This window comes from Streptacidiphilus neutrinimicus, assembly GCF_000787815.1.
GTDB lineage: Bacteria > Actinomycetota > Actinomycetes > Streptomycetales > Streptomycetaceae > Streptacidiphilus > Streptacidiphilus neutrinimicus.
Window position 1 is genome coordinate 115,609 of sequence record NZ_BBPO01000008.1, and the last position, 44,169, is coordinate 159,777.

The 44,169-nt window shown below is 68.8% G+C and carries 33 protein-coding genes and 5 pseudogenes; 16 read left to right on the forward strand and 22 right to left on the reverse strand.

Annotation, left to right across the window (positions count from 1 at the left end; translation table 11 throughout):
• Together TR48_RS43020 and TR48_RS38675 are read right to left on the reverse strand one after the other, a co-directional pair.
• A pseudogene (locus tag TR48_RS43020) lies at nt 1-1,202 on the reverse strand (hypothetical protein); the annotation flags it as partial.
• Nucleotides 1,203-1,277: 75 nt separating this feature from the next.
• Nucleotides 1,278-5,315 carry an FG-GAP-like repeat-containing protein gene (locus TR48_RS38675; RefSeq protein WP_052442494.1) on the reverse strand — a complete coding sequence of 1,346 codons (4,038 nt, stop codon included), beginning with the start codon at nt 5,313-5,315 and terminating at the stop codon, nt 1,278-1,280.
• A 1,103-nt stretch (nt 5,316-6,418) separates the two neighbouring features.
• Here TR48_RS38675 and TR48_RS46260 point away from each other — a divergent pair.
• The 3 genes and pseudogenes from TR48_RS46260 to TR48_RS08365 all read left to right on the forward strand — a co-directional run.
• Nucleotides 6,419-13,066, forward strand: coding sequence for an RHS repeat-associated core domain-containing protein (locus TR48_RS46260; protein ID WP_152627857.1), 6,648 nt, complete (start codon nt 6,419-6,421; stop codon nt 13,064-13,066).
• A 126-nt stretch (nt 13,067-13,192) separates the two neighbouring features.
• On the forward strand, nt 13,193-13,906 hold the full coding sequence (locus tag TR48_RS40165) for a barstar family protein (protein ID WP_152627858.1): 714 nt from the start codon (nt 13,193-13,195) through the stop codon (nt 13,904-13,906).
• Nucleotides 13,907-14,531: 625 nt separating this feature from the next.
• A pseudogene (locus tag TR48_RS08365) lies at nt 14,532-15,534 on the forward strand (integrase core domain-containing protein); the annotation flags it as partial.
• Between the two features lie 41 nt (nt 15,535-15,575).
• On the opposite strand, the pseudogene TR48_RS08370 reads toward TR48_RS08365, so the two are convergent.
• The 9 genes and pseudogenes from TR48_RS08370 to TR48_RS45310 form a co-directional block, all read right to left on the reverse strand.
• A pseudogene (locus TR48_RS08370) lies at nt 15,576-16,471 on the reverse strand (IS3 family transposase); the annotation flags it as partial.
• Nucleotides 16,472-16,478: 7 nt separating this feature from the next.
• The gene (locus TR48_RS08375) at nt 16,479-18,167 is read right to left on the reverse strand and encodes an ISAzo13 family transposase (RefSeq protein WP_042365286.1); all 1,689 of its coding nucleotides are present in this window, start codon (nt 18,165-18,167) and stop codon (nt 16,479-16,481) included.
• A gap of 88 nt (nt 18,168-18,255) precedes the next feature.
• A pseudogene (locus TR48_RS08380) lies at nt 18,256-18,591 on the reverse strand (transposase); the annotation flags it as partial.
• A gap of 1,193 nt (nt 18,592-19,784) precedes the next feature.
• Nucleotides 19,785-20,687 (reverse strand): phosphorothioated DNA-binding restriction endonuclease, encoded by a 903-nt coding sequence (locus TR48_RS08385; protein ID WP_042365288.1) that lies wholly within the window; start codon nt 20,685-20,687, stop codon nt 19,785-19,787.
• A gap of 550 nt (nt 20,688-21,237) precedes the next feature.
• A complete protein-coding gene (locus TR48_RS08390) occupies nt 21,238-21,885 on the reverse strand; it encodes a hypothetical protein (RefSeq protein ID WP_042365289.1) in 648 nt (215 codons plus the stop codon).
• 177 nt (nt 21,886-22,062) lie between these two features.
• Nucleotides 22,063-24,009 (reverse strand): molecular chaperone HtpG, encoded by a 1,947-nt coding sequence (gene htpG, locus TR48_RS08395; protein ID WP_042365290.1) that lies wholly within the window; start codon nt 24,007-24,009, stop codon nt 22,063-22,065.
• Between the two features lie 112 nt (nt 24,010-24,121).
• Entirely contained in the window at nt 24,122-24,601 is a 480-nt protein-coding gene (locus TR48_RS08400) for a hypothetical protein (protein WP_042365291.1), read from the reverse strand.
• 71 nt (nt 24,602-24,672) lie between these two features.
• Nucleotides 24,673-24,990, reverse strand: coding sequence for an STAS domain-containing protein (locus TR48_RS08405; RefSeq protein ID WP_042365292.1), 318 nt, complete (start codon nt 24,988-24,990; stop codon nt 24,673-24,675).
• A gap of 101 nt (nt 24,991-25,091) precedes the next feature.
• Nucleotides 25,092-25,789: pseudogene (locus TR48_RS45310) on the reverse strand (type III effector protein).
• A 632-nt stretch (nt 25,790-26,421) separates the two neighbouring features.
• Between TR48_RS45310 and TR48_RS08415 the strand changes: the two are divergent.
• From TR48_RS08415 to TR48_RS41740, 3 genes are all read left to right on the forward strand, one after another.
• Complete coding sequence (locus tag TR48_RS08415) at nt 26,422-26,820, forward strand: hypothetical protein (RefSeq protein WP_042365294.1); 399 nt, start codon at nt 26,422-26,424, stop codon at nt 26,818-26,820.
• A 334-nt stretch (nt 26,821-27,154) separates the two neighbouring features.
• Nucleotides 27,155-28,375 (forward strand): PP2C family protein-serine/threonine phosphatase, encoded by a 1,221-nt coding sequence (locus tag TR48_RS08425; RefSeq protein WP_042365296.1) that lies wholly within the window; start codon nt 27,155-27,157, stop codon nt 28,373-28,375.
• A gap of 171 nt (nt 28,376-28,546) precedes the next feature.
• Nucleotides 28,547-29,311, forward strand: a complete 765-nt coding sequence (locus TR48_RS41740) for a DUF5994 family protein (RefSeq protein ID WP_236652071.1) — start codon at nt 28,547-28,549, stop codon at nt 29,309-29,311.
• A gap of 378 nt (nt 29,312-29,689) precedes the next feature.
• Here TR48_RS41740 and TR48_RS08435 read toward each other — a convergent pair whose 3' ends face one another.
• Nucleotides 29,690-29,947 carry a hypothetical protein gene (locus TR48_RS08435; RefSeq protein WP_037606831.1) on the reverse strand — a complete coding sequence of 86 codons (258 nt, stop codon included), beginning with the start codon at nt 29,945-29,947 and terminating at the stop codon, nt 29,690-29,692.
• 301 nt (nt 29,948-30,248) lie between these two features.
• On the opposite strand from TR48_RS08435, the gene TR48_RS08440 reads away from it, so the two are divergent.
• From TR48_RS08440 to TR48_RS44260, 5 genes are all read left to right on the forward strand, one after another.
• The gene (locus TR48_RS08440; protein WP_052442496.1) at nt 30,249-30,731 is read left to right on the forward strand and encodes a DUF5994 family protein; all 483 of its coding nucleotides are present in this window, start codon (nt 30,249-30,251) and stop codon (nt 30,729-30,731) included.
• A 57-nt stretch (nt 30,732-30,788) separates the two neighbouring features.
• Nucleotides 30,789-32,057, forward strand: a complete 1,269-nt coding sequence (locus TR48_RS08445) for an ATP-binding protein (protein ID WP_037606829.1) — start codon at nt 30,789-30,791, stop codon at nt 32,055-32,057.
• An 81-nt stretch (nt 32,058-32,138) separates the two neighbouring features.
• Nucleotides 32,139-33,119 (forward strand): magnesium transporter CorA family protein, encoded by a 981-nt coding sequence (locus TR48_RS08450; RefSeq protein WP_042365297.1) that lies wholly within the window; start codon nt 32,139-32,141, stop codon nt 33,117-33,119.
• A 53-nt stretch (nt 33,120-33,172) separates the two neighbouring features.
• Nucleotides 33,173-33,529 (forward strand): PRC-barrel domain-containing protein, encoded by a 357-nt coding sequence (locus TR48_RS08455; RefSeq protein ID WP_037610249.1) that lies wholly within the window; start codon nt 33,173-33,175, stop codon nt 33,527-33,529.
• A 31-nt stretch (nt 33,530-33,560) separates the two neighbouring features.
• On the forward strand, nt 33,561-33,728 hold the full coding sequence (locus TR48_RS44260) for a hypothetical protein (RefSeq protein ID WP_170183521.1): 168 nt from the start codon (nt 33,561-33,563) through the stop codon (nt 33,726-33,728).
• A 39-nt stretch (nt 33,729-33,767) separates the two neighbouring features.
• Here the strand turns inward: TR48_RS44260 and TR48_RS08460 are convergent, their stop codons facing one another.
• The 3 genes from TR48_RS08460 to TR48_RS08470 all read right to left on the reverse strand — a co-directional run bounded on the left by TR48_RS08460 (nt 33,768) and on the right by TR48_RS08470 (nt 35,516).
• Entirely contained in the window at nt 33,768-34,040 is a 273-nt protein-coding gene (locus TR48_RS08460; protein WP_037606827.1) for a hypothetical protein, read from the reverse strand.
• A 52-nt stretch (nt 34,041-34,092) separates the two neighbouring features.
• Entirely contained in the window at nt 34,093-35,058 is a 966-nt protein-coding gene (locus TR48_RS08465; protein ID WP_042365299.1) for a ribose-phosphate diphosphokinase, read from the reverse strand.
• A 62-nt stretch (nt 35,059-35,120) separates the two neighbouring features.
• The gene (locus TR48_RS08470; protein WP_042365300.1) at nt 35,121-35,516 is read right to left on the reverse strand and encodes a CBS domain-containing protein; all 396 of its coding nucleotides are present in this window, start codon (nt 35,514-35,516) and stop codon (nt 35,121-35,123) included.
• A gap of 389 nt (nt 35,517-35,905) precedes the next feature.
• Here TR48_RS08470 and TR48_RS08475 point away from each other — a divergent pair, with 389 nt between their 5' ends.
• On the forward strand, nt 35,906-36,430 hold the full coding sequence (locus tag TR48_RS08475; protein ID WP_042365301.1) for an inorganic diphosphatase: 525 nt from the start codon (nt 35,906-35,908) through the stop codon (nt 36,428-36,430).
• Nucleotides 36,431-36,510: 80 nt separating this feature from the next.
• On the opposite strand, the gene TR48_RS08480 is transcribed toward TR48_RS08475, so the two are convergent.
• A complete protein-coding gene (locus TR48_RS08480; RefSeq protein WP_084714455.1) occupies nt 36,511-37,215 on the reverse strand; it encodes a TetR/AcrR family transcriptional regulator C-terminal domain-containing protein in 705 nt (234 codons plus the stop codon).
• 169 nt (nt 37,216-37,384) lie between these two features.
• On the opposite strand from TR48_RS08480, the gene TR48_RS44665 reads away from it, so the two are divergent.
• Together TR48_RS44665 and TR48_RS40190 are read left to right on the forward strand one after the other, a co-directional pair.
• Nucleotides 37,385-37,924: a hypothetical protein gene (locus TR48_RS44665; RefSeq protein ID WP_063770939.1), complete on the forward strand. Its 540-nt coding sequence runs from the start codon at nt 37,385-37,387 to the stop codon at nt 37,922-37,924.
• A gap of 42 nt (nt 37,925-37,966) precedes the next feature.
• Nucleotides 37,967-38,140, forward strand: a complete 174-nt coding sequence (locus TR48_RS40190; protein WP_084729040.1) for a CsbD family protein — start codon at nt 37,967-37,969, stop codon at nt 38,138-38,140.
• Nucleotides 38,141-38,347: 207 nt separating this feature from the next.
• Here the strand turns inward: TR48_RS40190 and TR48_RS08490 are convergent, their stop codons facing one another.
• The 6 genes from TR48_RS08490 to TR48_RS44670 all read right to left on the reverse strand — a co-directional run bounded on the left by TR48_RS08490 (nt 38,348) and on the right by TR48_RS44670 (nt 42,772).
• Nucleotides 38,348-39,088 carry a GAF domain-containing protein gene (locus TR48_RS08490; RefSeq protein WP_042365302.1) on the reverse strand — a complete coding sequence of 247 codons (741 nt, stop codon included), beginning with the start codon at nt 39,086-39,088 and terminating at the stop codon, nt 38,348-38,350.
• 5 nt (nt 39,089-39,093) lie between these two features.
• On the reverse strand, nt 39,094-39,816 hold the full coding sequence (locus TR48_RS08495) for an ANTAR domain-containing protein (RefSeq protein ID WP_042365341.1): 723 nt from the start codon (nt 39,814-39,816) through the stop codon (nt 39,094-39,096).
• 368 nt (nt 39,817-40,184) lie between these two features.
• Nucleotides 40,185-40,583, reverse strand: a complete 399-nt coding sequence (locus tag TR48_RS08500) for an STAS domain-containing protein (protein WP_236652072.1) — start codon at nt 40,581-40,583, stop codon at nt 40,185-40,187.
• Between the two features lie 277 nt (nt 40,584-40,860).
• Nucleotides 40,861-41,856: a slipin family protein gene (locus TR48_RS08505; RefSeq protein ID WP_439654454.1), complete on the reverse strand. Its 996-nt coding sequence runs from the start codon at nt 41,854-41,856 to the stop codon at nt 40,861-40,863.
• A gap of 122 nt (nt 41,857-41,978) precedes the next feature.
• Nucleotides 41,979-42,149, reverse strand: a complete 171-nt coding sequence (locus TR48_RS43025; protein ID WP_161789794.1) for a hypothetical protein — start codon at nt 42,147-42,149, stop codon at nt 41,979-41,981.
• Between the two features lie 5 nt (nt 42,150-42,154).
• Nucleotides 42,155-42,772: a DUF5994 family protein gene (locus tag TR48_RS44670; RefSeq protein WP_042365303.1), complete on the reverse strand. Its 618-nt coding sequence runs from the start codon at nt 42,770-42,772 to the stop codon at nt 42,155-42,157.
• A gap of 484 nt (nt 42,773-43,256) precedes the next feature.
• On the opposite strand from TR48_RS44670, the gene TR48_RS08515 reads away from it, so the two are divergent.
• Nucleotides 43,257-43,532, forward strand: coding sequence for a hypothetical protein (locus tag TR48_RS08515; protein WP_037606822.1), 276 nt, complete (start codon nt 43,257-43,259; stop codon nt 43,530-43,532).
• 87 nt (nt 43,533-43,619) lie between these two features.
• Entirely contained in the window at nt 43,620-44,039 is a 420-nt protein-coding gene (locus tag TR48_RS08520; RefSeq protein ID WP_052442498.1) for a hypothetical protein, read from the forward strand.
• Nucleotides 44,040-44,169 lie beyond the last annotated feature (130 nt).

Consider the following 44,169-nt stretch of genomic DNA (forward strand, 5'->3'; position numbering starts at 1 on the left):
CTACCGGTGCCCTGGTAGAGCCAGAGCACGCCGTTGTGGTCGCGGGCAACGAGCTGGCCGGTCCCGTCGGCGCGCAGACCGCCGAGGCTCGCGAGCAGGTTGTAGGAGTTCCAGCCAGGGCCCACGTATTCGCGGCCGCCGAAGACAGGCGAGAAGGTGTCGGTGCCGGTGCCGCGGTACTGCCACAGCGTTCCGGAGGTGTCACGTGCCACGAACGCGCCGACCAGGTTCTGAGGCTCATCGATGGCCTGGATCTGCAGGTTCAGCGGTGCGGTTGCCAGGGTGTTGTCAAAGGTGTCCCGAAGGGAGAGGGTGCCGGTCAGCGTGCCGCTGTGGAGCCAGGAGGTGGGAGTCAGTCCCAGGGCGAGCGGCAGATGCGGCGTGCCGACGGCAGGCGAGAGCAACTGGGCCAGCGGGTAGGTGAGGGTCAGCGAGCCGTCGGCGTTGACCGTCCAGGTGCATGGCTGCTCGGGCTGCTGGTCGACCGCGCAGGCGGCGTGAAGGTTGGTGACGACGCGTTGGGCGGTGTTGCCGCTGGCGGCGAGCTGCTGGGCGCTGAAGGTAAGGCTGGTGCGGTACTGCGTGGGTGGGGCGAGCATCGGGACGGGCACGTCGAACGACACGACGTTCTCGGTGGCAGCGCCCTGGATCAGATGAACCACATGTTCGTTGGTCGCCGAGAGGGTGGAGTCGAGTTCGGGGGCCAGCGCCCGGATGTCCTGGACGCCCCTGCCCGTCAAGGCCAGGACGTTTCCGGTCGTGCCGTCGAGGATTTCGCCTTGCACCATGACGGAGCCGCCAGGATAGGCGACAGCGACGTGCGCGGTGATGTCGCCAGCGGACAGCGGCGCTCCGGGGATGCCGTTGCCGTTGCTGTCCTCGCGGCCGATGTCGACGACGGGGGCCCCACCGCCGGGCGGCACAGCGACGGGCAGCCGGTTGCCAGCGGAGTCGGTGATGGTCAGCCCGGCGTCGCCCGTGGGGAAGAGCAGGCGCACGTAGGCGTCACTGCTGGTCGGATTGGTGACGTGGACGGTTATGTCTCCCGGCGCGCCGTCGAGGTCGATCGCAGTTGGGACGGACAAGGAAATCGTCGGGCTGGTGGGGCTCGCTTGCGCCGCGGCGGTGGTCCAGGGCGCGAGGGCGGCGACGAGGGTGATGGCGCTCGCGAGGAGGGCCCGGTGGCGCTGACGTGTTGGCACGCTGCTGCTCCAGTGAGTGGGGCCTCGGGTGGCCCGGCTTGCGCCGGGCCACCCGAGGCCGAGGAATGGGTGGTTCTACAGGCCAGTGGAACGGCGGATCGGGGCGGCGAAGCCGCCGTCGCCGTTGCTGTCAGCGGTCAGCGTGAAGACTGCGCCTGGTGCGGTCGAGTAGTTGTAGTAGAAGCCGAGGTCGGTCTTGCCGTCGCCGTTGAAGTCCCCGGCCACGAGGAATTCGTTGCTCGGACCCCAGTTGGTGTTGGACCACACGTCGGTTGGGGTGCTTCCGCTGCTTCCGCTGCTGGTGAAGATCGCCACGTGGTAGCTGCTGTTGTCGGTGTAGTTGTAGAAGAGGGCGATGTCGGCTTTGCCGTCCCCGTTGAAGTCGCCGACGGCCATCATCTTGGTGTTCGGTCCCCAGTCAGTGTTGTTCCAGATGTTGGCGGGGATCCCGAGGCCGCCGTCACCGTTTGCATCGGCTGTGAGGGTGAACAGTGAGACGTGGTAGCCGTTGTTGTCGGTGTAGTTGTAGAAGAGGGCGATGTCGCTCTTGCCGTCGCCGTTGAAGTCTCCGGCGGCCATGTACTTGGTGTTCGGGCCGAAGCTCGTGCTGCTCCACACCGTGGTCGGGCCCGCGAATCCTCCGTCGCGGTTCGAGTGGGCGGTGAGGGTCAGGATCGCGACGTGGTTCCCGCTGTAGTCGGTGTAGTGGTAGAAGAGCGCGAGGTCGGCCTCGCCGTCGCCGTTGAAGTCTCCGGCGGTCATCATCTGGGTGTTCGGTCCGAAGGTCGTGCTGTTCCAGACCAGAACTGGTGCGGCGAAGTAGCCGCTGCCGCCGGGGTCGGCGGTCAGAGTGTAGATCGCGTCGTGATAGCTGTTGTTGTCGGTGTAGTTGTAGAAGAGGGCGAGGTCGGTCTTGCCGTCGTGGTTGAAGTCGCCCGCGGACAGGTAGACGAAGTTGGTGTTCGCACCGGCGCTCGGGCCGTCCCAGACCAGGTGTGGTGTGCTGAAGCCGCCATCGCCGTTGCTGTCGGCGGGTATGACCTCGAGGGCCAGGTGCCCGTTGCCGTAGCTGAGGAGATGGGCGATGTCGCTCTTGCCATCGCCGTTGAAGTCGCCCGACACCTGGCCGAGCACCGTGGCGCCGTTGAAGGAGGTGGTGGAGTCGGCGTCCAATGCCTGCAGGCTGCTGCCCTTGACGAGGGCGTCCTTGACGGTGGTGCCGAGCGCGGTGGTAGAGGCGCAGGGAATCAGGTTGATCTCGCTGCTGGATGCCGCGATCCCGTACAGCTGCGGGCACCCGCCCGGGCCGGTGTCTCCAGCGGAGGCCAGCATCGTGTAGTTGCTCGTGGCGTAGCCGGTCGAGGCCATCACCGTCTTGACGCTGTGAGGATTGTTCGGACCCGGCGGGCTTCCCGCAGCAACGCTGCCATCGGCGCTGGTGCTGGTCCACAGGTCGAGTTCGCCGGTGGTGTTGTCCGCCGACCACAGGGCCGGGAGGCCGTTTACGACGCCGGCGCTGATGATGGTCTTACCGGACCAGCCGTTGGGCGAGATGATCGTGAACGGGTGGTAGGCGGCCGTGGTCGATGTGGCCTGGTAGTAGCCGAGGGCGTCGCCTTGGATGGCCCACATGTCGGGGCTGGCTGCGGTGGAGGCGTTGTCGTTTGGGTAGACCCAGGCGCCGGAGTAGTCGGACTGAGTGGCGCCGACAGAGACGAGTTGCTGGTTCTGGTACCAGTCGGGGGTCGGGGTGCCGGTGCCGCCGTCGGGGGCGACGAGGCTGACGGGGAGCGGAGGGTTGTCGCCGGTGGCATCCGGGCTGAAGATCGAACCGTTGCCGGTGTCGCCGGTGCCCTGGTAGATCATGGGCGTGCCGGTGGCGGTCCTGACGAGCAGGCTCTGGGGCGTTTGACCGTTGGTGTTGGTGACGAAGGCGCCGTGGGTGACCAGGGTCCCGTTGAAGTCGGAGGGCTTGCCAGAGCCGCCCAGGGTGCCCTTGTCACCGATCTGCATCGGCGCGGCCAGGGTACCGTCTGCGTTGCCCTCGTAGAGCCAAAGGCCGGGGTTGCTGGAGCTGCCGACGCCGATCAGGTCCGGCGAACCGTCGTTGTTGAAGTCACCGTCGCTGGACACATTCGGCGTGGTGTAATCCGTCCACACGTCCACGTTGCCAACGTCCGCGGAGATGTTGCCGACGGAGTTGATCGCGCGGACGTAGAGGACGTTGGGGCCGGTGGACGGCGGGGTCAGCGTCACCAGGGTCGGGCCGGTGCCACCGGTAGCGGTGAGGGTGAGCGGAGGGTTGACGGTGGGCGGCGGGGATCCCCAGGAATAGGCGTACTTGGCGACGTCGGTACTGCCGTTCGGGTCGAATGAGAAGTCGTTCGTGCCGCCCGAGGTCCGCGCGGGATTCTTTACCACCGGGGTGACGCCGGGCCCTGTTGTCTGGTCGCTCTGGGGAAAGACCGAGGACGTCACGATGGGCGTGGGCGGCAGGGAGGTGTCCACGGTGAAGTGGCAGGTCGTCACCGACTTGGATAGGTCGATTGAATCGTAGGCCTGGACGGTCCAGGTGTAGTCACCGGAGGGTAGGGCGCTGCTCATCGGCCAGGACGCCAGGCCACCGGTACCGCCGGATGTGTAGGTGCTGATCTGGGCGCCGTTGTAGTGGGAGAGGGTGAAGTTGGCAGTCAGCGGCTGGCCCGGGTCGGAGTCGCTGAGCTGCGCCTTCAGCGTGATCGACGTGTTGCCGATCTTGGAGAACGGCGGGGTGGTAGGGGTGTTGCAGGTGGTGCCAGGGCTGGTGTAGGCCGAGGCGACCTTGGGGTAGGCGTTGTACTGGATCACCAGGTTCGGGACGGTGTTGGTGCCCTTGACGTAGAAGCGCTTGAAGTAGTCCTGGTCGCTGGTGTTCTCGTCGCCGCGAATCGCGAAGGCGAGGGTGGCGCCCTGCCTGGCGTTCTTGACGGCGCTGGTGACGTCGAAGCCCGCCGTGGGGGCGCTGGTGCTGGTGACCGGGCCGACGGACTTGCTGTCCAGGGGGCTGGAGCCGTATCCGGGCCGGTTGCTCCAGTCGGCGCTGCTGCCGAAGGTAGAGCTGGCCAGGTAGACGCCGACGGTGGCGCTGTCCGAGGGAGAGGCGGTGTACTCCTCGGCCAACTTCAGGGTGGCGCCGTAGCCACCCGGGGTGCTGGTCGGGATGTCGGTGCCGTAGACGCTCGACGGCAGTGTGAACTGGACGTACGTCTGCTCGATACCGGTGCAGCCGTACCAGCCGTTGTAGCCGACGCCGTCGCCGTAGGTCTCGTAGGTGGTGTTGTCGTACGAGCCGGCGGAGCCGGGGCAGCCCTGCTGCGCCTCGAAGTAGCCGGGGCTGTTGTTCTTCGCTGTGTCCCAGTTGGGGTCGATGAAGACCGGGAAGTGTGTGCTTTTCCCCGTCAGCAGTGAGGCATCCGGGGTGAGTGCGATGCGGTGCCCGGACAGCAGGTGTGTGGCGATCCTCGCCCTGCGGGCCCCCGGGTCAGCCTCGCGGTAGTTCAGGCCAGCAGGCTGGTCGGCGCTGTGCGCTGCCCGGGTGGCGGTGGTGGAGTCCCACATGGTCGGTGCGGGGGCGAAGAAGACCGGGGCCCCGTGGCGGTCGCGGGTGACCAAGTTGCCCTGCGCGTCGGCGGAAACGGTCTGGCCGGGCGTGGAGGTGGTGAGGGTCAGCGTGCGCAAAGCCGGGTTGGCTGCGGCCTGAGCCGTCTTGACGACCAGCACCTCGCTGAAACCGCCTTGGCTGTCGGCGGTGACCTTCAGGTCGACGCCCGGCAGAACACTGGCATAGGTCGCGGTGTCGGCGACGACCTGCGGCTTGGGCAGGACGGTGGGCCAGGTCACCGACAGGGGCTGTCCGTCGTGGACGAGGCTGGCGAGCGGACCGGTACCGCCACCGGAGAAGGTCACGTCGTTGGCGACCGCGCCCGGGCTGAAGGTGCCGTTCGCGTTGCGGTGCAGGCTCGGGTCGATCGCTGCCCAGTGGCCCGACCTGAACACGCGCACCGGGAGTGCGCTCTCAGTCAGGATGAATCGGCCTGCGGGGTTGACTGCGGTCTGCGTGGTTGCGGTGGTCATGGACGCAATCACTACGGGCTTCCCACTCGCCTTCGCCGCACGCCGGGCGGCGGCGATCGCTTCGGGCGTCGCAGTCGGCTTGGCGGACGTGACCGGTCTCGTGGGGGGAGCCGACCTGGCTGCTCTGGTGAGTGCGTGTGCCGGAGCCGTCAGGCTGACAACTCCCAAGGCCGCTGCGGCCAGTACGGCGGCAGCGGCTCTGGCGCGGCAGCGGGCCGCAGCAAACGGTGATGAGGACAACAGGTGTTCCATTCAAGGGGTCGGGCGCCCGTCGACTCACTCGGGCGACTCGGCGAAGAGCAGCGACCGTGCCCGACGCATGCCGGAACCCACGAAGAAGGAACCCCCCGCTGATCACCGGCTTGATTTGGCCAGGTCACAGTCCTCAAATGCGCACTGTAGGGACCTGGTGGTTCGTAGGGCCACTCTTCGCCGCCTGCGTCGTAGGAGACTTGTCGTCATATATCGCCAATGATCGCTACCTGTGCTGGTGAAAGCTTTGACTGTGCTTGACCGCACTCTGTTCCTGCCTCGGGTCCGCGACGCCCACCCTCCGGACGAACCGCCCTTATCCGTCGCGAACTTCTCACTACACCGTCAAGATGTGCTTACGTTTGTGAAGGAGTAGTGAACCCGTCTTTTTGATCGATGATCACGACTCGTACGCTCCGCTCGGTTCATGTCATGTGATCTTCGGAAGGGCGGGCCCTGTGGCGAGACGGTGGGGCGTGGGGCGGGTGTTGCGGCGCGCACGTCGGGGCACTGCGCAGGTGATGGCCCTGGTGGCCGTGGCCGCCGTGCTGGGTTCACCGGCAGAGGCTGCTGCGGCTGGGCCGTCGGGTCCGCCGTCGGTGCTGGTGTCGCAGGTGAAGTCGGTGCCGGTGCGCCCAGTTGCGCGGCACGCCGTGAAGTTTCACGACGACACCAACGGCAACCGCTGGCATGCGGCACCGATCTCATGGCCCGCGGCGGGCTCAGGCACAGCGTCAGCTCCGGCAAGGGGGCGGACGCAGGCTGGGCACTTGCCTGTGTGGATAGCCGCCGCGTCGGCGGACACGCGGGCACATGCCTCGGCAGTCGCACCGCTATCCGGTCAGGTCGGTGTGCGGACACTGGATCACAGCGCCGCGGTGGCCGCCGGGGTCGATGGAGTGCTGATCCAGGTCAGGCCCGCGGCTGGCATGCACGGCCGGGTCGGCGTGTCGGTCGACTACTCCACGTTCAAGGACGCATTCGGTGGTAACTGGGCGTCCCGCCTGCACCTGGTCGAGCTGCCCGCCTGTGCTCTGACCACTCCGAAGACCCCCGCATGCCGGATACAGACGCCGCTGGCCTCGACGAACGCCGCTGCGGCCGGCACTGTCACGGCTGACGTGACGCTCGGTCAGTCCGCCCCCGCAGCTCACGCATCGACCTCGCACGCGGCGTCGCCGATGGCGGCCGCGGGGGCGTCGGCGATGGTGCTGGCGGCGACCTCAAACAACAGCAGTGGTGCGGGCGACTACTCCGCCACCGGGTTGAACCCGTCGGGTTCCTGGAACGCGGGTGGCTCCAGCGGCGACTACACCTACGACTACCCGATCTCGGTTCCGCCTGCGGCGGGCGGGTTGATGCCCACCGTCGGCCTGTCCTACGATTCGCAGTCGCTGGACGGGCGCCTTTCGTCGACGAACAGTCAGGCGTCGTGGATCGGCGACGGCTGGGACTACGCCCCGGGCGCGGTCACCCGCTCTTACGTGTCCTGCTCCGACGACCCTGTCGGCACCGCGCCCAAGGTTCAGGACCAGTGCTGGGCCGGCCAGGTGCTCCACGTCTCCTTCGGGTCCCACTCGGGCGACATCGTTCAGGACTCCTCGACCCCGACCGGGTGGCGGCTCTCCTCGGACGACAACGAAAAGGTCGAACTGGTCACCGGTGGCACGAACGGGACCTACGACGGTGACTACTGGAAGATCACCACGACGGACGGCGCCCAGTACTTCTTCGGCCTGAACCACCTGCCCGGCTGGTCGTCGGGCAAGGCGACCACGAACTCCGCCTGGACCGAGCCGGTGTACGGCGCGCACAGCGGTGACCCGTGCTACGACGCGACGTTCGCCAACGCCTCCTGCTCGCAGGCCTACCAGTGGAACCTCGACTACGTCGTGGACACCCGCGGCAACGCGATGGCCTACTACTACAACACCGAGACGAACTACTACGGCGCCGACAACGGTACCACCGGCGTCCCGTACGTGCGCGGCGGCTACCTGGACCACATCGACTACGGCTTCACGAACAACAACGCCTACGCCGCCAGCGCCCCGCAGCGGGTGCAGTTCACCACTTCCGACCGATGCGTGGCCACCACCTGTGACCCGATCGCGTCGAACAAGGCGAACTGGCCGGACGTCCCGTTCGACCTGAACTGCGACTCCGGCGCGTCCTGCAGCAACCACGGCCCTTCGTTCTGGACCGAGCGCCGTCTGACGAGCATCGCGACCGAGATCTACCAGGGCAGCGCCTATTCACTGGTGGACACCTACGCGCTGGCCCAGTCGTTCCCGGACCCGGGTGACGGCACGAGCCCAGCGCTGTGGCTGGACTCGATCACGCACACGGCGAATGTCGGCACGGCGATCACCCTGCCGCCGGTGACGTTCGCCGGCGAGAAGCTGGTCAACCGCTACAACACGGGCAACGGCTACCCGGACCTGGTCCGCTACCGCGTCTCGGGCATCACAACCGAGACCGGCGAGCAGATCCAGATCGCCTACTCCTCCCCGTCCTGCACCCCGGTGTCCGATCCGTCGACCAACACCAGCCTCTGCTTCCCGGTCTACTGGACCCCATGGGGCCAGAGCACCCCGGTGCTGGACTGGTTCAACAAGTACCTGGTCACCTCGGTCACCCGGAACGACACGACCGGTGGTGGATCCCAGGTCGTGACGTCGTACAACTACACCGGCACCCCCGCGTGGCATTACGACGACAACGAGGTCGTCAAGGCCAAGTACCGTACCTGGGGCCAGTGGCGCGGCTACTCACGCGTCGAAACCTTGAACGGTTCGACAGCGGACGGGCAGACCCGCACGGACACGATCTACTACCAGGGCATGTACGGCGACACCCTGCCTGGCGGCAAGTCCCGCACGACCACGGTGGGCCTCGACTCGAACATCACCGTCCCCGGCGCGGCCGCGAGCGTCGCGGACACCCAGCAGCTCCAGGGCCGCCCGCGAGAGTCGATCACTTACGACGGCGCCTCCGGCTCCCCGGTCCAGGCGGCCGTCTACGACTACTGGGTCAGCCCAGCCAATGCGACGCGCACCCGGACCGGCCTGCCCGCGCTGACCGCCAACTACGTGCGGCCCTCGGCGACGTATGCCACGCAGGCGATCACGTCCACCAGCCCGACCACGTGGCGTTCCACGGAAACTGTCCAGGGCTACAACCTGGCAACTGGTCTGCTGGAGTACACAGACGACCACGGCGATGTCAGCGTGCCCGCGCAGGAGGCCTGTACGAGTCTGTTCTACGCGCCGGCCAACACCAGCAACAACCTTTCCGGTCTGGTCGACGAGACCGAGACAGACCAGGGTCCCTGTGCCTCGAGCGGAACGTATTCTTCGGACTCCGCCGGTTTTGCGTACCCCAGCAGCGACGCCCGGCCCGCGGCGGTGATCGTCGACAAGCGCACCTACTACGACACGACGGCACCCACGACCTGGCCGCCGTCCGTGCCGACGGGTCGGCAGACCACGACGCCCGGCATCGGCCTGGCCACGCTGACCGAGCAGGCCAGTGACTTCAGCACCGCCAACTCCGCGTTCACGTACCAGATCACCGGCGCGACGGCGTTCGACTCCTACGGCCGACCCACCGATGCGTGGGATGCGCTGGGTAACAAGACCCACACCGCGTACACCACCACCAACGGCCTGACCACGCAGACTGCGGTCACGAACGCCAAGAACCAGACCATCACCAACACCCTGGAGCCGACCCGCGGGCTGACCACGACCATCGTGGACGCCAACAGCTCACGCACCGACTCCACCTTCGACGCACTCGGCCGTGTCACCGCGGTGTGGCTGCCCAACCGCTCCAAGAGCAGCGGGCAGAGCGCCGACTTCACCTACGCCTACGCGGTCTCCGCGACCACCCCGAGCGCCGTCACCACCAACTCGCTGCTCGAGTCAGGCGCGTACAAGACCAGCATCGACATTTTCGACGCACTGCTGCGCAGCCGCCAGACCCAGGACGCAACCCCTGCGGGCGGGCGCCTTCTGACCGACGAGTTCTACAACTCGCGCGGCCAGGCGTACAAGGTCAACAACCCGTACCTGGACGGCAGTAACACCCCCAGCACCTCGCTGGACACGGCCACGACGGACAACCTCGTCCCCAACCAGGACGACTACACCTACGACGCTCAGGGCCGGCAGGTGCTCGACACCTCCATGCACCTGAATATCGCGGTTCCGGGACAGACGACGCGGACCGTCTACGGCGGCGACCGCACCACCGTCATCCCGCCGACCGGCGGCACCACCATGACCACCGTCACCGACGCCCGCGGCCGGACCACCGAGGTCGACCACTACCTCACCGCGCCCACCGTCAGTGGTGACCAGGTGTCCGGAGGCACCCACACCACGATCTCTTACGTCTACGACGCGACCGGTAGTCACGGCCAGATGACCGAGATCGACGGCCCGAACAGCGGCGTCAAGAGCACCTACGCCTACAACCTGCTCGGTCAGAGGACCGGTTCCACCGACCCGGACACCGGCACCAGCCAGATTTTCTACGACGCCGACGGCAACGTGACCAAGACCGTCGACGCCGACCAGAACACCCTCTCGTACGCCTACGACGCGCTTGGCCGTAAGACGTTCGAGTACAACGGTCCCACCAGCAGCTCGCCGAAGCTCGCCTCGTGGACCTACGACGCGACCGGCGTGACGGACAGCATCGGGCACGAGACCAGCTCGACCCGGTACGACAGCAGCGGCAACCAGTTCACCGAATCGACCACCGGCTTTAACGCCATGGGACAGCCGACCGGCGCGAGCGTCAGCATTCCGACCAGCGTGCCTGGGCTGGGCAGCAGCACCGCGTACGCCTACAGCTACACCTACTCGGCGACCACGGGTCTGCCGCAGACGATCAACTATCCCGCTGCGGGCAGCCTGCCCGCAGAGACCGTGACTACCGGCTACACCTCTTTCGATCTGCCCAACTCAGTCGGCGGCCTGAACACCTACGCACTCGGCACCACCTACGACGCCTACTCCCGGGTTCTGAAGGCGACTCTGGGCTTCCGCGCCAACACCGCAGCGCTCAACTACAGCTACGACGACCACACCGGAGCCGTGACCGAGGTCAACACCCAGCGCACCACCGCCCCGGCCACCGTCGACGACATCAAGTACGCCTACGACCCCGCGGGCAACCTCGCCAGCTCCAGCGACGCCCAGAACAGCGGCGCCGTCACCGACACCCAGTGCTTCCAGTACGACGGCCTGGACCGGCTCGCCCAAGCCTGGACCGCCAGCACCGGCAGCACGTGCTCGGCGACCCCGACCAACGTCGGCCCCAACCCGACCGTCGGCGGCGTCAACCCGTACTGGAACGAGTGGCAGTACGACAACGCCGGCAACCGCCAGCAGCAGACCCAGCACGCCGTCGGCGGCGCGACCGGTGACACCACCACCAGCTACACCTACGGCCTCGCGACCGACCCGACCAAGCAGCCAGACACTCTGTCCAGCACCACCACCACCCTGCCCGACGGCACCAAGGTCGGCGGCCTCTACGCCACCGACAACGCGGGCAACACCACCAGCACCACCAACACCCCCGGCACCGATACCCTCAAGTGGGACCCCGAGGGCAAGCTCCAGTCGGTCCAGTCCACCGGCCAGACCAACCCAACGACGTACCTGTACGACGCCGACGGCAACCAGCTGATGCGCACCGACCCCACCGGCACGGTCACGGTCTTCCTGCCAGGGCAGGCCATCAGCTACAACGGCACCAGCGTCAGCGGCATCCGCAGCATCGCGCTGCCCGACGGCACCACCGCCACCCGCTACGCCAGCGGCACCGGGTACGCCTTCATCTGCAACAACTACCAGGGCACCGGAACCCTCAGTCTCGACTCCACCGCCCAGACCCCGACATTCCGCTCCTACGACCCCTACGGCAACCCCCGCGGCGCTGCGCCCACCACCTGGCACAGCGACCAGGGCTACGTCGGCGGCACCCAAGACCCCAACACCAGCTTGACCAACCTGGGAGCCCGCGAATACCTCCCGGCACTGGGCCGCTTCCTGAGCGCCGACCCCGTCCTGGAGACCACCGACCCCAACCAGATCGGCGGCTACACCTACGCCGGCGACAACCCCGTCACGCACGCCGACCCCACCGGCCTGAACATTCCGGTCGAAACCAGCGGCCCGACAGGCTGCCTCGGCCCTGTCTACGCCCCCGGTTGCCAGCCCCCGGCCTGTGTTCCGGCGTGGATCTGCACTCCGCCCGGCGGCGGCGGAGATGACGGCAGCGGGAACGGTGACGGCAACGGCGGTGGGAGCGGTGACGGTCGTTCCGGTCCAACCTCCACACCGACGTCAGGGGCCAAGACATGCGGTGACTTTGACCTCTCATGCCAGGCTTCGCACCTCTGGGCGAAGCACAAGGCCGAGCTCATCGGACTTACAGCCAACGGCGCAACCTGGACCCTTTGCATGGGTATCGCCGGCGCGAACGCGGAAGACGGGGCAGGCGAGGTCCTTGCCACCCGCTGCGGCGCGTTCGCCGGTGCCATCGGCAACCTCGCCCAGAACGCAGCTGACCCCAACGCCGACCACAGCAAGCTCGGCTCTCTTGAGACTGCCGCGATCGGCGCGCTCCTCGGCGGATCTCTCGCCAAGCTCGGCTACAAGATCGGCGCCTGGCTCATCGCCCGCTACGGCGATACCGTCCTCGCCGACCTCGGCCGACTGCTGACCGGAGACGGCGGCGGCTCTTGCCAGCTCAACTCGTTCGTCGGCACCACTCAAGTGCTTCTGGCAGACGGAAAGACTAAGCCGATCCAGTCCGTTCATATCGGCGACACGGTCCTCGCATCCGACCCCGTCACTGGGACGACCAAGGCGGAAGCAGTCACCAACGTCATCACAACCTTGACGGACAAGGACTTCACCGACGTAACAGTCCACACCACTGCGGGTAACCGGAAGATTACCTCCACCCAACACCACCCCTACTGGGACAGCACTGCGCACCGGTGGGTCAATGCTGGTGATCTCTCAGCTGGAGACGAGCTCCGCACCGCAGATGGATTGCCGGCGAAGGTAGTCGCGGTCAGGAGTTACAGGGCCAGCGTCACGACCTACAACCTTACGGTTGGGCGACTCCACACGTACTATGTACTCGCCGGTGCGACGCCAGTTCTAGTTCACAACAGTTCCTCCTGCCCGACGGGGCGTCTGTCCGATCCCTTGCCCAGGGGAATGAATAACAAGATTGCCGCAGCGTATGACCTTGTTAAATCGGGGCAGCTTACGTCACACGATATCTATTCGGGGAGGGAATATCCTTGGTGGGCAGGCTCGGAAGAGTATCGTGTTCCTGGCAGGCCGGACAGTGACAGGATTCTAGTGAAGACGCTGCCCAATGGTGACCGGGTATTCGGGTGGACGACCACGCATTATCAAAAGATCCAGAAATTTAGTGCGCCACAATTCCCCGACTCTGGATGGTAGAATTAAATATTCCGAATGAACTGGCGCAGCAATAGATTCTATTGTTGCGTCAGTTCATCAATTTGGCAAATATAGCTGATTGGCGGCTGGTCAGTGGAACTTGAGGAACGCTTTCCGATGTACAGGATGGTCGATGAGGACTCTCAGGACGTGCTCGTCGAGGCGGAGGACATTAGCGGTTTCTTCGTTGAATTCGAAGAGGGCCCTGCAGAAGTCAACTTCTTGAGAGTGCATCACGCAGGCACTGCAAGGCGTAAGGCCGAGTCGGCAGTCCTGGAGGTCTTGAACCGCCAGCAGGAGAAGATCGGTGAATATTTCATTGGCCGAGTCGAGCGCAGGGAATCACGGATTGACCTAGTGGGGGACGGGTCGTCGAGCTCCGCATATCGTTTCTTTGGCGGCCCGTGCGAATATCCAACGGCTGCTGGAGTGTGGCAGAGATGGGCTTCGGGAGTCGATCTTCGACAAGGTGAATGGTTTGAGCGGCCAGCGGGAGATCTTGCATCCTGGCTGCACGTTGTCCAGAATTCATGGTTCGCTTCCCGTCGCCGTGCGGCTCGCTATCTGACTGGCGAGGTTATCTATCTAGATGGTCTGAAGATCGTTGCAAAGCCAGGATTCTATTGTGCCTTGGGGGAGGCGATGAACGGCCCGGGTGGATACTTTGGGTCAAATCTCGACGCGTTGGCAGATTGCCTCTCATCGGAGGGCGGTCAAGAGCTTCCCGTTAGGATCGAGTGGCGTAGCTTCGATGCATCTAGCAATGCCCTGGGCCGTGCTTTCGTTAAGTCGATTCTGGATATTATGCATGAATTTCATATTGAGGTCATTGCAAATTGATCTCTTCTGTCAACGCTCCCGCAGAATTGGCTCTGGATCACTTTTGGTGCCAGGGACACGGAGCGTCACCGAACCCGAGACCATGAACGTTCCTGGCTGATGCTGTGGGTGCCGATTATTGCGTCCATGCAGGTCACGGCCGCCTTGCACTAGGGCATCTGCCGCGCGGCATGATCGTGTCTCGTGCTCGTGCGTTTCGCGTATCTCGCGGTCTCCCAGGCCTTCGCGGCCCTGCGTCTGCTCCCGATGGGCGACCGTGAGAAGGATGTCGAGATCCTGGCCCTGCGTCACCAACTCTCGGTCTTACGCCGGCAGCTCGGTGACGAGCGTCCGAGGTTCCGGCCGGAGGACCGGGCGTTCCTGGCGGCCCTGCTGTCAGGACTGCCGAGACGGACGCTGCGGCAACTTCGGCTCCTGGTTAGCCCGGACACGGTCCTGCGCTGGCACCGTGACCTGATCAGCCGTCGACACGCTCGCGCGAGTGCCCGCCGTCGGCCGGGGCGTCCACGGACCGTCGTCTCGGTCCGCCGCCTGGTCCTGCGGCTGGCGCGGGAGAACTGCGCCTGCCGAGAATGTCGTCCGCCCAGGTCAGAGGCTGCTGGGGGTTACGGCAAGATGATCACTCGTGTTGCTGCGTCTTGCCTACCTTGCCGTCTCCCATGCTTTCGCCGCCCTGCGACTGCTGCCGATGAGCGACCGCGAGAAGGACGTGGAGATCCTCGTTCTGCGCCACCAGATCGCCGACCTTGAACGACAGCTCGGCGGGAACAGGGTGACGTTCACTCCGGAGGACCGCGCGGTCCTCGCCGCGCTTGCTGGTGCCGCTGCCTCGGGAGTTGCTGCGTCGGCTGAGGTTGCTCGTCCGCCCGGACACGGTGCTGCGCTGGCATCGTGATCTCATGCGGCGGCGCCACGCGCGCTCCTGTAGGCCGAAGCGGCCCGTGCGCCCGCCCACGGTCCGCTCGGTCCGACTTCTGATTCTGCGCCTGGTACGCGAGAACCTGTCCTGGGGCTACCGCAGGATCCACGGCGAACTGGCCACGCTCGGCATCAAGGTCGCCGCCTCGACGGTGTGGGAGATTCTCAAGGCCGAGGGCATCGACCCCGCGCCCGACCGCGGAGCCACCACCTGGGCGGACTTTCTTCGCACCCAGGCCGACGCGCTGCTGGCTTGCGACTTCATTGAGACGGTCATGCTGACCGGCCAACGCCAGTACATCCTGGCGGTCATCGAGCACGCCACCCGCTGCGTCCGGATCCTCGCCACCACCGCGCACCCAACCGCGAACTGGGTCACCCAGGCTGCCCGGAATCTGGTCATGGACCTGGAAGACGCCGGAGCCACCGTCAGATACTTGATCCGGGACCGGGACACGAAGTACCCAGCCCTTTTCGACCAGATCCTGGCCGACGCCGGCATCCAGGTCGTGCTCACCGGCGTCCGGATGCCGCGCATGAACTCAATCATGGAGCGTTGGGTCCAGACCTGCCGCCACGAACTCCTGGACCGGACGCTGATCTGGAACGAGAACCACCTGCGCCGCGCACTGCGCGAGTTCGAGCAACATCACAACGCTCACCGGCCACACCAAGCCATGAACCAGGCGGCACCACTACGCGCAGTGCCCGAACGGGCCTTCGCCCGTGATGGTGGACACGCGGTTGGTTGTCACGCGGCGAGCGTGAGCTTAGCCGTGTGCTGCCGCCGTTCGTATTCGTTGGGGCTGAGGTGGCCGTTGGCGGAGTGACGGCGGCGGGTGTTGTAGCGGGTCAGCCAGGCGAAAACGGTCCTCCTGCAGGTGGCGGGATCGCCAAAGTCGCGGGCGCCCTGGAGGGTCTCGCGTTTCAGGGAGGCGTGAAAGCTCTCGCAGGCCGCATTATCCGCGCTGCTGCCGACCGCGCCCATCGACCGGATGACGCCCAGCTCCGAGCACAGGTCGGCGAAGGCCCGAGACCCGTACTGGGCCCCGTGGTCGGAATGGAAGATCGCCCCGTCCAGGTTGCCGCGGACCTGGGCGGCCATCCGCAGTGCGTCGGCAACCAGGTCGGCGCGCATGTCGTCGGCGATCGACCAGCCCACGACCTTGCGGCTGAAGCAGTCCAGCCCGGTCGCCAGGTAGAGGAACTCCCCGCCCACCAGCGGCAGATACGTGATGTCGCCCATGAACTTGCGTCCCGGCTCCGGGGCGGTGAAGTCCCGCTGGAAGAGGTCCGGGACGAGCGTCGCGGCCGGGTCCGGGACAGTGGTGCGGACCCGTCTGCGCAGGCGGATACCAGCGACGGAGTGCTCCCGCATGACGCGGGCGACCCGTTTGTGGTTGACCCTCGTCCCGGTCTCGTGCAGTTCCGCGGTCACCCTCGGCGAGCCGTAGGCGCCGCCGGAGTCGGCGTGGATCCGGCGGATCTGGTCGGCCAGCACCCGGTCCTGGCGTCGACGAGCTTCTCTGGCACCGGCCCCGGCCAGCCACTTGTAGTAGCTGGACCGGTTGAGTCCAGGACCTGGCACAGCCGCTTCACCTCGTAGGTGTCTCGGTGATCATGGACGAACCGGAAGCGGCTCAGGAGCCGTAATTCAATTACTGCCGGAATTGATCTCGTTGTCGTAGTCCGCGATCAGACGCTTCAGAGCGTCGAGTGTGCGGGGCGGGCGGGGCCTGTGGAAGACGAGGATTCTGGCGAGCTCTGGTCCGGCGAACGCCAGCAACGGCTTGGACTTCCCCGCGTGGTAGCTCAGCACGTTGCGCTTGCGACCCATGAGTTCGGCCGCGAGGGTGAGGGTGACGGTGTTGCGGCTGCGGAGCACGGCAGTCAGGTTGCGGTGGCGGTGATCGAGGGTGCCGAAGCCGGGGTTGCGGCCGCGGCCGTCGCCGCTGTGGCGCTCGGCGTCGGTCATGACCTGCTGGCACGGTTCGAGGCGGAGCACGAGCTGTTCGAACTCCTCTCTGGGCATGCCGGTGAGTGCGGGGTGGGTGAGGAGGAAGGTGGCCTCAGTCGGGACCGGGGGCCCTGAGTCGTCGCGTACAGCTTCCTGAACCGGCTGGCCGGGGTCTGGCGGGGTGATGGTGTAGTTCCATTCGCCGTGGAACTCGTCGCGCTCGACCCGCTGGTCGACGCTCTTCCGCTCGGCCCGGGTGAGTGCGCGGCCGGTGGGGTACGTGTTCTCATCGAGGACGGCCTGGACGGTCAGTCCGGCGCTGGTGCGGGTGGCCGAGATCGTCTGCAGTAGTACTTCGTAGCTGGTCAGCGGCTGGCCGCGCAGGCTGTGGGTGATCCGGGAGAACAGCCGGTGTTCGACCTTGTTCCATTTTGAAGTGCCCGGCGGGAAGTGCATCACGGTGATGCTCAGCCCGTACTCGCCGGCGAAGTCGGCCAGGCCCATCTTGAACAGGCGAGAGTCGGACGAGTTGGCTCCGCCGGCGTCGGCAGGCACGAGCAAGCGGTCCGCATCGGGGTAATCGAGGCATCCCTGGGTCTTCCACCACCGCCGCAGGGACTCGGCCGCGAAGGCGGCGGTGTTGCGGTCGGTGCCCACGTTGACCCAGCCGGTGTCGCGTCCCAGGTCGTAGACGCCGTAGGGGATGGCGACCGGAGTGTCGGGGCCGAAGAAGTCGTGGTCCGGGGCGGTGATCGGCTGGCCCTTCGGGCGCCAGGTGCGTCCGGGGCGGGCGAAGTCGCCGATGGGCTCCTTCTGCTTCGTGTCCACGCTCACCACTGGCAGCCCCTCGGCCAGGAACCGTTCGGCGGTGGCGTTGATGTGCCGGAACTGGGCGTCTCGGTCGGGCACCTGGCTGCCGGCCCGGGTCTTGGCCATGCCCTGCAGGCTGAAGCCGAGCCCGCGCAGCAGGCCGCCGACCACGGGAGCGCTGACTGGATGGCCCGCCTCGGTCAGCTCGCGGGCCAGGTCCCGCAGCGATGCCGTGGTCCAGCGCAACGGCGAGACCGGGTCGCCCACCTCGTGCGGCTCGATCAGCGACTCCAGCGCTGCCACCAGGCCTGGGTCGCGCTCCGCGGCGGACCGACGTCCGCCGCCGGGCCGGCGCACCCGCTCCAGCACCTCCGCCCCGCCCGCGAGCTCGTCGCATCCGCGGGCGACGGTCGATTCCGACACCTCCGCCAGCCTGGCGACCGCCGCGATCCCGCCGTGCCCCAGAGCCTCGGCCTCGGAAGCCAGGTAGAGGCGGCGCTGCCGCTCGTCCAGATGCGGCAACAGCACCGCGAACTTCACATCCAGCACCGCAAGGACATCATCCGAAATCGCCACAGCAGCCCATCTACCATGCCACTGGGCTAAGTTGAGCCGAAACCGGCAGTTGATTCCTTACGGCTCCTCACCAGTTCGTCTCGCCGGCGAAATACTTGGCCGCCTTGCGCAGGATGTCCCGCTCGGTGGCCAGCTTCCGCTCGCTCGCCTCAAGCTCGGCCACACGGGCCTCCAATCGCCGGATCCGCTCGTCCGGATCGGCAGACACAGCCGGTTGTCCGCCCCGGGCCGACGCCTGCCCACCCCGCCGGGCGTCGGTGGGCGCGATGCCGCGGCGGTCTCGGTCCCGCAGCACCCACTCACGCAGCGTCGCCCTGTTGATGCCCAGGTCAGCGGCGATGTCCTTGTACGTCGCCCCGGGCGTGGACTCGTACAAGGCCACAGCATCGGCCTTGAACTCGTCCGAGTAGTCCTTCATCGCCATCGGCGGTGTTCTCGCTTCCTCCGGATCAAGCAGATCCAGTATCAGCGTGTCCACCCATCAGGGCGAAGGCCCAACCGCTGGAGCCAGGGCAGATCACCCGCCTGGACATACGCAGGAGAGACCGCCTCGGTGGAGCCATCCATGAGTACCGACATGCTGCTTGAGCTGCATGGATGAGGTTGTCGGCAGGCGCACTGTTCGCCAACCGGAACGAGCCGACCATCCTCGGATCCCGCGCCGTCAGCGGCTTCAGCACCCGTGCCCCCGTGATCATGTCCCCGTCCCGCGTTGGTATGGGGAGGCTACCAGGGTGAACGCCACCATTCCGGCGCCTTCCACGAGTTGGGGCGGCAGCACCCACGTGACCTGCTGGTCGGCAGAGTTGATCTAGAGGGCGCACATGTGAGTGGTTTGTGTGGGCGCGCCGCGCAGGCTCCAGCGCACGCATCCTCGGCGGGGTCATCATCCTGTACCAGCAGGTGGCTTGAGCCCGGTTTCGGATCGGCCCTTCCGAGTCTCGCAGGTTCGCACGCTCGGTCGTCTGAGTCGCAGCAACACCGCCATGATCCAAGTTGCCGGTGTGAAGTGCGGTGAAGTTGCTGGGAGCACGAAGGTGCGCTCAATCGCTCGTGGTTAAGAGCGCAAGTCAGTCCCCATGCAGTCGACAACATATGGCGCGACGCCAAAAGTGCCGCATGTAGCCGTGTATCCCGCGGCACCCCGGGGCCGGTGGCGAAAGATTTCTGGGCATCTCAACCGTTGTGGGTGATAGCGGTCAACGTGGATTGACCTGGGAGCGGATTGGGAGCCGAGTGCTCCCAGTTTCGCTCCCAATCTGCTCCCAGCCGAAGTGGGCCGAAAAACGTCGAGAGCCGGTGTCTGATGAATCAGACACCGGCTCTGACCTGCGACTCTGGACTAGCGTCCGAGTCGGGACGACAGGATTTGAACCTGCGACCCCTTGACCCCCAGTTAGGTGACCATGTCACAATTCCCCTCAGTATTCACGTTATGCACGACGTGCACGTGCGTCAAGGTGCTGATTCGCGTAGTTCGTGCACGGGGGTGCAGGGCATGTGGTCCCCAGGTGGTCCCCAGGATCGGGTGGCGCATCCACGAAGGTGGTGTCTCGGGGGTTGGGACTGGGGCTTCCTCTGGGCCTATGCCGTGGGGGCGGCGAGTGCTACTCACCGTTACGGGGCGGCAGCTACTCGGGGACGGGGGAGTCCGTGGAAGACCTGCTGGGTGTGCCATGAGCGGTGCCGGGGATGGATGCGCTCCGCGCCGGCTTGTGGACCGATGATGGACCGGCCGGCCAGGTCGATGACCTGCCGTCCAGCGGGGCTTGTTGAGACGAACTGCTGGGAGACCAGGACTGTGTCGTCGTCCGCGAGGCCGAGGACGCCCTTGTCGAAGAGCTTGTGGTGCAGTGAGCACAGACAGAGCCCGTTGTCGACCTCGTCGGGGCCGTCGAACGCCCACCAGCGCACGTGCGCGGCCTCGAGTCCGACCGGGACGGTGCCGATGCGACCGTCGTAGCCGCAGAACGCGCACTGGTACTCGTAGGCGGTCAGCACGAGTTCGCGCATCCTGGCGTCGCGCTGCCGGGATCGCGGCGCGCCGGGCAGGGCGGCGGTCTCGGCGGGTTTCAGTTCAAGGCCTACGGCCTGGCACAGGTCGTCGTGCAGGGAGGGTGGGAAGTGCAGGTCCAGCAGGACCCGGGTCATGCGTGGCAGAAGTGAGGTGTCGCGGCGCAGTGAGGTGCGGAGGTCTTCGGCGAGCCGGCCGGTGGCGCCGGATGCTCGCAGCTCCCGAACTCCGGTACCGGGGCTGCCGGGACCGCGGGTGGTGTGCACCTCCCAGACGCCGTCGTTGACGAGGTGGTGGAACGGGTACGCGGGGCTGGTCCGGCGGCCCGGCCCGTACTCGATCAGCAGATCCGCGAGCGCTGTCTCCACGGTGCTGTAAGGCAGTTCACCGTCGGGGTCCTGCTGGAACCGGGCCAGGGCGTAGAGCAGGAGCAGTGGCTTGTGCGGTGCCCGGACCCCGCCCGCGGTCCACTGACGCAGCCGGGCCGTTCGCTCAAGCCAGTCCATGGCCCAAGATCGTACGGTCGCGCGCAGTGGTACGTCCCCAGGATGTCTCCGCCACCACTGTTGGCCGCGCCGTGCGGCGCTACGCAGAAGGTCCACAAGCGGGGCTGGAGGGCTGGTGGGGATGCGGCCGAAACGCGATCAATGCGCCACTACAGCTCCATCGACGGGAATCATGCTGGAGGAGACGGATGAGCCCCCTGTTGTAGAAGGTGATCGTCATGCGTGCCCACGCTCCGGTGGGCCGCGTTTACCGCCGCTGCGGCTGCCGCGATGCGCGGCGCCGCCGGCTCGGCACGCACTGCCCCTCGCTCGTCTCCGATCCCGGCCACGGGACCTGGACCGTTGCCGCCGACCTTCCGGCCGGCGCCCCTGGAACTCATCCGCGCACGGTGCGCTGTGGCGGCTTCCCCACCGGCGACGCCGCTGGCAGAGCGCCGCGCCGATTCCTCCGGGGGATTCGCTTCGGGGTGGACGCCAAGGTGACCAGGAGGACGGCGGATCGTAGCCGGAGTGGTGGCAGGGGATGGGCCGCCGGTGCGGCCCATCCGGCTCAGCTGGCGGTGGCCCACTGGACGGCGCGTGTGCGGAGTTTGGAGGTGACGGCGGCGAGGCAGCCTCCGGGCAGGTCGGTGACCCAGTCGAGGGCGTCGAGGTTGATGCCGTGTTGGGCGGCGGCCTGGAGCATGTCGGCGAGCAGGGCTGTTGCGGCGGCCTTCTCCTCCTCGGTGCTGGGGGTGCGGCGGCGCTCGGAGACGTCGTTGATGCGGTCGGCCAGTTCGCGGTGCCGGGCCACGGCGCGGTAGCAGGTGCTGGGCAGGTCGGCGACCCAGTCGAAGGTGTCGAGCGTGATGCCGTGCTTCGCGGCGGCCTGGAGCATGTCGGCGAGCAGGGCCGTCGCGGCGGCCTTGTCCCGTTCGGTGTCGCCGTGGGTGGGGCGGCGTTCGGCGGCGGTGTTGATGCGCGCGCCCAGGTCGCTGCTCCTGGTGACGGCGCGGTAGCAGCCGCCGGGCAGGTCGGTGACCATGTCGAGGGCGTCGAGCGTGATGCTGTGCTTTGCGGCGGCCTGCAACATGTCCGCGAGCAGCGCTTGCGCGGTGGCCCTGTCCTGCTCGCTGCCGTGCGGAGCGGGGCGTCGCTCGGCGGCGTCGTCGATGCGGTCGGCCAGGGTGCGGTTCTTGCGGTCGGTGTACTCGTACACGTGTGAGGTCTCCGTGGTCGGTCGGGTGGCCGCCGGCAAGCGGCCGGTTCCGTTCTGGATGCCGGGGACAGGGATGGTGTTCGGTGTTGTGCTGTCGGGCTCGACTTGGCCTTGTCGGGCCTGTGGGCGGGGTGCGGCCGGCCGCTCAGCTAGCCGGGTCGGCCGCACCCTGCCGGGTTACAGGGTCTTGGCGAGGCGGTCGGTCAGGAGGCGGGTGAAGCGGGCGGGGTCGGGCAGGTCGCCGCCTTCGGCGAGCAGGGCCGCGCCGTGGACGAGTTCGGCGATCTCGGCCAGCGAATGGTCTTCGGCCTTCGTCTCGTGGGCCTCGCGCAGGGCGGTGATGAGGGGGTGGGTGGGGTTGAGTTCGAGGATGCGCTTGACGGAGGGGAGGTCCTGGCCCATGGCCCGGTACATCTTCTCCAGGGTTGGGGTCAGGTCGTGGGCGTCGCCGACGAGGCAGGCTGGGGAGGTGGTGAGCCGGGTGGTCAGGCGGACCTGCTTGACGTGCTCGGCCAGGGTGTTCTGCAGCCAGGCGAGGAGGGCGGCGAAGTCCTGCTCCTGCTGGGCCTTGTCGGCCTTCGCCTCGTCACTGTTCTCATCGGTCTCGTCGAGGTCGACCTGGCCCTTGGCGATGGACTGGAAGCGGTGGCCGTCGAAGGAGGGGACTTGGTCGGTCCAGACCTCGTCGACGGGGTCGGTGAGGATGAGGACCTCGTAGCCCTTGGCGGTGAAGGCCTCCATGTGCGGGGAGTTCTCTACCATGGCGCGGTTCTCGCCGGTCAGGTAGTAGATGGTGTTCTGGCCGTCCTTCATGCGGGAGACGTACTCGCGCAGTGTGGTCGTCTTCTCCGGGTCGTGGGTGGATGCGGCGGAGACCAGTTCGAGCAGGGCGTCGGTGTTGTCGCGGTCCTCGAGCAGGCCTTCCTTGATCACCCGGCCGAACTGCTCCCACAGCGTGGTGTAGGCGTCGGTGTTGGTGGCCTGCAGGTCCTTGATCGCGCCGAGGACCTTCTTGACGAGGCGCCGGCGTACGGCGGTGATCTGGCGGTCGTGCTGCAGGATCTCGCGGGAGACGTTGAGGGACAGGTCGTGGGCGTCGACGACGCCCTTGACGAACCGCAGGTAGTTGGGCATCAGCGCGTCGCAGTCGTCCATGATGAACACCCGCTTGACGTACAGCTGCACGCCGCGCTTTGTGTCGCGGGAGAACAGGTCGAACGGCGCGTGCGCGGGCAGGAACAGCAGCGCCTCGTACTCGAAGGTACCCTCGGCGCGCATGTGGATGGTCTGCGCGGGGTCCTGCCAGTCGTGGCTGATCTGCCGGTAGAACTCGTGGTACTCGGCCTCGGACACCTCCGGGCGGGGGCGGGCCCACAGTGCCTTCATCGAGTTCAGCGTCTCGGGCTCACCTGCGGCGCCGTCGCTCTCGGAGCCGTCCTGGCTGTCGGCGGTGTTGGCAGTGGTGGCCATGCGGATGGGCCAGCGGATGAAGTCGGAGTACTGCTTGACGATCTGGCGGATCTTCCATGCGGCCAGGTAGTCGCCGAGGCCGTCCTCGCTGTCGGCGGTCTTCAGGTGCAGGGTGACCGTGGTGCCGACCGGTAGGTCGTCGGCGTCGGCGATGGTGTAGGTGCCCTCGCCGTCGGATTCCCACACGGTGCCCTGGGCGGTGCCGGCGCGGCGGGTGTGGAGGGTGACCTTGTCGGCGACCATGAACGCGGAGTAGAAGCCGACGCCGAACTGCCCGATCAGGCTCGCCGCGTCCGCGTCCTTGTTCTCCTTGGCTTCCTTGATCTTGGCCAGGAGCCCGGCGGTGCCGGACTTGGCGATGGTGCCGATCAGGTCGACGACGTCGTCGCGGGTCATGCCGATGCCGTTGTCCCGCACCGTCAGGGTGCGGGCAGCATCCTTGTCGACCTCGAGGGTGATGTGCAGGTCGGAGGTGTCGACGCCGAGGTCGGGGTCGGTGAGGGATTCCAGGCGGAGCTTGTCGAGGGCGTCGGAGGCGTTGGAGATCAGCTCGCGCAGGAAGATGTCCTTGTTCGAGTAGATCGAGTGGATCACCAGCTGCAGCAGTTGGCGGGTCTCCGCCTGGAACTCCAACGTCTCGGTCGTGGCGGCCACGGAAGGGTGCTCCTTGAGGTGAGAGGGGTGGAAAGGGTCGGGTCGAGTAGCAGGTTCGGGGGCGCCTGCGTCGGGGGGCTGATCTGCCTGCGGCTGTGGGGCCTGGGCGTTCTCAGACGTGGCTGAGGGGCTGGTAGGGCTGCTCGGGTTTGGTGCGTCCGGGCGGGGTGGTGCCGTAGCAGGACAGGAAGAGCTTCCAGCCGTCGCGGCACTCCAAGGTGGCGCCGTAGCGGACCGCGGGCGGGTTCGGGCGGACGCTGTACCGGTCGGCGCGGATGACGCCGCCGGACGGATCGTCCGCTTCGGCGGCGGTGGCGACCAGGGCCTGCTCGACGTGGGCCACTGGGACCGAGGATCCCGTCAGGTCCGGCACCTGCACAGCAGCGGTGTCGGCCTCGCCGGTATCACCTGTGGTGGCGGAGGCAGGGGCCGGCCCGCTGGCACCGGTGATGGTCCACCACACCTGTCCGCCGCCAGAGAGGGTGACGGTCAGTCCGTAGGGCCTGTCGTCGTCGCACTTGGTGGCGTCGGTGATGCCCGGGATGGCGGGGGCGCGCTCGATGAGGAGCTGCTGGAGATCGGCTGGAGTCATGGTCGTCGGCGGGGTCGGGGACGGGCTGGGCCGTCTCAGAACGGGCGGGAGACTGGTCTGCGGTGAGCCGGTCAGAGTGAGCGCCGTGCTCCGGGTTCGTGCGGCGCCAGGTGCGGGGGCGTGTAGCTGATGCGGCAGCCGGCGCGTCGGGCGCCCGCGACGGTCCGGGTCAGGGCGTCGATCGCGGCCTGGTCGTAGAACGTGGCCCGGGACAGGTCCACGGTGACCTGCCGGTGGTGTGCCGCCTGGTCTTCGAGGTGCCGGCACAGCTGGTCCACGGTCGCGAAGTCGACTTCGCCGTGCACCGCGATCACCGGTGCTAGGCAGGCTGCCGTGTCCCGGCCACGCCGGGGAAGGAGCGGGGCGGGCAGCAGCGCGGTGGGCCGCACGTGAACCTCCTGCACGTCGTGTCAGTGAGCGGTGGTGTAGCGAGCGGGATCGGTCCAGGCGGCATGCCGGCCCGCGGTGGAGGCGGAGCTGCCGCTGGTGGTCAGGGGCCGGTGGGGGTGCGGCGCTGCCGGTCGCTGGCGGTGCGCAGCTGGTCGGTGCGGGCGGTGAGCTGGTCGAGCCGGTCGGCGATCTTCGGGTGGGCGGCTTCGAGGTGGGGGCGGGCTTCGGCGAGGGGGCGAGCAGGCGGGCTGGGTCGTTGTCGCCGAGCGCGTCCAGCAGGCGCTCTATGGCGGGGGCGGCGCTGGTGGTGAGGTCGTCGAGGGCGCCGATCTGTCCGGCGAGGCGGCGCAGGTCGGCGGCGTTGTCGCGGGCCCAGCCGGTCACGGCGCGGTCGGCGGCGCGCTGGTCGCGGGCGGCCTGGACGCGCTGCTCGCCGGTGCTGCCCGCCGCGGTGCCGGCGTCGGCGTTGGGGCGCAGCCGGAGGTAGCGGCGCTCGGCGGCCTGGCGGCTCTGCACGCCGAGCGGTTCGGCCAGATCGGCCCAGGTGGCGCCCGCCCCGCGGGCGGTCTCGATCAGGCCGGTCTCCCAGCCGGCGATCTCCTCGCGCACATGGCGCAGCAGCATCAGCGCGGCCAGCGGCGCCTGGCCCCTCCCTGCGGCCGGTCGCCGACCGGTGACCACCGGACGGTCCCGGCGTGGGCTGAGGGCACGGTCCGCAGCCCGCCGCTCCGCACGCAAGAGCAAGCCACCGGTGGGGGCCGGAGCCGGCCATGACGCGCGAACCACCCCGGCTGCCACCGGACCCGTACCGGGTGCTTGGTGTCGAGCCCGGAGCTACGGCCGGGTGCCGGAACCAGCTGATCCAGCTCAAATCGATTTGCCTCCGTGGGGGTCAAGGGGTCGCAGGTTCAAATCCTGTCGTCCCGACCGCGTTTTCCGCAGGCCAGCGAGAGCCTCACAAAACACCTCATTGTCCAGCGTGCGGAGTGTGTGGTCCCCAATTGGTCCCCAGGGTTGGGAGGCGTGTCCGCGACGACGGTGTCTTGGAAGCTGAGACGAGGCTGCCTCCTGGCCGGTGCTGTTGAAGGCGGCGAGTGTGCTACTCACCGTTACGTGGCCTTGTCCGTGCACGTGCCGCCAGGTTGATCACCTGGCGTCCGGCGTGGCTGTCGTGGACTTGAGGGGTAGGCTGAGGCCAGCCGATCGCTGCCGAGTTCGACGACCTCTTCGAGTGGATCCTGGACCCAGACCTCCGCTGAGTCTGGCCGACCGCGACCGAGACGCACGAGACCGGATACGCCTCCCTCGTCGAGGCCGAGCTGCCCTGGACCAAAGCCGACGACACCGACGTCGAGGTCAGCGCACGGGAGGGCACGTCACCGCGCCTGGAACTGGCGCCCACACCTCCTGGAACAGGAGGACACTTCGCCATGCCTGGCATCTATGCCCTCATCGATCCCGACGGACGGCTGCACTTCCGTGACGGCGACACCCGTGCGATGCTCAACGACCCCAACGCCGCGCACGCCAGCACCGTCGCCTTCACCATCCTGCGCGCCCGGGGCAGAGCCCAAGGGCTGTGCGGCTACACAGAGGACGGCTCCCTCTCCTCCGGCCGGCAACCCAACCCGGTCGGCCAGGCGCTCATGGCCGCCTTCGGCAGCCCCGAACCGCCGATCCACGGCGCCCTGGCCATCTGCGGCACCCATGACATCCCCGGTGACACCATGACCGGCCTGTGCGGACTGAGTGAACCCCAGCAACGACTCATCCGCTCCGCCCACGCCCGTGTGCGCCAAGAAAGAGGAGACGCAGGCCACCGGCCATGACCACGCTGAGGGCCGAGTACGGAGTCGCCACCGCCGTACTGTGGCACATCGTCCCAGACGCCAACGGCGCCGCCCTCTGCCACAGACTGTTGTCATCTATCGCAGAGGTGCGCCCGATGACCGATGCTGACTGCGAAGAAGTCAGTCAGCTGTGTCCGCGCTGCCGTACCGCCCTGGAGCGCGCTCCCAGAGAGACCGATGACCAGAGCTGAGACCTTGCCAGCAGACGGCCAGCACGGAATCCGGCTGGGCCCAGCTACTCCTGCCTGACCCGTGCGCGTGACGTGTCCTGGTAGCAGGCGCGGTCACCGGGAATGCGTGGTCGGATGGCTTTATGGAGGAGCGTGAGCGAGATCGGGTCGCGCCCGAGGCCAGGGGCGCGGGGAGGTTCGGCGGACACCTGCTGGGTCGTCTCCTGGATCGTGCGGCCGCCGTGCAGCCGCGGCTCTTCCCCTCGGCGGTCGCGCAGGAGCTCGCCGCCGCCGGCGGGCGGGACGCCGTGCTGCTGCTCCAGGACTACGAGCAACTGCTCCTCGTCCCCCTGACATACGACGACTGCGCCGGCACGGGCTCACAGCCGATCGTCGGCTCACCTGCGGGGCGGGCGCTGGTGGAGGAGAGCCTGGTCGTGTTGCCCGGGGTCGACGGGTTGCGGGTCTACCTCCCGCTGACCGACGGCGGCGAGAACCTCGGCGTGCTGGCACTGACCGTGGACCGCCTCGACGACCGGGAGGGAGCGGAACTGACCAGGGTCGCCACTCTGGTGGCGAGCCTGCTGACGTCACGCGGCCGGTCCACGGACCTGTTCACCCGGGCACGGCGGCGCCGTCCGATGAGCGTCGCTGCCGAGATCCAGTGGTCCCTGCTGCCTCCGCTGACGATGTCGGTCGCCGAGGTGGAGGTGGCGGGTTTCCTGGAGCCGGCCTATGAGGTCGCCGGGGACAGCTTCGACTACGCCCTCAACGCCGACACGCTGCACGCTGCCGTGATCGACGCGATGGGACACGGTCTGAAGGCCGCAGTGATGGCCACCGCGGCGATCGGCGCCTACCGCCATGCGCGGCGTGCGGGCGTCGGCCTGGCCGAGATCTACGCCTACATGGACGAGGTGATCGCGGACCAGTTCGATCCCGAGCACTTCGTCACGGCGCAGATGATGCGGCTGGACGTCTCGACCGGGCGGTTGCAGTGGGTCAATGCCGGGCACCCGGCGCCGCTGCTGGTCCGCGACCACGACGTTGTTCGGATCCTCGACGGCCCGACCACACTGCCTGTCGGCTTCGGCGGAGAGAAGCCGCTGGTCAGTGAGGTGAACCTGCAGGCAGGAGACCGGATCGTCTGCTTCACCGACGGCGTGGTCGAGGAGCACACCTCGGGAGGCATCCAGTTCGGCCGCACGCAGCTCATCGACATCGCCGCACGGGTGGGGCGCGCCGGGAACGGCCTGGCGGCCACTACGCGGGCCCTCTCCCACGCCCTCAAAGCAGCACGGGGCGGGCGCACCAGCGACGACGCAACGATCTTCCTGATCGAATGGCGTGGACCGGGCCGTTGACGGACCTGCCCGCGGGCGTCGATGCGCACCGCGGAACCGGCCTCAACAGGGCAGGAGCGGAGTACGGTGAAGGTACCGAGGGTTCTTCGGACACCGGCGGCCATGCCCTGTCGTTCTCGGCGAACGCCGACACCGGGCCTGCCGCGGCGGGCCCGGGGACAGGCCCGCATCATGACCCGACTGCCGCTTCCCGGGCGTCCTCTCGCGCTGCCCGACCCTCCGCCGTTCACGCCCCGCCCGCGCTTCGCGCTCAAGCCCGTCGGCCCGCCATCGGGTCTGCTCGACGGGGCCTGGTGGCCTCACTCCGATGACCTTGCGCACGAACTTCCGCTGCTCATAGCCGAGTTGGACCATGGCTGGGGACGCATCACCCGTGTGACTGTCGACCCTCGCCACTGGAGGCAGCCGCTGCCGGCCCGTCTGCGGATAGCAGGTCACGTCATCCGGATCGGCTGGTGCGCCGTCGAACAGGATCCGCACAAGCTCCTGCTGCTCTCCTTCGGCGTCAGACGCTGCGACCTGCTGGTCGTCCCGCCGCAGACGGACCCGACCACAGCCGCCCGACTGATGGCGGCGGCCACCGACCCGGCCACCCGGCAGACCGCAAGCGCCCTGCTCGCCGCTGCCGTCGCCCTGGCCACCAACGCCTGGGAGTCCGACAGCGGCGTCGCCCGCGCCTCCCTGACGCCTGGGCAAGCTCTACCCGCTCGGCACTCGGCGGCCGACGGCACGGTCGAGCACCTCAAGGCCCGGTTCGAGCAGCAGGGGACGTTCGGCGAAGCGGAGCTGTGGGCGGCCCAGCTGTCCAGGGCTGCGGAGGCCCGTGGCGGGAGCCTTGGACTCGAAGCGCTGGCCGAGGAGACCGGGCTCACGTACGAGCAGATCGGAGCGGGCACCCTGTGGCAGCTGCTGTGCTGGAAGGGGAGCAGTCCGTAGCCGCGGTAGCTGTTGCCGGCGCGCTCGACTGATGAGGCATCAGAGTTCCGCTGGGTCTGCGGACATCGTGCGCGGGCGTCGACCTGGTGTCGTGTTCGCGGCGCCATCCGGCGGTAGGGCGGGGCGCAGCGGGGGAGACCAAGCCCGGGGTGAGGGAAGGTGACGGAGGGCCGTCGAAGCAGTGACACGGACATGGTGCGCGTCCTGTCTCCGGGCCTGCGGGCAGGCCCGGTGTCGGCGTTCGCCGAGAACGGCAGGGGCACTGCAGCCGTTGTTCGGAAGACCTTCGGTGCTTTCAGCCCACTCCGCGCCGGGCCGGAGGGGACCGGCCCCAGGTCCCTGATCATCAGCATGGCACGGGGACAGTTCGCGCCAGGATCAGACCTCGCCGGGGTGTGGGTGGTCGCCGCCGGACGAACGGTCGGGGAGCGGACCGGGCGCTTCGGGGGCGCGTGTGGTGTCCACTGTGAGGTGCAGTCTCGTACCGGTCCCGTCCGGCCCCGCCGGATAGCTGCGCTGTTCGGTGCTCACGAACGTGCTGCGCAGCACAAGCGCGACCTGGCGCGCGGCGTCCGGCGTGGCTGCGATGACGCGGACGTCGGCGTGCCCGAGCGGCGGCAACGGCTCGTCCTGCACAGGTCCTCCACTCCCCACGGACAGGTGACACGGTGTGGGCCGGTCGGTGGCCGACCGCCGACCGCCGACCGCCGACCGGGCTTCCGGGGTCCGCCCCCACCGTGGATCGTCGACCCTGCGACCGCCGGGAGCCACGGCAGCCAGTGGCAGGGCTTGGCACGCCCGACAGCCTTCACGCTACTCCGGCCCCACCGGAGTAGCGTGAAATCGGCCCCGGAAGCGGCCCGGCGCGTCGGCCTTTGCCTGGCGGAGCGACGTCGGCCGTCGGGCGGGGTGGTCCGTTGCGGACAGGCGGTGTCCCATGAGTGTCGATCCTTCCACCACGCCGTCAGCGGGAAGGCTGCTGCCGGACGGGAACGACTGGCCGCGGGCGCCCGGTGCGGTGGTCCTGCGGCTGGAGACGACCGCGTCGCGGCTCGGGGCGCACGACGGGGCCTGGTGGCCGCGCTCACGCGACCTGGCTGCGGAGCTTCCGGCACTCATCACGGCGGTGACGGAGTCCGTGGGACCGATCGAACGGGTGGGCCTGGACGCCGCCGCGTGGGACGAGGTGCCAGGACGGATGACCGTCGACGACCGGGTCGTCCATATCGACTGGTTCCCGGTCGGCGACGACACGGTGATCCTCACCCGCGGCGACCACGACCACTTCGTGCTCCTGGTCGTTCCTCCCGACGCGGACCCTGCGGCCGCCCAGGCCGCCATGGCCGCGGCGGTGCTGGCCGGCGCCTCGGACTCGGCCCGGCAGATCTTCGTCAAGACCGGCATCACATCCGCGGCGTGACCCGTGGACCGCCGGACGACAGGGAAGCCCCAGGACCACGACCCCCGAGGGCCGACCGTGGCCGTGTGGCACGTTCGTGACTCCACACCGGACGATCTCGAGGCAGTGGTGCGGCTCGACGGTGAGAACGCCGGCGCGGACCCGCCCGCTGTCTTCCGTCTCTCGGAGGTCGTGGCCGCGCTGCAGGCCGGGAATCCGAGCGTGGTTGCGGTGGCCGAGGGGCATCTCGTGGGTGCGGCGGTGGGCCGGGTGGACGGGGACCGGGCCTGGGTGCTGCGCGTCGCCCTGCATCCGGCCTGGCGCAACCTGGGCCTCGGCACGGCGCTGGTCTCGGCACTGGAGCATCGTCTCCAGGCGGCCGGGGCCAGGATCGTCGCCGCCGTTCTCTCGGCGGAGGCGACCGGCGCCACGGCGTTGGGCAACTCGGGCTTCTCCCCCCACCAGGGCCTGACGTACTTCGAGAAGGTCGCCGTGGTGAGCGCACAGGGCTCGGCGGTTCTGGCGTCGCTGGGGGGATCGGTGCCCGATGCCGGTCTCTGGGGGCAGCTGAGAGGGATGACCGACGAGAAGCGGCTCATCGAACGGCGCCTGGTGCTCCCGCTGGCCAATCCCGAGGTCGCGGACGAGCACGGCGTGGAACCTCCCCGCGCGGTGGTGCTGTTCGGGCCACCCGGAACGGGGAAGAGCACGTTCGCCCGAGCGGTGGCCGGCCGGCTCGGGTGGCCGTTCGTCGAGCTCTTTCCCTCACGGCTGGCGTTGGAGGGTGGGCTCGCCACGGGCCTCGGGCACCGTTTCGGGCAGATCGCGGAGCTCGACCGGGTGCTGGTCTTCATCGACGAGGTCGAAGAGGTCGCCAGTACGCGCAACCTCGCGGACCCGGCGTCGGTCGGCGTGGTCAACGAACTCCTCAAGTCGATCGTGAGCTTCCGTGAGCGTGACGGCAGGCTGCTGGTGTGCGCCACCAACGCGGTCTCCGCCTTGGACCCGGCTTTCCTGCGGCATGGCCGCTTCGACTACGTCCTGCCGGTCGGGCCGCCGGACCGGGAGGCCCGCATCGCGTTGTGGACCGGGTACATTGCCAAGACGGGCACGGACGCCGACACGGAAGCCCTGGCGGACGCCAGCGACGGGTTCACTCCCGCCGACATCAAGCAGGTCGCCCGGGGGGTCGCCCAGACGGTCTTCGAGCGCACTCTCGACACCGGCGAACGGGCACGTCCCACCACTGCGGACTACCTGGACGCCATCGGCAGCACCCGGGCGACGGTGACCGAGGAGATGGCCCGGGAGTTCGCCGACGACGCGACCCGGTACGGCCGGACCTGAGGACTCGCGGCGCAGGGGGCGACACTCCGCAGGCGTCGGCCGCGTCCGGCCCTGCCGAAGTGTCGCGGTTATGGTCGGAGCATGGCCCGTACCCGGCTCTACCGAAGCGGCGTCCTCGCCCGGGAGGGCTTCCCGGTCAGCGACGTCTCGCGGTATCTGGCGGAGCCGAACGCCGTCGTGTGGCTGGACCTGTGCCGACCGGACCCGGCCGACTTCGCGGCGGTGGGCGAGGAGCTGGGGCTGCACGAGCTCGCGCTCGAGGACGCCGTGCACGCCGGACAGCGCCCGAAACTGGACAGCTACCGGTCCCACCAGTTCCTCAGCGCCTACGCGGTCTCCGTCGCCCCGGACGGCGTGAGCCTGGTGACCAGTGAGATCGCCGTACTGATCACCGCGAACGCGCTGATCACCGTCCGCAAGGACGCCGGTCCGCCGCTCGACGAGGTGGTGGCCCGCTGGGACCGGGCGCCTGCCACCGCCTCCCCGGCGCCCGGCGTGGGCCTGCTGCTGTACGGCCTGCTCGACTACCTGGTGGACGGGCACTTCGCCGCCGTACAGCATTTCGACGACCGCATCGAAGAGCTCGACGAACTGCTCTTCGGCGAGGAACGCAAGCAGATCCAGGAGGTGCAGCGGCGCTCGTACGAGCTGCGCAAGTCGCTGGTCCGCCTGCGCCGGGTGGTGCTCCCCATGCGGGAGGTCGTCAACTCGCTGATGCGCCCGGACCTGGGGGTGGTGCCGGAGCCGCTCATGCCGTACTACCGCGACGTCTACGACCACGTCCTGCGCGTCACCGAGTGGACCGAGTCGCTGCGGGACATGCTCACCTCCCTGGTGGAGACCAACCTCTCGGTCCAGGCCAACCGCATGAACATGATCATGAAGAAGGTGACCAGCTGGGCGGCGATCATCGCCGTCCCGACCGCGATCACCGGCTTCTACGGGCAGAACCTGCCCTACCCCGGCTTCGGGAAGGAGTCGGGATTCCTCGTCTCCAGTCTCGTCATCGTCGTCCTCTCGGTGCTGCTGTACGTCGCCTTCAAACGCAAGGACTGGCTCTGACCGGAGTCGGGGGGCAAGCTGAATGGGGACATCCCGAGGAAGGGGGCCACATGGTGATCGAGGCTGCGGACATCCGTGAATGGCGCACCCGGGACGTCGTGGACCCGGGCGGCCACAAGATCGGCGTGATGGAGGCGGTCTATGTGGACACCACCACCGACGCGCCGGCCATGGCCACGGTGCAGGTCGGCCTGCCCACCCGTCACCGGCTCGTCTTCGTTCCCCTGGACGGAGCGGTCGTCGGCCCCGGGTACGTCCGGGTCAACTACGCGAAGTCGCAAGTGAAGGGGTGCCCGGCGATCGGGGTGGACGACGTCCTGCCCGCGACGGAGGAGGAAGCGATCTTCCGGCACTACGGCCTGTCCTACCAGCCCGGCGCGGCGGGCGAGCGGCAACTCGCACGGCGCTGACCGACATGCCCCGCACGGAAGGGTGGGCGTGATGGCTCTGTTCCTGTTCGTGATCATCGTGGCGATCGTGCTCGGGATCGTCGGCGCCGTCGCCAAGGGCCTGCTGTACCTCCTGGTCATCGGAGCGGTGCTCCTGGTGGCCGACCTGATCTACCTGGGCTGGCGCTGGAGGCGATCGGGGCGCCAGGCCCAGCGCTGACGCCCGCGCCGGGCGCCGGAAGCGGGCAGCGCGGCTGTGCTAGCCGGCCGGGGGCTGTGCCCCGTCCAGTTGTTCCTGGAGCCACTTCAGCGCTTCCGGCGTGGCCCCGTTCGCCCTCGCATAGTCGAGCAGCCGCTCGACCTGGCCGTCCAGGAGCAGCCGGACGTCCTGCTGCTGCGCGACCAGGAATCCCGCCGCCATGCCCTTCATCCCCCAGGCGGCGAGGGCCTGCTCCACGGCCGCCCGGTCGCCCCTGCGGGCATCGTCCATGATCCGGTCGGTCAGGGCCTCCAGGTCGATGTCCATCGTCATGCACCCCAGCCTGCGCGGCTCGCCGCGGATGCGCGAGACGACCCACCCCAGGTCACCCCGGGTACACCCGGCTGCCGCCCACCCCACCCTGGACCGGGGACGCCACGGCGGGCTCGTCGCCGTGCAGCAGGTCGACGGCATCGGCGAGCAGCGGAGCCACGGAGCACACCTGGAGCGGCAACCCTCCGGCAGACTCCACGGGAAGGGTGTCTGTGACGACCAGACGGCGGATCGGAAGCCGTTGGAGCCGGTCCCGGGCGCCGCCGACGAGCAGGGCGTGGGTCGTGGCCACGGTGATGTCGACGACGGCGCCGTGGGCCAGCAGGACCTTCACGGCCGTCTCGACGGTGCCTGCGGTGCTGATCATGTCGTCGATGATCACCGCAGGTCGCTCCGCGACACCCCCGACCAGTTCCTCGGCCAGCACCTGCGTGCCGGACACACGTGTCTTGCGGACAACGGCCACGGGGAGGCGCAGCAGGCGGCCGTAGTGCTCGACGAGCTTGACCGCGCCGAGGTCGGGTGCGACCAGCACGGCGGCGCGGGACAGCTCCTGGCCCAGCGCGTCGGCGAGCAGGGGCACGGCGGTGAGCACTTCGACCGGGACGCCGCACATCGCCTCGAGCGCGGCGGTGTGCGGATCGATGACGACCAGTCGGTCGGCACCTGCGGCCACCAGCAGGTCGGCGGCGACGCGGGCGCCGACCGGCTGCCCGGCGGTGGTGCGCCGGTCCTGCCGGGCGTAGCCGAAGTACGGCACGAGCGCGGTGAGTCTGCGCGCACCTCCCCGGTGGCACGCGTCGAGCAGGAGCAGCAGTTCCACGAGGTTGTCGTTCACCGGCGGCCCCGTGGGCTGGATCAGGTACAGGTCCGCGCCCTGCACGTCGCCCACCACGGGCCGCAGTTCGCCGTCGGGGAAACGATCGGTCTCGCAGGCCACCGGTTCGGTGCCGAGCGCTGCCGCGACGGCCTGCGCCAGGGCCCGGTGGCCTGTCCCCGCGACGATCCGAGGCCTCATCGCCGATCCGCGTGTGCCACGACGTCTCCTCTCCGCGACCCGCCGTCCGGACGGTCGGTCGGTCAGCTGCTGAGCTGCTCGGCGGTGATGACGCCCAGGGCGAAGCCGTCGGCGTCGACGACCGGCCAGACGTGGGCGTCGTGTTCGCGCATGGCGTTGGCGACGGCGTCGATCGGGGTGTCGGGGTGCGCGAAGGGCTCGAGCGGGCGGACGAGGTCGCGCAGCCGGGTGTGCTGGCTGTACCAGGGCTGGGACAGGTAGCCGCTGAGGTCGTCCCTGGTGACGAGGCCGACGCAGCGGCCGTCGTCGCCGCGGACGAGCAGGTGTTCCACGTGGGCGCTGTGCAGGATGTCCAGCGCCTTGTCGACGGCGGTGTGGTCGCTGACCTGGAGATCTGCGGGGACCATGACGTCGGAGGCGTGGGGACGGTCCGGGGACTTGTCGAGGGTGGACGCCATCAGGGTCTCCCTTGGTGCGCGGGGTCGCTCCCGGCTTCGAGACGCTCGGGGTGTCCTGGCCAGGGAGGCTGGGAGCAGGGTGGGCGGTGGCGCGTCCTGATGTGCCGTCGGGTGGGGCAGACGACGCACCGCGTCTGCCGTCGTGTGCGTCATCCCCTCAAGTCCATGCTAACCGGGCGCTGTCCTGGCCGAAGGGGGCGATCGGCGGTACCCGGCTGCCGACCGGGCCGGCTTTTCCGTTCCGCGCGGTGTCGCCCCGTCGGCAGGGGAACCCCGGCCGTAGCCTGGAGTCGGCCGTCATGGTGCGCCGGTGTTCCGCGGCTGCGCGGTGAGGCGTCGAGGGCGGCTCAGCCTCGCCCGTTGATCCGTGCCGTCGGCAGGAGCGGGACATGGACTTCGTTGTCGTCGTCGAGATCCCCCAGGGGAGCCGCAACAAGTACGAGATGGACCACGCTCTCGGGCGCATCCGGTTGGACCGGATGCTCTTCACCTCCACCCGCTACCCGGCCGACTACGGCTACGTCGAGGGCACTCTCGGACTGGACGGTGAACCGCTGGACGCACTCGTCCTGGGCGGCGAACCCACCTTCCCGGGGGTCCTGATCCGCTGCCGTGCGCTGGGGATGTTCCGCATGAACGACCAGCGGGGCGAGGACGACAAGGTGTTGTGTGTCCCGGCCACCGACCCCCGTATGAACCACCTGCACGAGCTCGACGACGTGTTCCCCCATGACCTCCGGGAGATCCAGCACTTCTTCGAGGTCTACAAGGACCTGGAACCCGGCAAGTCCTTCGACGGCGCCTCCTGGCTCGGTCGGTCGGCGGCCGAACAGGAGATCACCTCGGCACGAGCCAGGCCGGCTAACGGCCCCTCGCAGGAGCACGAGGCCAGGGCGACCCCGACGCACAGCTGACCGGCGCCGTACGAACTCCGGTCCGGGGCGAGCGGCCCGCCGCCGTCGCCACATCATGGCTCCCGCGACATGTACTGCCGTCACATCGCGGTAGTCATGGATGACCTGAGCCCGCTGAGGAGGATGTCGAGACCGCGTTCGAGTTCCGCGGCGCCGTCGTAGGAGGCCAGGACCGAGGCGAGACTGCGGAGCAGGGGGAACTCGTGGATCGGCAGGCGGTGCAGGCCCAGCCGTAGCAGGTCGTCGGTCTCGTCGGGGTTCTCGACGAGCTCCTGGAGTTCGTTGAGGACGTGTCCGTGCAGGAAGCCGAAGAGGGCGCGGTAGATGTGCAGGGCGTCGGCTCCGCTGAAGCCGGCGCGGGTCAGCAGGTCGAGGACGTCCTCGAGCGGGCGAAGAGTGCCGCGGGGGCGTAGTGCCAGTGGTGTGGCCAGCGGACGGGTGACCAGCAGGGGCACCACGTGAGGGTGGGTCAGTGCGATTCGGCGGAACTGGTGTGCCACACTGCGGAGTTGGGCGGTCCAGTCGGGGTCTGCGGGGTCCACCGTGAGCTCGGCGAGGACCGTCTCGGCGACGCCGTCGAGCAACGCGGCCTTGTTCTCCGCATGGCGGTACAGGCTCATCGGGTCGCGGCCGAGCGCGCGGGCCAGCCCGCGCATGGACAGCTTCTCGATGCCGTCGCGGTCGACGATCTCCAGCGCGCAGGCCAGCATTCGCTCGCGGGTGAGCTTGCCGTCCGGATGTGCCTCGGGTTCCCGAAGTGCAGCACCGATTGAGGACGTGTCCATGCCGTCACCCTCCTCCGCCGGGGGCGGGCTTCGTCGCCGTGCGAGAAGGCTCCGAGGCCCTGTAGACCTACGATCTCACATGAACTCGTAGATCTACACTGTAGACAGCGGTGTAGATCAGGAGTTTACTGTAGGTCTACGGCGTATATCCCATATGGGAGGAAACGTCATGATCATTGTTCTCGGACTCCTCATCCTCGTCGTCGCGGCCGTCATGGCCGTGGCGGGAATCTTCGGCAACACCGGCAGCACCCACGCCGTCAACGGCGCGTTCTCGGTGTTCGGCCACCACATGACCGGCTCCACGGGAACGCTCTTCCTCTTCGGCATCATCGTCGGCGCAGCGGCCATGCTCGGGCTGGGCCTGCTCCTGACCGGCGCGCGCCGCACCTCGCGCCGCGGCCTGAACGCGCGCAGGGACCTGCGGCAATCCCGCCGCGAGACCGTCGCCGCGGACAAGGACCGCGAGATTCTGGCCGGGCAGCGTGACACCGCCCGCGCAAGGACGGCAGCCGTCGCGCAGGAACGCGACGACCTCGCGGAACAGCGTGACGACCTGATCGACCAGCGCGAACTCGACCAGCGTGAACGCGTTCCTTCCGGATCGTCGGGTACGCGCGCGATCGCGGCATCGGATGGCGCTCCCGCGCCGTCGGGCGGAGGCACCCGCGGTCTGCATCTCTTCGGGTACCACCTCACGCGCCGCTAGGCCCCCGCCGAACGGCGAATCCCTCGCGAAAGGAACTCGGGCATGAGTGTCGCCAAGAAGCTCGCCCACAAGGCCGAAGCGGTCAAGGGCGGCGCGAAGAAGGCCGCAGGCCGCGCCACCGGTGACCGCGCCCTGGAGGCCGAAGGCCGCACCGACCAGGTCAAGGGCAACACCAAGCACGCCGGCGCGAAGGTCAAGGACGCGCTCAGGCCCTGACCTGGAGTGCCACACATCCGCCCCCGGCAGCCGAATCGGCAAAGCCGCCTACGTCCACTGGACCTGGGCGGCGCCGGATTCGCCCTGCGCGCCCTGCGGCTGCTCGGCTTCGTCTTCCGAGGCCAGGGCAGCACCGCGGGCAGCCGCAGCCATTGGTACCGCTGGTAACGCTGCGGTAGGCCGCTCCGGGCCCCGGAGTTGGTGAGGTCAGCGATGCCGCGGTGATCGGGGGATCTGGTCGGTGTCGAACTCGCCGTCGGCGATCAGCCGGGCCAGGTGCGAGAGCTGGTGGTGGTGGGAGCGGGCGTAGGCGCGGAATGCTGCGAACGCCTGGTCCGGGGTGACCTGCCAGCGCTCGGCCAGGATGCCCTTGACCTGTTCCAGGACGATCCGGCTGGTGAGTGCGTACTGGAGCTGTCCGCGCTCGGTCTCGCTGTGGGCCAGGGTGCGCTGCTGCAGGATGGCGATGGTGGCCACGTCCGCCAGTGCCTGGGCCAGGGCGGTGTCCGCGTCGCTCAGGGCACTGTCCCTGGTCTGGAACAGGCCGAGCGCGCCGATGACGCGCCCGCGCAGCCGCATCGGGATCGCGTTGGTGGACAGGAAGCCGGACTGCAGGGCGGCCGGGGTGAACTGCGGCCACGCCTGCGAGGCGTTCGGGTCCGCGAGGTCGATGTTGGTGCGCGGCCGGCCGCTGCGGTAGCACTCCACACAGGGACCCTGGTCGTGCTGCAGGGCGAAGAGTTCCAGCAGCCGGGTGTTCTCGTCCGAAGCGGCCAGCACCTGCAGCACGTCGTGCTCGTCGGCCAGCAGCACCCCGCACGCCGCGACGTCCAGCAGTTCCACGCAGCGCTCGGACAACCGCTGGAGAAAGTCGATCAGGTCGAAGTCATCGATCAGGGAGTCGGCGACCTCCACGAAGACCTTGGTCAGTTGCTGCTCGCGGGCCATGGCGATCAGTCCTTGTCTGAGACGGGCAACGGGTTTCCGTCGCCGTTGCCGTTGAGGTCCAGGCGCAGCCGCCGCGCGACCACGTCCCGGGAGACGTCGGTGAGTGGCCGGCCGCTGCTGTAGGCGTGCGCGCGCAGCCGCAGCAGCGCCTGGGGCAGGGACACGTCGAGCTGGACGCTGACCATGCCGGTGGCCTGGTGCACGACGGCGTGCAGCAGCGCGTCGGCGGAATCGGCCGGAGCGGCCCCGTTCGGGCCCGGCACGACGCTGCCGAGTGCGCGCCCGGCCAGGGCATGCGCCAGGACCTGCGCGTCACCGACCTGCCCGTCGGTCAGCGGCCCTGCCGTCCGGCGTACCAGGGTCAGCACACCGACGCGGATCGCCCCGATGCCCATCGGGAAGCAGAACACCGCGCGGGCCGCCAGGCCGGCTGCCTCGACGCTCAGAGCCGGCCAGCGTTCGGGCCGCACCAGCGCGAGGTCGGGCACCAGCACCATCGCGTCGCCGCGCACGGCCTCGGGGCCGGGGCCCTCGCCGAGAGTGAACTGCAGGTCCTCGAAGCTGCCGGCGGCATCGTCGGTGCACCACATCAGCTCCGCCCGGTCACCCCCGGTCGCCAGGGAGACCGTCAGCCCGGTCACGCCCAGGGTCACCGCGGCCAGCACGGCGACGTCCGCTGCGGCGTCGAACCCTTCGTCGCGCTGAAGCAGCCGCAGAACCTCGGCCATGCCGTCACTGATCACCGGTTGTCCTGTTCCAAAAGGACCTGGGACGTCGCAGATCGCCACCCGACAACGAAGGGGCTGCCGAGTTGACGGCGATAGCGCGTGCCCCCGTATCCCTACGACTCCCGACCAGTGCGACCACCGTACCGCGCTCTCCGTCGCACCGGTGCCCAGGCGACGAGGGGAGCTTCCGCAACGGCGACGACGCCGAGGGGAGCAGGGCGCGGGTCTCGTTGGTGCGGCCCATCGCGACCTCCTCGCTGCGCCGAGCGGGTCTCCCCGTGCAACACATAGAACTTATGGCAACACAGTAGTCGGGGATCTGCGCCACCGGCCCTGCCCGCGACGGAGGCGACGGAGGCTGGGCGGCTCTACGCCGGGCGCGCGGGCTGCGGCGCGAGCAGGAGGCTCTCGGTGTCGGTCAGGGCGAGCAATCGCGCAACCGGCGGTGCCGGGTGGTGCAGTCGCACGGATGCTCCGATGGCCGCGGCGCGGTGGTAGGCGTCCAGGAACGCGCTCAGGCCGCTGCAGTCGCAGAAGCCGACGTGGGTGAGCTCGACATCGATCGTGCGCGCGCCATCGAGCAGGCACCGCGTCAGGGCTCGGCGGACCAGTGAGACGGAATCCAGATCGATGTCGCCGATCAGGGTGATCTCCGCACTGCTCCCACGATCGTGCCGCTCGACTGCCAACGTCGCCGCCCCCGCTCGGGGCTGGGGAAGGCTGTGGCTGACCATCAGGCGTCGAGTGACGACGCTTTCCGCGGACATCCAGATCTCCTCGGCCGTCTCGTCCGTGAGACCGCCGGGGGCTGGGGCAGCCGGAGCAAGGCCGCAGTTGCGACCTGAGGCCGGGCGTCGGGGGAGCCGCGTCGTACCGGCCTCGACCGTGCGCGCCGACCAGGCAAACAGGTGTTCTGCTGGGAACTCTACGACGTGCCGAGGCCGTCTGCTGTCACGCGGACCAGTCACGGAACCCGCTCACGGACCCCGGAGCCTCGTCGCAGCGCGTCCCACTCCTCCCGCGGTCGGCCCGGGCCGGGCAGGGTCAGATCCGGGTGAGCGGCTCGTCGGGGCTGAAGGCAGTGGGCCATGAAGCGGCGCGAGTACGGGCGACGTCGGCGCGCAGGCGGGCCTTGCCTAGTTCGCCGAACGGCGGGGCCTGTGAGGGCAGCATCGCCGGCGCGGAGTCGAAGCCCTGCTGGACGGGGACGGGGTGGAGCAGGGCTTGCAGGAGCTCGGCGTCCGAGGGTGCGAGCCCGTGGTGGGTCTCGGCCGGGGCGGGCACCGGGCGGGACTGGGTGTCGAAGAAGCGCAGCATCTCGACGGGGAAAGGCATCACCAGGGTGCTGTTCTTCTCCGCAGAGACGTCCACGACGGTCTGCAGCAGCCGGAGTTGGAGTGCGCCGGGAGTGTCGGCCATCACGGCCGCCGCCTCGGAGAGTTTCTGGGAGGCCTGAAACTCGCCGTCGGCGGCGATCACGCGGGCGCGGCGTTCACGCTCCGCCTCGGCCTGCTTGGACATGGAGCGCATCATCTGGTCGGGCAGGGCGATGTCCTTGATCTCGACGCGTTCGATGCGCAGTCCCCAGGGTTCCTCGGTCGGGGCGTCCATGACCTGTTTGAGTTCGGCGTTGATCTGGTCGCGGTCGGACAGCAGGGTGTCCAGGTCGGCGCGGCCGATGACGGAGCGGAGCGAGGTCTGGGCGATCTGGGAGACGGCGTGGGGGTAGTTGTTGACGTTGACCAGGGCTTTGACGGGGTCGATGACGCGGAAGTAGACGACGGCGTCGACGGTGACCGTGACGTTGTCGGCGGTGATGGCTCCCTGGGTGGCGACGCCGAGGACCTCGGTCTGGACCGAGACCTTCCGCATCCGGTCGCCGATCGGGCGGATCAGCCGCAAGCCCGGATCGCGCATGCCCGGCAGGAGCCGGCCGAACCGGAAGACGACACCCTTCTCGTACTGCTGCACGGTGCGCAGGCTGAGCGAGACCAGGACGAGGGCGGCGATCGCGAGGAGTACCGCGACAGTGATCAGGATGATCACGATGTTCACATCCTTCGATGGTTCGTCACGCTTCGCCGCGCGGACGGGTGTCGCCAGCTGGGGACACCCGTCCGCGCGGCGAAGCAGGTTCAGGAGCAGCGCCTGGCGCGTCGCCGTCAGGGACGGTGAAGTGTCGGCCGGGCCGCGGGGCTTCGTCGGTGGAGGCGCCAACGGTGCGGCTGGGCTGCCGTCGGCGACATGGCGTGGCGGGCGTTGGCCAGCTGGATCAGCAGCACGCAGGCGTAGATCATGGCACCGATCGCGAGCACGGTGAGGAGCGTCGTCACCGTTCTCACCTGCCTGAGGACACGCTGATGCGGCCGATGGGCATGATCAGCGGAACGGACCGTGCCGCGCCGCCCTCGGATTCCCATGCGGCTTCCGCGCCGATGTCACGGGCCGGGGCGTCGGCCGCGTTGGTCGCGTCGTCGACGCTGCGGTCGCGTTCGGCGGCGAGCAGGGCGCTCGCGGCGGACGAGCCGGCCGGGTCGCCCGCGGCGGCCATCAGCCGGGCGGCGGCCGCCTGGCTGGTTTGCGGTGGGATGACGAGCAGGTCCCAACGGCCCGTGCGGTAGGACAGGAGCAGGAGCTTGTGCGGGTCCTGCTCGGTGGTGAACCAGCCGACCTTGACCACATGTCCCCGGACCGGAACCTCGCGGGGCAGCGACTCCCAGTGGCGAGGGTTCACGTTGACCCTGGTGATCCGCCCCCACACCCGGTCCAACGTGGGGATGAGTGAGGGCAGTTCGCGAAGGAGGTCGTCGGAGTGCGGCCACCAGGCGCCGTCCAGGGCGCCGACGGGGAGGCCGCCGCCTCCGGCGGCGGGCCGCAGGGCGAGGCGCAGCACGGGGGATTCCGTGCGGGGCGGGGGAAGGGCGACCGAAGGTGGTCGCATGAGTGACACGGACATGATGCGCGTCCTGTCCCCGGACCCGCGCGCAGGCCCGGCGTCGGCGTTCGCCGAGAACGACAGGGGCACTGCAGCCGGTGTGCGGAAAACCCTCGGTACCTTTGTTCTACCCTGCGGCAGCGATGTGAACCGATGCGAGGCGCCCGATCCGGCCCAGGCCACCCAGGCCGTACCAGGTCGGGCCGCCGGTGGCCGTCACGGTCGTCCTGTTCGTCGCCTTCGCCGCTGCCCTGTCCTGTCTCGGGATCGGCCGGTGCGGCGCGGCGCGCAGCGCAGCCCTGAGCCGGATGCAGGGCGGCACACCGGGACGGCCGGCTGGGCTGTCCACGCAGTCCGCCAGGACAGCCGGGCGCGGATGCCAGAAGATGTTCCTGGGCAGTCGAGGCTTCCCCGGGCGCCCGGGACCGTATGCAGGGGTCTCATCAGACCGCCCCACGTATCGTGCCGCAGGCCCGCTGAGGGCCGAGGACGAAGGAGCCCACTGGTGAATACCCGCGCGAACACATGGGCGACCTGGACCACCGAGGGCATCTTCTCCGGGCACGGTGGAGTGCAGACGGAGGAGGGGGACGTCCTCCAGGGCGAGGTGACCGTGCACACCACCTGGAGCGGCGGTCAGGCCAGCATCACGGTGCAGTACGTGGGGGCCGAGGACTGGTACACGCTGCAGGGCAGTCCGCTTCCGGCGGGCGACGAGGAGACCGCGCGGAGCCTGCACCAGGCAGCGGTGAAGACGGTCCAGCGGGGGCGCGGGGCGTAGCCGTGACGACGGACCCGGACGTCCTGCGACGGCGCCTCGCGGAACAGGAGCGACGGGACCGGGGCCCGGACCGGACCGGAGGCGGCCATGGCGCGGGTGACGATTCACGGCGGTGACCTGGTGGTCCGGCCCTCCTGGCGGGAACGAGCGGTGATGCGGTACGGGCTCGTGCGGGCACCGCTCGCGGCCGTGGCGCGCGTCGAGGTGCTCGCCGAGCCATGGCGTTGCCTGCGCGGCAGCAGAGAGAGCGGACTGTCGATCCCCGACAGGGCGTGGCTGGGAGTGTGGCGGCACCCGGCCGGGCGTGACTGGATCGCGGTACGTCCATGGCGTGGTCCTGTCCTGATGGTCGAGCTGCGGCCGCCGGCCGAGTTCGCCCGCGTCGCCCTCTCCGTTGTCGATCCGCAGGAGCAAGCGGCCCGCCTGCGCGGGGCCGTCGACGAGGCACTGGTGACGTGCGAGCCGCGCGGTGCCGACGCGGACCTGACTGCTCCGCCCCCGGTGTGATCACCGAGGAGCAGCCTCGTCCTCGTCGAGGCGCGGCTCTTCCTGAGACCGAGCGGTGCGGACCTCCGGACCTCACGGTCTACAGCGCCCGAACAGGGGCAGTGGGCATGCCCGTGGCCAGGGGCCCTAA

Excerpts from the sequence above, each read along its gene's own strand:
- TR48_RS41740 (WP_236652071.1), top strand. The coding sequence starts at position 28,547 with ATGACCCGACTGCCGCTTCCCGGGCGTCCTCTCGCGCTGCCCGACCCT.
- TR48_RS08400 (WP_042365291.1), bottom strand. The coding sequence starts at position 24,601 with ATGACTCCAGCCGATCTCCAGCAGCTCCTCATCGAGCGCGCCCCCGCC.
- TR48_RS08470 (WP_042365300.1), bottom strand. The coding sequence starts at position 35,516 with ATGGCGTCCACCCTCGACAAGTCCCCGGACCGTCCCCACGCCTCCGAC.
- TR48_RS08520 (WP_052442498.1), top strand. The coding sequence starts at position 43,620 with ATGGCGCGGGTGACGATTCACGGCGGTGACCTGGTGGTCCGGCCCTCC.
- TR48_RS44260 (WP_170183521.1), top strand. The coding sequence starts at position 33,561 with ATGGCTCTGTTCCTGTTCGTGATCATCGTGGCGATCGTGCTCGGGATC.
- TR48_RS40165 (WP_152627858.1), top strand. The coding sequence starts at position 13,193 with ATGGTCGATGAGGACTCTCAGGACGTGCTCGTCGAGGCGGAGGACATT.
- TR48_RS08440 (WP_052442496.1), top strand. The coding sequence starts at position 30,249 with ATGAGTGTCGATCCTTCCACCACGCCGTCAGCGGGAAGGCTGCTGCCG.
- TR48_RS08475 (WP_042365301.1), top strand. The coding sequence starts at position 35,906 with ATGGACTTCGTTGTCGTCGTCGAGATCCCCCAGGGGAGCCGCAACAAG.
- TR48_RS08500 (WP_236652072.1), bottom strand. The coding sequence starts at position 40,583 with ATGTCCGCGGAAAGCGTCGTCACTCGACGCCTGATGGTCAGCCACAGC.
- TR48_RS08385 (WP_042365288.1), bottom strand. The coding sequence starts at position 20,687 with ATGGACTGGCTTGAGCGAACGGCCCGGCTGCGTCAGTGGACCGCGGGC.
- TR48_RS38675 (WP_052442494.1), bottom strand. The coding sequence starts at position 5,315 with ATGACCACCGCAACCACGCAGACCGCAGTCAACCCCGCAGGCCGATTC.
- TR48_RS08490 (WP_042365302.1), bottom strand. The coding sequence starts at position 39,088 with ATGGCCCGCGAGCAGCAACTGACCAAGGTCTTCGTGGAGGTCGCCGAC.
- TR48_RS08495 (WP_042365341.1), bottom strand. The coding sequence starts at position 39,816 with ATGGCCGAGGTTCTGCGGCTGCTTCAGCGCGACGAAGGGTTCGACGCC.
- TR48_RS40190 (WP_084729040.1), top strand. The coding sequence starts at position 37,967 with ATGAGTGTCGCCAAGAAGCTCGCCCACAAGGCCGAAGCGGTCAAGGGC.
- TR48_RS08465 (WP_042365299.1), bottom strand. The coding sequence starts at position 35,058 with ATGAGGCCTCGGATCGTCGCGGGGACAGGCCACCGGGCCCTGGCGCAG.
- TR48_RS08480 (WP_084714455.1), bottom strand. The coding sequence starts at position 37,215 with ATGGACACGTCCTCAATCGGTGCTGCACTTCGGGAACCCGAGGCACAT.
- TR48_RS44665 (WP_063770939.1), top strand. The coding sequence starts at position 37,385 with ATGATCATTGTTCTCGGACTCCTCATCCTCGTCGTCGCGGCCGTCATG.
- TR48_RS08425 (WP_042365296.1), top strand. The coding sequence starts at position 27,155 with ATGGAGGAGCGTGAGCGAGATCGGGTCGCGCCCGAGGCCAGGGGCGCG.
- TR48_RS08450 (WP_042365297.1), top strand. The coding sequence starts at position 32,139 with ATGGCCCGTACCCGGCTCTACCGAAGCGGCGTCCTCGCCCGGGAGGGC.
- TR48_RS08415 (WP_042365294.1), top strand. The coding sequence starts at position 26,422 with ATGCCTGGCATCTATGCCCTCATCGATCCCGACGGACGGCTGCACTTC.
- TR48_RS08460 (WP_037606827.1), bottom strand. The coding sequence starts at position 34,040 with ATGACGATGGACATCGACCTGGAGGCCCTGACCGACCGGATCATGGAC.
- TR48_RS44670 (WP_042365303.1), bottom strand. The coding sequence starts at position 42,772 with ATGTCCGTGTCACTCATGCGACCACCTTCGGTCGCCCTTCCCCCGCCC.